The organism is Nocardia sp. NPDC058633 (assembly GCF_042717045.1).
Taxonomy (GTDB): Bacteria; Actinomycetota; Actinomycetes; order Mycobacteriales; family Mycobacteriaceae; genus Nocardia.
The window spans coordinates 345,073-402,743 of sequence record NZ_JBHXRA010000002.1; the positions used below are offsets into that span (position 1 = coordinate 345,073).

General features: G+C 69.4%; 46 protein-coding genes and 2 pseudogenes (2 of these 48 only partly in view). 21 read left to right on the top strand and 27 right to left on the bottom strand.

All coding sequences use genetic code 11. The features are described 5' to 3' along the window. Together ACFWUR_RS03725 and ACFWUR_RS03730 are read left to right on the top strand one after the other, a co-directional pair. On the top strand, positions 1-3 hold the 3' portion of the coding sequence (locus ACFWUR_RS03725) for a SpoIIE family protein phosphatase (protein WP_378901331.1). The gene continues 591 nt to the left of window position 1, outside the view; only the last 3 of its 594 coding nucleotides appear in the window; the start codon falls outside the window, past its left edge; its stop codon occupies positions 1-3. A gap of 106 nt (positions 4-109) precedes the next feature. Continuing rightward, complete coding sequence (locus ACFWUR_RS03730; protein ID WP_378901334.1) at positions 110-2,467, top strand: SpoIIE family protein phosphatase; 2,358 nt, start codon at positions 110-112, stop codon at positions 2,465-2,467. Here the strand turns inward: ACFWUR_RS03730 and ACFWUR_RS03735 are convergent. From ACFWUR_RS03735 to hutC, 15 genes are all read right to left on the bottom strand, one after another. Next, positions 2,459-3,937: a flavin-containing monooxygenase gene (locus tag ACFWUR_RS03735; protein ID WP_378901336.1), complete on the bottom strand. Its 1,479-nt coding sequence runs from the start codon at positions 3,935-3,937 to the stop codon at positions 2,459-2,461. The two genes, ACFWUR_RS03730 and ACFWUR_RS03735, sit on opposite strands and share 9 nt — an antisense overlap. Further along, positions 3,934-5,415 (bottom strand): flavin-containing monooxygenase, encoded by a 1,482-nt coding sequence (locus tag ACFWUR_RS03740; protein ID WP_378901339.1) that lies wholly within the window; start codon positions 5,413-5,415, stop codon positions 3,934-3,936. Before ACFWUR_RS03740 ends, ACFWUR_RS03735 begins: the two co-directional genes overlap by 4 nt. A 9-nt stretch (positions 5,416-5,424) precedes the next feature. Next, positions 5,425-6,597, bottom strand: coding sequence for a hydroxymethylglutaryl-CoA synthase (locus ACFWUR_RS03745; protein WP_378901341.1), 1,173 nt, complete (start codon positions 6,595-6,597; stop codon positions 5,425-5,427). Then, on the bottom strand, positions 6,594-7,652 hold the full coding sequence (locus tag ACFWUR_RS03750) for a hydroxymethylglutaryl-CoA reductase (RefSeq protein WP_378901343.1): 1,059 nt from the start codon (positions 7,650-7,652) through the stop codon (positions 6,594-6,596). The genes ACFWUR_RS03745 and ACFWUR_RS03750 overlap by 4 nt, the downstream gene beginning before the upstream one ends. Continuing rightward, positions 7,649-8,743 (bottom strand): type 2 isopentenyl-diphosphate Delta-isomerase, encoded by a 1,095-nt coding sequence (gene fni, locus ACFWUR_RS03755; protein WP_378901346.1) that lies wholly within the window; start codon positions 8,741-8,743, stop codon positions 7,649-7,651. Before fni ends, ACFWUR_RS03750 begins: the two co-directional genes overlap by 4 nt. Next, positions 8,740-9,822 (bottom strand): phosphomevalonate kinase, encoded by a 1,083-nt coding sequence (locus ACFWUR_RS03760; protein WP_378901349.1) that lies wholly within the window; start codon positions 9,820-9,822, stop codon positions 8,740-8,742. The genes fni and ACFWUR_RS03760 overlap by 4 nt, the downstream gene beginning before the upstream one ends. Continuing rightward, the gene (gene mvaD, locus ACFWUR_RS03765; RefSeq protein ID WP_378901352.1) at positions 9,819-10,904 is read right to left on the bottom strand and encodes a diphosphomevalonate decarboxylase; all 1,086 of its coding nucleotides are present in this window, start codon (positions 10,902-10,904) and stop codon (positions 9,819-9,821) included. Before mvaD ends, ACFWUR_RS03760 begins: the two co-directional genes overlap by 4 nt. Then, on the bottom strand, positions 10,901-11,947 hold the full coding sequence (gene mvk / locus ACFWUR_RS03770; protein WP_378901355.1) for a mevalonate kinase: 1,047 nt from the start codon (positions 11,945-11,947) through the stop codon (positions 10,901-10,903). Before mvk ends, mvaD begins: the two co-directional genes overlap by 4 nt. A gap of 38 nt (positions 11,948-11,985) precedes the next feature. After that, positions 11,986-12,783: a methyltransferase family protein gene (locus ACFWUR_RS03775; RefSeq protein ID WP_378901358.1), complete on the bottom strand. Its 798-nt coding sequence runs from the start codon at positions 12,781-12,783 to the stop codon at positions 11,986-11,988. Further along, positions 12,774-13,769, bottom strand: a complete 996-nt coding sequence (locus ACFWUR_RS03780) for a fatty acid desaturase (RefSeq protein WP_378901361.1) — start codon at positions 13,767-13,769, stop codon at positions 12,774-12,776. Before ACFWUR_RS03780 ends, ACFWUR_RS03775 begins: the two co-directional genes overlap by 10 nt. A 50-nt stretch (positions 13,770-13,819) precedes the next feature. Further along, positions 13,820-15,082, bottom strand: a complete 1,263-nt coding sequence (locus ACFWUR_RS03785) for a hypothetical protein (protein ID WP_378901364.1) — start codon at positions 15,080-15,082, stop codon at positions 13,820-13,822. After that, positions 15,079-16,128, bottom strand: a complete 1,050-nt coding sequence (locus tag ACFWUR_RS03790; RefSeq protein WP_378901367.1) for a polyprenyl synthetase family protein — start codon at positions 16,126-16,128, stop codon at positions 15,079-15,081. Before ACFWUR_RS03790 ends, ACFWUR_RS03785 begins: the two co-directional genes overlap by 4 nt. Before the next feature lie 801 nt (positions 16,129-16,929). Beyond that, complete coding sequence (locus tag ACFWUR_RS03795; RefSeq protein WP_378901370.1) at positions 16,930-17,538, bottom strand: hypothetical protein; 609 nt, start codon at positions 17,536-17,538, stop codon at positions 16,930-16,932. Positions 17,539-17,547: 9 nt separating this feature from the next. Then, positions 17,548-17,874: a hypothetical protein gene (locus tag ACFWUR_RS03800; RefSeq protein WP_378901372.1), complete on the bottom strand. Its 327-nt coding sequence runs from the start codon at positions 17,872-17,874 to the stop codon at positions 17,548-17,550. A gap of 431 nt (positions 17,875-18,305) precedes the next feature. After that, positions 18,306-19,070 carry a histidine utilization repressor gene (gene hutC, locus ACFWUR_RS03805; protein WP_378901581.1) on the bottom strand — a complete coding sequence of 255 codons (765 nt, stop codon included), beginning with the start codon at positions 19,068-19,070 and terminating at the stop codon, positions 18,306-18,308. Between the two features lie 77 nt (positions 19,071-19,147). Between hutC and hutU the strand changes: the two genes are divergently transcribed. Both hutU and helR read left to right on the top strand, forming a co-directional pair. Then, the gene (gene hutU / locus ACFWUR_RS03810) at positions 19,148-20,824 is read left to right on the top strand and encodes a urocanate hydratase (RefSeq protein ID WP_378901374.1); all 1,677 of its coding nucleotides are present in this window, start codon (positions 19,148-19,150) and stop codon (positions 20,822-20,824) included. A 171-nt stretch (positions 20,825-20,995) separates the two neighbouring features. Further along, positions 20,996-23,182, top strand: a complete 2,187-nt coding sequence (gene helR, locus ACFWUR_RS03815; protein WP_378901376.1) for an RNA polymerase recycling motor ATPase HelR — start codon at positions 20,996-20,998, stop codon at positions 23,180-23,182. 27 nt (positions 23,183-23,209) lie between these two features. On the opposite strand, the gene hutH is transcribed toward helR, so the two are convergent. Continuing rightward, entirely contained in the window at positions 23,210-24,769 is a 1,560-nt protein-coding gene (gene hutH, locus ACFWUR_RS03820) for a histidine ammonia-lyase (protein WP_378901378.1), read from the bottom strand. Between the two features lie 176 nt (positions 24,770-24,945). Between hutH and hutI the strand changes: the two genes are divergently transcribed. The 3 genes and pseudogenes from hutI to ACFWUR_RS03835 all read left to right on the top strand — a co-directional run. Next, positions 24,946-26,136 (top strand): imidazolonepropionase, encoded by a 1,191-nt coding sequence (gene hutI, locus ACFWUR_RS03825; protein ID WP_378901380.1) that lies wholly within the window; start codon positions 24,946-24,948, stop codon positions 26,134-26,136. Continuing rightward, entirely contained in the window at positions 26,133-27,050 is a 918-nt protein-coding gene (hutG, locus tag ACFWUR_RS03830) for a formimidoylglutamase (protein ID WP_378901382.1), read from the top strand. Before hutI ends, hutG begins: the two co-directional genes overlap by 4 nt. Before the next feature lie 61 nt (positions 27,051-27,111). Then, a pseudogene (locus ACFWUR_RS03835) lies at positions 27,112-27,216 on the top strand (DNA-binding response regulator); the annotation flags it as partial. A 50-nt stretch (positions 27,217-27,266) separates the two neighbouring features. On the opposite strand, the gene ACFWUR_RS03840 reads toward ACFWUR_RS03835, so the two are convergent. From ACFWUR_RS03840 to ACFWUR_RS03850, 3 genes are read right to left on the bottom strand one after another with little or no spacing between them, the layout of a single operon-like run. Beyond that, positions 27,267-28,460, bottom strand: a complete 1,194-nt coding sequence (locus ACFWUR_RS03840) for a cation:proton antiporter (protein ID WP_378901584.1) — start codon at positions 28,458-28,460, stop codon at positions 27,267-27,269. A 10-nt stretch (positions 28,461-28,470) separates the two neighbouring features. Continuing rightward, the gene (locus ACFWUR_RS03845) at positions 28,471-28,953 is read right to left on the bottom strand and encodes a cation:proton antiporter regulatory subunit (RefSeq protein WP_378901384.1); all 483 of its coding nucleotides are present in this window, start codon (positions 28,951-28,953) and stop codon (positions 28,471-28,473) included. 60 nt (positions 28,954-29,013) lie between these two features. Then, positions 29,014-29,493 (bottom strand): cation:proton antiporter regulatory subunit, encoded by a 480-nt coding sequence (locus ACFWUR_RS03850; RefSeq protein WP_378901386.1) that lies wholly within the window; start codon positions 29,491-29,493, stop codon positions 29,014-29,016. A 314-nt stretch (positions 29,494-29,807) separates the two neighbouring features. Here ACFWUR_RS03850 and ACFWUR_RS03855 point away from each other — a divergent pair, with 314 nt between their 5' ends. Then, positions 29,808-30,143, top strand: a complete 336-nt coding sequence (locus ACFWUR_RS03855) for an STAS domain-containing protein (RefSeq protein ID WP_378901388.1) — start codon at positions 29,808-29,810, stop codon at positions 30,141-30,143. A gap of 77 nt (positions 30,144-30,220) precedes the next feature. Here the strand turns inward: ACFWUR_RS03855 and ACFWUR_RS03860 are convergent, their stop codons facing one another. Then, a complete protein-coding gene (locus ACFWUR_RS03860) occupies positions 30,221-31,258 on the bottom strand; it encodes an LLM class F420-dependent oxidoreductase (RefSeq protein WP_378901390.1) in 1,038 nt (345 codons plus the stop codon). Between the two features lie 149 nt (positions 31,259-31,407). On the opposite strand from ACFWUR_RS03860, the gene ACFWUR_RS03865 reads away from it, so the two are divergent. From ACFWUR_RS03865 to ACFWUR_RS03875, 3 genes and pseudogenes are all read left to right on the top strand, one after another. Next, entirely contained in the window at positions 31,408-32,067 is a 660-nt protein-coding gene (locus ACFWUR_RS03865) for a cyclodeaminase/cyclohydrolase family protein (RefSeq protein ID WP_378901392.1), read from the top strand. A 309-nt stretch (positions 32,068-32,376) separates the two neighbouring features. Beyond that, positions 32,377-32,754 (top strand): annotated as a pseudogene (locus ACFWUR_RS03870) (L,D-transpeptidase); the annotation flags it as partial. Positions 32,755-33,084: 330 nt separating this feature from the next. Next, the gene (locus tag ACFWUR_RS03875) at positions 33,085-34,248 is read left to right on the top strand and encodes a hypothetical protein (protein WP_378901394.1); all 1,164 of its coding nucleotides are present in this window, start codon (positions 33,085-33,087) and stop codon (positions 34,246-34,248) included. Between the two features lie 98 nt (positions 34,249-34,346). Here ACFWUR_RS03875 and ACFWUR_RS03880 read toward each other — a convergent pair whose 3' ends face one another. Beyond that, positions 34,347-35,198: a bifunctional 5,10-methylenetetrahydrofolate dehydrogenase/5,10-methenyltetrahydrofolate cyclohydrolase gene (locus ACFWUR_RS03880; protein ID WP_378901396.1), complete on the bottom strand. Its 852-nt coding sequence runs from the start codon at positions 35,196-35,198 to the stop codon at positions 34,347-34,349. Between the two features lie 163 nt (positions 35,199-35,361). Between ACFWUR_RS03880 and ACFWUR_RS03885 the strand changes: the two genes are divergently transcribed. Continuing rightward, on the top strand, positions 35,362-36,234 hold the full coding sequence (locus tag ACFWUR_RS03885; protein WP_378901398.1) for a YdcF family protein: 873 nt from the start codon (positions 35,362-35,364) through the stop codon (positions 36,232-36,234). A 65-nt stretch (positions 36,235-36,299) separates the two neighbouring features. Beyond that, a complete protein-coding gene (locus tag ACFWUR_RS03890; protein WP_378901400.1) occupies positions 36,300-37,106 on the top strand; it encodes a putative protein N(5)-glutamine methyltransferase in 807 nt (268 codons plus the stop codon). Positions 37,107-37,277: 171 nt separating this feature from the next. Here the strand turns inward: ACFWUR_RS03890 and ACFWUR_RS03895 are convergent, their stop codons facing one another. Together ACFWUR_RS03895 and ACFWUR_RS03900 are read right to left on the bottom strand one after the other, a co-directional pair. After that, on the bottom strand, positions 37,278-38,105 hold the full coding sequence (locus tag ACFWUR_RS03895; RefSeq protein ID WP_378901403.1) for an SDR family NAD(P)-dependent oxidoreductase: 828 nt from the start codon (positions 38,103-38,105) through the stop codon (positions 37,278-37,280). A 30-nt stretch (positions 38,106-38,135) separates the two neighbouring features. Beyond that, a complete protein-coding gene (locus ACFWUR_RS03900) occupies positions 38,136-39,710 on the bottom strand; it encodes a succinic semialdehyde dehydrogenase (protein WP_378901406.1) in 1,575 nt (524 codons plus the stop codon). Between the two features lie 146 nt (positions 39,711-39,856). Between ACFWUR_RS03900 and ACFWUR_RS03905 the strand changes: the two genes are divergently transcribed. The 4 genes from ACFWUR_RS03905 to ACFWUR_RS03920 all read left to right on the top strand — a co-directional run bounded on the left by ACFWUR_RS03905 (position 39,857) and on the right by ACFWUR_RS03920 (position 44,676). Beyond that, positions 39,857-40,537, top strand: coding sequence for a TetR/AcrR family transcriptional regulator (locus ACFWUR_RS03905; RefSeq protein ID WP_378901408.1), 681 nt, complete (start codon positions 39,857-39,859; stop codon positions 40,535-40,537). Positions 40,538-40,627: 90 nt separating this feature from the next. Beyond that, complete coding sequence (locus ACFWUR_RS03910; RefSeq protein WP_378901410.1) at positions 40,628-41,329, top strand: response regulator; 702 nt, start codon at positions 40,628-40,630, stop codon at positions 41,327-41,329. Positions 41,330-41,364: 35 nt separating this feature from the next. Then, positions 41,365-42,372 (top strand): ATP-binding protein, encoded by a 1,008-nt coding sequence (locus tag ACFWUR_RS03915; protein ID WP_378901587.1) that lies wholly within the window; start codon positions 41,365-41,367, stop codon positions 42,370-42,372. 72 nt (positions 42,373-42,444) lie between these two features. After that, positions 42,445-44,676: a DUF4153 domain-containing protein gene (locus ACFWUR_RS03920; protein ID WP_378901413.1), complete on the top strand. Its 2,232-nt coding sequence runs from the start codon at positions 42,445-42,447 to the stop codon at positions 44,674-44,676. Between the two features lie 93 nt (positions 44,677-44,769). On the opposite strand, the gene recD is transcribed toward ACFWUR_RS03920, so the two are convergent. From recD to recC, 3 genes are read right to left on the bottom strand one after another with little or no spacing between them, the layout of a single operon-like run. After that, a complete protein-coding gene (recD, locus tag ACFWUR_RS03925) occupies positions 44,770-46,725 on the bottom strand; it encodes an exodeoxyribonuclease V subunit alpha (protein WP_378901416.1) in 1,956 nt (651 codons plus the stop codon). After that, positions 46,722-50,084, bottom strand: a complete 3,363-nt coding sequence (locus ACFWUR_RS03930; RefSeq protein WP_378901419.1) for a UvrD-helicase domain-containing protein — start codon at positions 50,082-50,084, stop codon at positions 46,722-46,724. The genes recD and ACFWUR_RS03930 overlap by 4 nt, the downstream gene beginning before the upstream one ends. Continuing rightward, positions 50,081-53,527, bottom strand: coding sequence for an exodeoxyribonuclease V subunit gamma (gene recC / locus ACFWUR_RS03935; protein WP_378901421.1), 3,447 nt, complete (start codon positions 53,525-53,527; stop codon positions 50,081-50,083). Before recC ends, ACFWUR_RS03930 begins: the two co-directional genes overlap by 4 nt. A 189-nt stretch (positions 53,528-53,716) precedes the next feature. Between recC and ACFWUR_RS03940 the strand changes: the two genes are divergently transcribed. From ACFWUR_RS03940 to ACFWUR_RS03955, 4 genes are all read left to right on the top strand, one after another. Continuing rightward, entirely contained in the window at positions 53,717-53,923 is a 207-nt protein-coding gene (locus ACFWUR_RS03940) for a hypothetical protein (RefSeq protein ID WP_378901423.1), read from the top strand. Between the two features lie 243 nt (positions 53,924-54,166). Beyond that, on the top strand, positions 54,167-54,904 hold the full coding sequence (locus tag ACFWUR_RS03945) for a tat pathway signal sequence (protein ID WP_378901590.1): 738 nt from the start codon (positions 54,167-54,169) through the stop codon (positions 54,902-54,904). A 177-nt stretch (positions 54,905-55,081) separates the two neighbouring features. Continuing rightward, positions 55,082-56,506, top strand: coding sequence for an NAD(P)/FAD-dependent oxidoreductase (locus ACFWUR_RS03950; protein ID WP_378901426.1), 1,425 nt, complete (start codon positions 55,082-55,084; stop codon positions 56,504-56,506). A 206-nt stretch (positions 56,507-56,712) separates the two neighbouring features. Further along, positions 56,713-57,492, top strand: a complete 780-nt coding sequence (locus ACFWUR_RS03955) for a hypothetical protein (RefSeq protein WP_378901429.1) — start codon at positions 56,713-56,715, stop codon at positions 57,490-57,492. A gap of 60 nt (positions 57,493-57,552) precedes the next feature. On the opposite strand, the gene ACFWUR_RS03960 is transcribed toward ACFWUR_RS03955, so the two are convergent. Then, on the bottom strand, positions 57,553-57,671 hold the 3' portion of the coding sequence (locus ACFWUR_RS03960; protein WP_378901432.1) for an urease accessory protein UreD. Its footprint extends 550 nt past the window's final position; the window shows 119 of its 669 coding nt (coding positions 551-669); its start codon lies off the right edge, out of view; its stop codon occupies positions 57,553-57,555.

Below are 57,671 nucleotides of genomic sequence, written 5' to 3' on the forward strand. Positions count from 1 at the left end.
TGAGGCCCCGACACCGCGCCGGCGCGTGCGCCCCTGTTGTGTGGACCTCGCCGGTGAGGTCACGACGCCGGGGCCTGTGCCCACAGACCTGGCCGATGAGAGGTTGCCGATGAGCGCCGTCCTGGCCGCATTTCTCGACGACTATTCGGCGGCGATGCGCCGCCACGTCGCCGCGCCGGGCCAGGCAGGGCTCTCGGAGGGCTACGACCTCGGCAGGCGAGCCCTGGTCGAGGACATCAGCCTGCTCGATCTCACCGAACACCACTTCCGGGCCGTCGCCGACGACGCCGCAACCCGCGCCGATCCGCGCCGCGCCGAGGTGGCACTGGAATTCCTGTTGCAGACCATGGCGGCCCTCGATATCGCGACCCGCGGCTATCTCGACGGCACCCGCCGCTACGAGCAACAGCGTTCGCGCGCCGAGGATCTCGAAGGCCGCGATGCTTTCCGCACCGCGCTGGTGGAGTCGCTGCAGGACGGGTTCTTCGTCGCCGACGACCACGGCACCATCGTGGAGGTGAACTCCGCTTTCGGGGTGCTCACCGGCTACGGCGCCAACGAGGTGCCGTTCCCGCTGCCGCACCCCTGGGCACTCACCGATCGCGCCGGATATCCCCAGATCGGCACGGAGGCATCGCGATTCGTGATGCCGGTGCGTCATCGCGACGGCCGGGAACGCTGGTTGGCGGTGAGCGCGAGCTCGTTGGTGAAGCAGGAGAACGACGAACGGATCTTCGTCGGCACCGTGCGCGATGTGACCGCCGAACACGATGCGCAGGCCCGCGACCAGGCCGCGTCCCGCCTGGCCACCGCGGTGGGTGCGGCGACGAGCATGGTCGAGGTGCTCGCGGTCGGACTCGACGAGCTGCGCCGGACCATGGGCGCCGAAACCGCGCTGGTCGCGATCTGGCCGAGCCGGACCGGCCGCCCCGACGTCTACTCCTGCGGGGTGACACCGACGAGCGCCGAGCCGGATCCCCAACCCGAACCCGTCAGTACCGCGCTGCAGTTCACTGCCGCGCCGACGCGCCAGAGCGGTCCCCGCGCGGACGGGCCGGTCGTGCTCGACGACGACACCCAGGCACTGCTCGACCGCTCGCGCAGGCAGCCTGCCCGCGGCCTCTCGGCCATCACCGGCGACGAAGGCGGAGTCGACGCGGTCGTCGCGCCGCTGGGCGAGACCGGTGACGCGGCGATGTGGGTGCGCTTCGGTGCGCCCCGCGCGGTCAGCGCCGCCGACTGGGCGCTGTACTCGCTGCTCGTCGGCCATCTCAGCGTGGCACTACAGCGCGCTCGCAACTTCGATCAGGCCCGCGCCACCTCGCTCACCCTGCAGCGGGCGATGCTCGGACCGATCGAGCTGCCGCCCCGGTTCTCGGTGCACTACGAACCCGCCTTGCCGCCACTGGAGATCGGCGGCGACTGGTACGACGTGGTGCCGTTGCGCGACGGCACCATCGGTGTCGTCGTCGGCGACTGTGTCGGCCGTGGCCTGTCCGCCGCCGTGGTGATGGGCCAATTGCGCACCGCGGCACGGGCTCTGCTGCTGCGCGGCGCCGGACCGGCGCAGTTGCTCGCCGAACTCGACGCCGTGGCCTCCCGGATCCCGGGCGCCATGTGTACGACGGTGTGCGCGGCCGTGCTCGACCCCGAGCGCGGAATGGTGCGGTACTCGAACGCCGGTCACATGCCGCCGGTCCTCGCCCCGCCCGGCGGGCCCGGCCGCATTCTCGAGGGCGGCCGCGCGGTGCCCCTGGCCACCTTCGACACCCCGCGCAGGCCGGAGGCCACCACAGCGCTGCCGCCGGGTGCCACCCTGGTGTTGTTCACCGACGGACTCGTCGAACAGCGCGGATACGACATCGCCGAGGGCTTCGTCAAGATCGCCGATGTGCTCAGCGAGACCGGTGCCGCGCTCCCCCGCGATGTGGCCGACGCGGTGCTGTCGCGGCTGTGCCCGCCCGCGGGCTACGACGACGACGTCGCCATGGTCGTCTACCGGCAGCCCCCGGAGCCGCTGAGCCTCGATTTCCCCGCTGCCGCGGCCGAATTGGCCGGCGTACGGCGGGGCCTGTACCGCTGGTTCGCCACCGCCGCGGTCCCACACGATCTGGCCGCCGACCTCGTCGCCGCCGCCAACGAAGCCTGCAGCAACAGCGTCGAACACGCCTACCGCGACACCGAACCGGGCCGTGTTAGCCTCACCGCCCGCTGCGACGGCGACCGGGTCGTCCTCGAGATCGCCGACCACGGCAGCTGGATCCCCACTCCCACCGATCCCGGCTATCGCGGTCGCGGTGTCGAGATGATGCGGGTGCTCACCGAAGATCTCACCTTCGATCACGACGAGACCGGCACCCGGGTTCGGATGTGGGTGACCCTGCCCTCGATCACCTTCCCCACCGCGAACCCGCTGCGCGCCTCCTCACGCCCGCCGACCGTCAGCTCGCGGCAGAATTCATTCTGACCGGGTGGTCTCGTAGGCCTCGACGTCGAAGGTCCGCAGCATCCGGCGGAACCGGAAGCTGAAATCCGGCCAGAGGGTGGCGTTGTGGCCGTGCTCGTCGACGAACCAGCTGGTGCAGTCGCCCGCGTTCCAGACGGTGCCCGCGAACTTGGCCTGCAGATCCCGGTTGTAGTCGGTCTGCGCGTCTTCGCGGACCTCGACCGTGCGCAGGCCATCGGCGGTCATCGTCGTGATCGCGTCGATGATGTAGGCGATCTGGGATTCGATCGTGAAGATCGCCGAGGTGTAGCTCAGTGCGGCGTTCGGGCCGATCATCAGGAACATGTTCGGGAAGTTCGCGATGGTCGTGCCCTTGTAGGCGCTCAGTCCCCCGGCCCCGAACACCTCCGACAGCGTGCGCCCGTCCCGGCCGCTGATCAGCTCGTAGGTCGGCGAGTCGGTGATCCGGAAGCCCGTGGCCAGCACGATGGCGTCGACCTCGCGCTCGCTGCCGTCGTCGGCCACGATCGACTGTTCCCGGATCTCGGCGATGCCGTCGGTCACGACCTCGACATTGTCGCGGGCCAGCGCCGGGTAGTACACGTTCGAGATCAGCATTCGTTTGCACCCGAGCCGGTAGCCCGGGGTGAGTTTGCGGCGCAGCTCTCGATCCCGGATCACCGACCACATCTTCACGCGCGCACCCCGCGCGAACAAGTCGGCGAACGGCGGGTACTTGGACTGCCAGAGCACGAAGGACTCCCGTACCCAGTACACGCCGAACCGTGCCAGCCGCTGCGCACCCGGTACCCGCCGGTAGTACAGCCGTTCCAGCCAGGTGTAGCTGCGTCCCATGCGCGGCAGCACCCACGGCGCGCTGCGCTGGTACAGGTCGAGCCGGGCGACCTCGCCCGCGATGGACGGCACGATCTGGATCGCGGACGCGCCGGTGCCGACGACGGCCACCCGCTTGCCCGCGAGCTCGAACTCGTGATCCCAGCGCGCGGAATGGAAGATCGGGCCGCGGAAAATGGCGATGCCTTTGATATCGGGCAGATTCGGAGCGCTCAGCGGACCGGCCGCCGACACCGCGATGTCGGCGGTGTAGCTACCGCGGCTGGTCTGGATCTCCCAGCGCGCGGTATCGGTGTTCCAGCGCGCGGCGGTGACCTCACAATCGAGGACGATCGAGTCGCGCACGCCGTGCCGGTCGACCACGTCCTGGACATACCGCTGAATCTGCGGTTGCGTCGAGAACGAATGCGTCCAGTGCGGGTTGCGGGCGAACGAGTACGAATAGAGCTGCGACGGGACATCGCAGCCTGCGCCGGGGTAGGTGTTGTCGCGCCACGTACCGCCGATATCGCTCGCGCGCTCGAAGACGACGAAGTCGGTGATCCCCTGCTGGCGCAGTCGAACGGCCACGCCCAGCCCCGCGAATCCGGCACCGATGATCGCGACGCGCAGGTGGCGCACCGACGGTGCGGTCACGCTGTCTTCGCCGTGGTGTCGTAGGCGTCGATGTCGAACTTCCGCACCATCCGGCGATACCTGAAGCTGAAGTCCGGCCACAGCGCGGAGTTGTTGCCGTGCTTGTCGAGGAACCAACTGGTGCATCCACCGTTGACCCACACGGTGCGCGCCATCTTCGGCTGGAGCTTGTCGTTGTATGCGACCTGTGCGTCGAGGCGGACCTCGAACGACCGCAGGTCGCGCTGCTCCATCGTGGTGATCGCGTCGACGATGTAGTTGATCTGGGATTCGATGATGTAGATCAGCGAGGTGTAGTTCAGCCCGGAGTTGGCGCCGAGCATGAAGAAGATGTTCGGGAAGTTGGCGACGGTGGTGCCCTTGTACATCTGGTAGCCCTCGGCGTCGGCCGCCTCGGACACGGTTCGGCCGTCACGACCGGTGTACAGGTTGAACGTCGGCGAATCGGCGACGTGGAAGCCGGTGGCCAGCACGATGGCGTCCACCTCCCGCTCCGTACCGTCCTCGGCCACGATCGAACCGCGGCGCACCTCGGCGATGCCGTCGGTCACGACGTCGACGTTGTCGCGATCGAGCGCACCGTAGAACTTGTTCGACACGAGCATGCGCTTGCAGCCGATGCGGTGCTGTGGCATCACTTTTCGCCGCAGCTGCGGGTCACGGATCTCCCAGCGCATCTTGAACCGCCCGACCGTTTCCAACACGATGCCGGTCCACGGATACTTCACCTGGGTGACCACGAACAGCTCGCGCGTGATGTAGATCAGCGCCCGGATGAACCGTTGCAGACCGGGAACGCGCTTGAACGCGAAGCGTTCCAGCCCCAGGTAGGGCCGCGAGATCTGGGGCATCACCCAGGTGGCGGTGCGCTGGTACACATCGAGATGCTCCACCTCGGGCGCGATCGACGGAACGATCTGCACCGCCGAGGATCCGGTGCCGATGACGGCGACCTTCTTGCCGGTCAGGGTGGCGTCGTGATTCCAGCGCGCGGAATGGAAGATCTCGCCCTCGAAGCTCGAGATGCCCTTGATGTCGGGCAGATTGGGTTCGGCGAGCACACCCGCCGCCGAGACGATGAAGTCGGCGGTGAAGGTGCCCTTGCTGGTCTCGACATCCCACCGGCCGTCGGCGTCGTTCCAGCGGGCGGCGGTCAGCGCGCAGTCGAAGAGGTGCTTGTCGCGAACCCCGTAGCGTTCGGAGACGGTACGCAGGTACTGCTCGATCTCCGGCTGGGGCGAGAACGACCGGGACCACTCGGGATTGAGCGCGAACGAATACGAGTACAGGTGCGAGGGAACATCGCAGCCCGCACCCGGGTAGGTGTTGTCACGCCAGGTTCCGCCGACGTCGGGGCCACGCTCGATGACCACGAAGTCGGACAGGCCACGCTGGCTCAGCCGGATGGCGGTGCCGAGGCCGGAGAGCCCGCTGCCCACGATCATGATCTGGACGTGGCGGGTGTCGTTACTGCTCATCGGGCAACCTCAGCGGGATTCGTAGATGCGTTTGTGACCGGAGACGGCGGCCAGCCGGAACGGACGGCGAGTCTCCTCGACCATGGCGTGGTACGCGCCGTCGCTGGGCGAGGCGGCCTCGTGCAGTTCCCGGTAGCGTTCGTAGCCGAGCGGCTCTCGCGAACTGATCGCCGCCTGGTTCGCCTCGGTCCGCAGGTGTTCGCGGTACCCGGGCTGCACTGTGCCGCTGAAGAACTCGGCGACGCTGCCCGATCCGTAGCTGATCATCGCCAGGGCCTTGTCGGTGAGGTCGCCCGCATGGTCGAGCAGCGAGGCCAGACCGAGGTAGAGCGAGGCGGTGTAGCTGTTGCCGACCGTGCGGTTGTAGGTTGTCGTCGCGGCGATCGCGGCGTCGATCGCCGCGGCGTCGGCGGTGTGGCCCTGGCTTTCGAGCAGGTGGCGGTGCGCCTTGTAGGCCATCTTGGTGAAGGGCTGGTGGTAGCAGAACGCGGCGAACTCGCCGAGTTCGCGCCCACCCTGGCGGCGATAGTCCGACCACGCCTCCTGGGCGGCCTTCTGGTAGGCGTTGACCGAGGTCTTGCCGTCGACGATGGCCTCGGTGCGGTAGTTCGGGCGCCAGAAGTCCATGATGTCGGCGCTGTAGAGGCCCGAGATCGGGTCCAGCGCCAGGATCGCCGGGTTCGCGGTGACCAGCATCGCGACGGCGGCGGCGCCCTGGGTCGGCTCACCCGGGGTGTCGAGTTCGTACTTGGCGATATCGGCGGCGATCACCAGCACCCGCTGCGACGGGTCACGCGCGATCAGACCGGCCGCGAACTGCAGCCCGGCGGTACCGCCGTAGCAGGCCTGCTTGAGCTCGACGACACGGGCGGCGTTGGGCAGCCCGATCAGCGAATGCAGGTACAGCGCAGCGGCTTTGGACTGATCCACACCGGTTTCGGTGGCCAGCAGGACGGTGCGGATGTTGTCGGTGCCGTGCCGTTGCAGGATCGGCTGGGCGGCGGCCGCGGCGATGGTGACGATGTCCTCGTCGGCGGCGGCGACGCTCATCTTCTCCTGGCCGATGCCGAGGTAGAACTTGTCGCGATCCACGCCGAGTCGCTGCGCGAGGACGGCGTGATCGAGGGCGTAATGGGTGGTGGCGAACGAGAGGTCGTGGATACCGACCGGCGTAGTTGTCATCGTGGGCTTCCGTTGCTCGTGGTGGACCGCTCGAATTGGGTATGGGCGCGCATCAATTCACCGCGATTGGTCTGTGCCGCCATCAGCGACAGCTCCCCGCACAGCACGGTGGCCGCTCCGATCACCGCGAGGCGTCGGGCGTTCTCGCCGGGCTGCCGATCTTCGCGGCAGCCGAGGCGTTGCAGGTTCTCGTCGACGAAGCTCGCGTGCTTGCCGTTGCCGACCGTGCCGACGATCAGGTTGGGCAGAGTGCACGAGAAGTACAGGTCACCGTCGCGATCCTCGGCGTGGGTGATGCCCTGGGATCCCTCGACGATATTGGCGGCGTCCTGGCCGGTGGCCAGATAGAAGGCCAGCAGCATGTTGGCGTAATGCGCGTTGGCGGAACGGATCCCGCCTGCCAGCAGGGTGCCGATCAGGTTCTTGCGGATGTTGAGCTGGGTCACCTGCGCCGCGGTGGTGTGCAGCCGCTGTTGGACAACCTCGCGCGGGATGAGCAGTTCGGTGATGACGTTCTTGCCGCGGCCGAGAATGCCGTTGACCGCGGTGGCCTTCTTGTCGGTGCAGTAATTGCCCGAGATCGATCCGTAACGCACACCGGGCATGCTCGCCAAGATGTGATCCATCAGGTGATCGCTGGCCAGGGTCGCCATGTTGTGGCCCGACGCGTCACCGGTGCTGAATTCGAAGCGCAGGAACAGCAGGTTGCCGGTGATCTGATGGTGCAGGTCGATGAGCCGGGCGAAACGGCTGCTGCCGGCGACCACCTCTTGGAGCTCGGCCATGCGGCCCTCCAACTGCTGGACGGTGGTGTACGCGGTGTAGGCGTCGTCGGCTTCGAGCAGGATCGAGCGGGTCATCCGCTCGTCGATCAAGGTCGCGACGATGCCCTTCTCGGCCAGCGTGCTGATCCGCGCGCCGCGCCCGACCGAGGGCCACAGCGGGGTTTCGTAGGTTGCGAGGGGCACGTCGACGGCGTCGTCGACAACGTTGCCGGTGATGCGGACAGGGCCCACCCACTGCAGCGGCACCGCCGCGTACGACATGTCATTCATGGGTGACTCCTTCTCGATGTCTCCGATTCGCGCCACCGGGGATTCCGGTGGGCAAGTGCTGCGGTGTCGATGCCGCGCAGCCGGCAAAAGGTCGCGACGTCCCCGGTGACGAGCAGGTCGGCACCGGCCAGGTCCGCTGGGGTGCGCGCGCCGAGCACGGTGAGGATGGTGCGCAGTTGGTCGAGCCAGGTCCCGATCTTGTCGACCAGTGCGGCGGTGTCGTGACTGACCAGGGTTTCCAGGAACGCCCCCGCGACACCGGTGGCGTCGGCGCCCAACGCGAGTGCGCGCGCGATGTCCAGGGGCGAGCGGATGCCGCCGGAGGCGGCGATGCCGATGCCGGGGATGTCGGCGCAGTCGAGCAGGCAGTTCGGGGTGGACTGGCCCCAGCTCTCGATGAACGCGAAATCGCCGCCCACCCGCCGATCGTTCTCGATGCGAGCGAAATTGGTGCCGCCGCGCCCGCCCACGTCGGCCACAGCCACGCCCGCGTCCCGCAACCAGGTGACGGTCTGCCTGCTCAGCCCGAACCCGACTTCTTTGACGAAAACCGGGACAGCGGTAGCGGCGACGATTTCCTCGATCCGGCGCGGCCAGGCCCCGAAGGAGCGGTCGCCCTCGGGCATGACCACTTCCTGCACGGCGTTGAGGTGGATCTGCAGCGCGTCGGCCTCGAGCAGATCGATGGCGCTGTGGACCTGGTCGACGGTGGCGTTCGCGTTGACATTGGCCATCACGAATCCGTGCGGGTTCTCCTGCCGCAGTACACGATAGGTGCTTGCGACCGACGCATCCCGGAAGTAGGCGCTCATCGATCCGGAGGCGATGGGGACGCCGGTCTCGCGGGCGGCGATGGCGAGTTGGCGGTTGATCTCGCCGGTCTTGGTGCTGCCGCCGGTCATCGCGTTGACGTAGAGCGGTGTGTCCCATTGCTTTCCAGCCACTTCGACGGCCAGCGACACCTGCTCGGCATCGATGCCGGCGAGGGCGTGATGAACGAAAGTGACCGAATCGAAGTCACTGACACCGGTGGCCTGGCGCTGGTGGTTCACGGCATGGCGGACGTGGTCGTCCTTGCGATCGGCGATCATCGTCGGTCCCCTTCGGCGAGGTGGGCCCGCAGGGGAAGCGGTCGGATTCCGGCGGCGATCCAGCGGCCGGTGAGTTCGGCGATCGCCGCGGGGCGGGTGCGTTCGATGAGCGCGATACCGCAGTCACCGCCACCGGCACCGGAGGGTTTCGCCGCAGCGCCGACCGCCGCGCCCGCATCACACAGTGCGTGCAGGCGCGGGGTCATGATGCCGAGGCCCGAGGTGAGATCGAGATCGACGAGCAGCGTTCGCGCGCGGTCGATCTCGATCCGCGTCGCCGCGGAGTCGCCCGCCTCGACAGCCGCGACGAGCCGTTCGACGCACTCGTTGCTGTCGGCGAGGAAGGCGGTGCGGTCCCCGCCGAGTGCGGCGACCAATGCTGGTGTGGACGCCGGGGTCCCGGTCCAACCGACCTGCACGGTGAGCTCGGTCGGGGTCGGCAGCGGGCGAACCGACAGGCCGGGCCATGGTGCGCGCATCGTGGCATCGACGCCGTGACGGGCGAGGGCCGCAGTCACCTGCGCGCGGTCAGGGGAACGGTAGGCGAGCCAACCGCCCCAGGTGCTCGCCGCCACGTCGCCGCCGGACGCACGGGGGTTCACCGCGATCGTGGCGAGCATCGCCAGCCGGTACCGGTCCATGGGATCGAGTTCGAGGGCGAAGTGTTGCCCGAGAGCGGCAACGGTCGCCACCGTGACGGCCGCGCTGGAACCCAAGCCGAACTTGCGGCCGTCGACGTCGCCGAGATCGGCGGTGACGCTCAGCCGGAAGGGCGATACGGGGATCGCGCGTTCCACGAGTAGACGGTGAACGATCGAGACCGCCGCGAAAACGTAGGAAAATGCCGCTGGCACAACAGCATCGGCCGTGGGCACCAATTCGTCACCGTGACGCCGGCAGAACAGTGTGCGGCCACCGTCCAGATCCGAATGCAGGACGATGTCGTCGCCGGCATCCACGGCCGCCACGGTGGCGGTCGCGTAGCGGTCGACCGCCGTGAGCACCGCGAGGTGTCCCGGCTCGACCACGGCGTACTCACCGGCGATGAAGAGCTTGCCCGGTGCGCGACAACTGATCACTGCTCGTCACCCGCCGCAGGAGTCACCGAGGCCGCCGGACCGGGACCGGCCAGGCACGCGCCCGGACCGATGTGCGCGGTCCGGGTGGTGACGAAGTCGCCGAGTCCGTCCAGTACGGCGTCGACCTGCGGCGCGTCGGCGCGGCTGCACAGCACTTTGACATTCGGGCCCGCATCGATCGTGGCGTAGGCCATGATCCCGTCGGCCCGCAGCGCGAGTACCGCATCCAGGATGGCGATCGAATGCGGTGAGAGGTACCGGATTCCGGGACGGGCGGTGAGCATGGTGGCGTGCATGCCGAGAGCGTTGCGTTCGGCGATCTCTCCGATCGCCGGAAGATCCTGCCGTGCGATTGCTTTGCGCATCTCCGCCAGATCCAGCACCGACGACTCCGCCCAGGGGCGGAAGAACGGTGACGTGGCGGTGGTCTGGCGCATGGCGGCCCGGCTGGAAACAGCCTTCGCGCCTTGGTCCACCATGGCGACCACCAGGGCGGGGTCCAGTTCGTCGCCGCCGATCGGCTCCGCGTACGAGCTCAGGTCCCCCGCGTCGCCGGTGCCTTCCCCGGCGTGCCAGACGACGAAGCCTCCGAAGAGGGAACGGGAAGCCGAGCCGGAGCCGCGCCGGGCCAGCCGCGACAAGCCGCGCGGATCGATGTCGAGCTCATAGGCAGCCGCCGCGGCGGTGGCCAGCGCCGCGAACCCGCTCGCCGAGGAGGCCAGACCGGCGCCGGTCGGCCCGGCATTGGACGTCACGACCATCGCGCGTTCGTCGCGGCCCGCCTTCGTGCGCACCAGATCGAGGAATGTCTCGATGCGGGCGCGGGCGGCGCCGGTCGCCGCGACGCCGTTGAACTCGACCACATCGGCCGACGCGTCGATCAATCGCACCGACGTGGTGGTCGGGAATATGTCGAGAGTCATCGACAGGCTGCCCGTGACAGGCAGGAACAGTTCTTCGTCCCGTTTACCCCAGTACTTCACCAGGGCGATATTCGGGTACGCGACCGCGACAGCCTCGGCGGACGGATCCGACACGACGCCACGTCCGGTGACCGCGGGCGATGCGGGGGTGAAAGTCATTGATTGGCACCGTGTTCCGATGTCGAGACGGATGGGGATCGGTCACTCGAACGCAGGCCGCGGGTGGGGACCGTCCAGGTCTGTACCGCACCGGCGCGGCGCAACGCGGTGCTGACCGTGCGCGCGTCGCCGGTCTCGGTGAGTGCGAGCACGCAACCGCCGAGGCCGGCGCCGGTGAGTTTGGCTCCGTAGGCACCCGCCTCGAGCGCCGCGGCGACCAGTGCGTCGATGAGGGGGGTACTGACGCCGAGTTCGGTGAGCAGATCCTGGAAGTCGAGCATCGCCCGCCCCAGAGATGCGGCGTGCCCGGCCGACAGATCCGCCGCGGCACCGCCGATCAGCTCGCCCGCCCTGGCCAGGTGCCGTTGGGCGGCCCGCGGGTCGCGCTCGAGGGTGCGGCGCACCCCGGCGACCGCGTGCTGCGTGGACCCGGGCACCCCGGTATCGGCGATCACCAGGGCGGCGTCGAGATCGATATCGAGTGCGGTGGCCGTTCCCTCGTGAAACCGGATCGGACCGTCGGCCAGCACCGCGCTCGCATCGATCCCGCTGGCCCTGCCGTGCGCGACCTGTTCACCGCACTGCACGAGTTCGTAGAGCGTGGCGGGATCGACGGTGCGGCCGTGCAAATCGGCGACCGCGCGCACCGCGGCACCGGCACAGGCCGCACTCGATCCGAGCCCCCGAGCGAGCGGGATGTCGCACTCCATCACGACGTCGGCGATATGACCGGTCAATCCCCAGCGCCGCAACGCCTCCTCGACCGCGACGCGCGGCCCGGACAAGGAGTTCTGCGCGGCGTTCGGGTTGCCCGCGACGAACCCGAAGTGTCCTTCGGGAACCTCGATGACCGCACCCGGCGTACCGGGACGCGCGATCGCGCGCACCGACAGGGTCGGCAACGGAAAAGCGATCGCCGGCGTCCCGTGCACCACGGTGTGCTCGCCCAGCAGGATCGCCTTGGCATGGGCTCGGCCCACGCCACGGACCGGGCCGGTCGCTGTGGAGTTGTGTTCAGCGCGTTCTCGAACGGGACTGTTCACGACGATTCCTCTCCTGACCCGCACCCGGGCCGTGCCGGTTACCGAGACGATCGGCCGAAAACGGCACGCACGGACGGGAAGAACGCGGGTACCCGTGCTGCGTAGGCGCGATAGGACGCACCGAACCGAGCGATGAGATCGCGCTCCTCCAGGTAGGTTCCGAGCAGGATGTAGCCGGTCAGCCCGAGTGCCCACACCAGGTGCCCGACGGTGAACTCACTGGCGAACCAGAACGAGACGAGCAGACCGGTCATCAGTGGATGCCGAACCAGCTTGTAGACGCCGTTCACCTGCAGGCGGTCGACCGTGGCGTCCGGTACCTGGATCACGTACTGGCGGTAGGCCTGACTGATGCCGAGCAGGTGGAAGTGGTTCAGCAGCAGGGTGGCCGCGTAGACCAGGACGAAACCGATCCAGAACCCGGTGTCCAGTGCCACCCCGAGCGCGCCGCCGGCCGACCACAGCACGTGCGGCACCGGCTGCCACGCCAGCATGATCACCCACATCACCAGGCATACGCCGATGATGTAGACGGTCCGCTCCAGCGCCTCGGGCACCCAGCGGGTGATGAACGCCTTGAACGAGGGTCGGGCCATCCCGGAGTGCTGCAACGCGAACAGCGCCAGCAGCACGAGGTCGATCGCGATCGCGGGAACCGCGGACAGGTGCGGTCCCTTGTCGACCGTCTTGGGCAACCACCAGCCGCCCGCGAACAGCAGCATCAGCGGCACGGTGATGCCGGCGAAGCCGTAGACGGCGAAGGAGAACAGGAACGGGACCAGCCGCGACGGGCTTGTCACCACGCCCCGAACCTGGTGGGGTGTCATCAGATCCATGCGAACCACGGCAGGTAGCGCGAGCGCACGGTGCCCGCTTCCAGACGCGCTTCCAGTCGCGCCTTCCACTTGGTGCCGTAGCCCTCGTTGAGGAAGCCGCCGGGCACGACCAGACGCCAACCCGACTGCGCCACCATCCAATACGGCACGATGACGCCCGGGTTCACATCGCGCATGTAGTCGAGCTTGTCGGGGATCTGGCTCCAGTGGATACCGGGGTAGCGGTGGTGCACGCTGTGGTAGCCCTGGTTGAAGATCAGGAAGTTGAGAATGTTGCCGGCGTTGTTGAGCGAGGTGCTCGGCTCATCGGTGAATCCACGCGCCGGAGCATGGCTGAGCCAGGCGAAGTAGCCGGCGTTGACCTGGGTGATGAGGAACGGCACCCAGTAGAACAGGATGAACCTCTCCAAGCCCGCGACGTACCAGACCGAGCCGATCACCACCGCGTACACGGCCAGGTCGAAGATGAACTGGTGGCGTGTCTTGCGGCGGCGCGGCGCCGGGTTCGCGGCGAAAACCGTGCGCACCGTGTGGATCTTGACGACCATGCCGTAGCGGACCCAGTACCAGAGGGCGCCGATGCCCTTGTCCATGCCGGTGGTGGCGGTGACATCACCCGGGCCGTCGTTGAACCGGTGATGGTTGAGGACGTGCACCTCGCGCATCTCGGCCGCGGTCAGGTTGCCGGGCAGGCAGCACAGGATGTCGACGACACGGTTGGGGAACTTGGACACGAACAGCGGCCGATGGGTGTGCATGTGCATCACGCCGATGGTCAGCGAGAGGTTGAGCAGCGAGAGCACGATGATCAGCGGGACCGCGATGTACCAGGTCGAGGCGATTGGCACGAACAGTGCGGCCGAGGTCATCGCGATCCACAACGCGATGTGGAGCAGCGGTCCGACGTTGGACGCGTGCTCGAGTTTGAGCACGCGCCGACTGAACGGCGGTTTCTCTGTGGGCGCGACGGGCGTTCCGGTGCTCATAGGAGAGCTCCTTCGCTAGTAGTGACGATCGTCGAGGAGGTGTTCCTCGACTACTGGTGGCTGCTGTTGTCGAGAGCGGCGAGCTGCAGCCGCGTGGCCAGCGCCCGGAGCGCGTCGGGTTCGTGGTTGGGCACCCGTTCCATCGCGCCGAAGGCCAGGTGGTCGGCGATCATCATGGTGCGGATCGCCGAATCGGAGAGTTCGCCGGTCAAGCGGCCTTCGGGCAGCGTGTGCACCAGCGCGAAGGTGGTGTCGACGATCAGTGGCATCAACGAGGTGGCAGGCGAGTGCAGGTCACCCGCGCCGAGCACCTGCGAAGCAGACGCCGAGCCAGTGGTGAAATCCGGTGAGGCGTCGAGCATTTGATGGATCGCGGCATCGCCACTACGGCGCACGCGCTCCAGCATCTTGGTCCAGTACACCGACGAGGCGGCGGCCAGCGTGGCCGCGGCGACGGGGCGCCGGAAGGGCGGGGGCGCGTCGACGGCACCGCACAGGAACGCCGAGGTCGTGATCGTCATGTACGCCATCGCCGCCCGCGCGCCCACGCTCGGCGTGCCAGGGCCGAGCTTGGCCAGCAGCGCGAAGCCGCCGAGGGCGGGAGTGAGCTGGCGCAGCATCACCATGCGCGTGAGTTCCTCACGGTCGGCGGCGCCGTAGATGGCGAGCTCGTTGTCGCGCAGATCGTTGGCCGACTGGGCGATCACGGCGACACAGCCGGTCAGTTCCCGCAGATCCGCTTCCGGTAGCACGTCTTCGGCCACCAGGGCACACGCGTAGTGCGTGATCCGCCCGAGCACACCCTCGCTGTAGGCGACGCGGGTCAGTGGCGCGTCGATGTTGCGGGCCATGACCCGGCCGACATCGGTGAGCACCTGGCCGACACGCTCGCGCCCCTGCTCCGACAACGCCGTGAGCAGTGCTCTGATGTCGGTGATGCGCTCGGCCAGCACCCGGTCGACGGCTTCGCTGTCACGGATCTCGCCCTCGAGCGCGGGCAGCGGCGGCGGAAGGGTGTCGCTGGTGGCGTTGAGGTAGTCCACCGCCGCCAGCACGGCGCCACTGGCGACCGCGCGGTCGCTGAGATCTTCGAAGGCGTCGAGTACTCGGCAGGCGAGCAGCGCGGCGGTGGCTTCGGCGCGCAGGGTCGCGGGCAGCAGGCCGACGGCGATACCCAGGTTGCGGCCCGCGGGAATCAACGCGAGCGCGGCCAGCTCCTGTGGTGACCGCGCGGCCCGCAAGGCCACCAGATCCGGTGCGCGACGCAGGTTTCGCAGCCCGCGGATCAGGAGGGGAAGTCGTGCTGTGTTCATCGCGATATCACCTGCTGGAGGAGTTCGCGAAGGTCGTCGCGCGCGAGGGACGGTGGGAAGACATCGAGGGCGCGGGTGGCCTTCTCGATGGCGTCCATCGCGACCAGGCGGGCGGCTTTCGTCGCACCGCTGTCGACCAGGTCCGCTTGCAGGGTGGCACTGGAGATCTCCGCGTCCAACCACATTTCGCGCGCGCCGGGCCGGGCGCCGAGCCATTCGATGACCGGCCAGGTCGGCACCCGGCGTTCGAGGTCACCGCCCGCGTCCTTGCCCAGGCCGGGTCCCCCCTCGATGTCGCGGACGTCGTCCATGATCTGAAAGGCCAGCGCGAGCTGGTCGGCGTACTCCATCAGGGCGTGGAGCCGATCGATATCGACCCCACCCGCGGTACCGCCGTAGGCACACGACAGGCGGAACAGGGTGCCGGTCTTGGCCCCGGCCACGAGTTCGTAGTGGCGGCGCAGCGCGACCTCGTCGATCGAGGGCGGCAGGGTCTCGATCAGCTGACCGTAGGACAGATCGGAGAGCCGGTCCGCGTAGGTGATGCCGGGCGCCTCCCCCACCCGCGCGAAGACCTCCGGATTGTCGGCGAGCACTCGGGCCACGACCTGCATCGATGCGCCCGCCAGGTGGAATCCGGCGCGGGCACTGGTGCGCACTCCGAATGCGGCGGGCACCGACGGTGCGTCACGGCGCAGCAGTGAGCCGTCGCAGATGTCGTCGTGGACCAGCGAGGATTCGTGCAGCATCTCCATCGCGCACGCCAGGTCGACGGCGTCGCGTAGCGGTGCGGCGGTGTCGGCGGCATCGGGGAGCAGGCCGGCGCAAGCCAGGACCAGCCGCGCTCGCACGCGTTTACCGGGTGCGGCCAGGATGTGGGTGTAGATCGCGTCGAAGTCTTCCCCGGTGAGGAGAAGTTCCCGTAGGCGTTCGGTGACCAGTGCCAGTTGCTCGGCCGGTCCGGCCGGTCTCGGCAGCACCACCACTCGGTCGCCCGAGTGCTGGTCGCCCGAGTCCTGTACTACGGGTAGCGCGGGATTATCCATAGCGCTGAGCTCCTTCGATATGGTCACGACGGGCGAGAAGAGCACCGGCGACTGGCAGACACGGGGTTACGGGATTCCGGCGGGGCAGTCGTAGGGAGGACCTCTCGCAGCCGACGGGTCGAGCGTTCCGTTCGCTGGCTACCGACGGGTAGTTTTGTGTAGGAAGCTCGAGATGTCAAGCGTTCCAACATCTTCCAAGTTTGAAGCGCGCAATTGTGTTGCACCACAATGATTTAGGTCCACAACTGAGCTGCACCTACAGTGTGCGCACGCGACCAACACCACCTGTGCGTCGCGTAAACGCGTGCGCTACAACGTCTTCCGCGCCATCACGGAACCGGACACGAACTCACGGATCGGCGACTCCCGAAGGGGCACCTGGAGAGTCGTCGGGCGACGCGCGGGGTCGACCGCGCCGAGTCGCAACGTCAATGTTGTTGGTACACAAAGGGTTCAGAACCACAGTGACACGAACTGTCAGATCGTCAACAGCTCCGGTGACGGGCGCGGCCCCGGTTGAACCATACAATCCGCAGCGCCGTACCGCGAGCCGGGCGAGATCGAAAAACCGATCCGAGCGGCCTGCGCCCCTCCGATGTCACATCCCGTGTCATAGTGAAACACGTTGCAGCAACGTTAGTTTCGCTAGCAATGGATCGCCGCTACAGAGCCGCGAAGTGAAAAGGCTCGACGCGCAGACCCGTCGGCCGCACCGACGATCGGATTCTCCCGCTCACGCGGCGACCTACCGCCGCACACCGGGAACGGGCCGGGCACCGCTCGGCAGTGACCACTGCGGAGTCAGCGGGCAGCGGTACTACCGAGGCCGCCCAGGATCAGCAGCTCCGGCGTCGGATGGTCGACGAGCACAGCCGAGGAGCGAGCCGGGGCGCGCATGGTCGTGCAACGACGAGCCAGCAGGGTGCCGCAGGCACGGACGGTGGTGGTGATCAAGTCTTCGGCCAAGGGCAGGTCGTCTTCGCGATAGGCGTACACCGAGAAGCGCACCGTGAGTTGGCCGTTCAGCGGGTCGGCCTGCCGGACCGCTTCGGCGGGGCAGCTCGACAAAAGCATGATCGCGGCAGCCAGGTCGGCGCAGGGATCGCCACCGACCAGCGAGCCCGAGGCGAAGGCGGCGAAAAGCGTGCGCAGACAGGGTTGCTCGGGCCGCTGCTGGGAGTCCTGGATCTGCGACCAACGGCGCAACGCGGGGTGATCGGCGATATCGGCCCTGCCCTGCCAGCGTCGGCGCGCGCAGTCGAGCAGTCGGGCGGTGGTCGAGTCCCACAGGTGGGGCGCCTCGATCCGGGCGACGATCCGCAGGCGGCGGCATCGGTCGGCGGCGGGGGTGACCGATGGCTCGACGGGCGGCTCGATGGTCGGCGCCGCCGCGTGTCGGTGCGTCTGCATGGTGACCTCCTACCGCGTGACAGAAGAACCGAGCGGGCGCCGCGCGGCAGCCGAGCCGCGCCGCCAAGCCAGGCGGAACGCCCACGCCGAGGCCAGTACCGACATCGCCACCACGGTCGCGATGACCCCGAAGACCACCCCGCCGGACCAGCCGACACCCTGATAGCGCGCGATCAACGCCGACGCGAATATCGGTCCCGCCGTGATGAACACGGGGATCAGCAAGATCAACCCGAGGGTCACCAGACTCGACGGTGCCATCGCCGTTTTCGCTGCGGAGAATTCACGTCGGGAGATCATGGTATGCGGCCCCGACGGCTGCGTGACTGTAGCCATTTCCGCCCTCTCCGTTACCTGAATGGAACTCAGCGAAACTCTTGATCCCAAACGTACAGCCCCAATCCGGCATACCGCGCACTTCGTCACGAAACAGTGATAACCCGGCACTGAACCTCACCCGACTATCAGACATATTCCCAGCTCAGACACCACATTCTGGTTAGCTGTTGATTTGCTACGGTTCGATTTCATTCAGATCGGATAACAATCTTGCGCGGAGATCACGCACGCATCGCACCGTTATCGTCGAGCGGGTCGCGGTCCGTCGATAATGAATTCGATAGCGACCGACAGTTCGCCGATATCACCGCACCCGAACAGCAGCCGGTAATTCAAAGGCGCGGTGACGAGTTCGACCATCTCCCTGATCGAAATGTCGTACCGCCATTGTTCCGGCGAGATCGCGCTGTACCGACAGGCGCGAGCCGTCAGCCGGGTTCGGCGCCGAAGCTGCCCTCCAAGCGATTTCGCGAACCGGGGTGTACGAGCCGTGCCACGCTGACCAACCCGCCCGACGACCAGGTGCGGCGCCGGATCAGCAGACACGGCTCATCGGCGTCGATGCCGAGCAGCGCGCACTCCTCGCGGGCCGCCCGTATCGCCTCGACGACATGCTCGCCGCGCAGCAGCGGCGCGACCGCGCTGAGATAGACATTCGGCGTCACCGTGGTGAAGTCCTGAGCGAGGTAGTCGGGGGCCTGCGCCGGGTTGACGTAACGGTCTTCGAGCTGAATCGCGACGCCGTCCTCGAAGTGCACCAACCGCGAGTGGAACACCTCAGCGCCCATCGCGTTCGCGAGTTCCGCGTCGCCGGGCACCTCGGATCGCACGAACACCACCTCGGTGCGATGGCGGTGTCCGCGGCCGGTGATCTCGTCGGCGATGTTGCGGACCTCGAACAGCGGGGAGGTGGCCTTGCTCGCCGCGACGAAGGTGCCCACCCCCATCACCCGGGTGAGCGCGCCGTCGGCGGTCAGATCACGCAGGGCCCGATTGATCGTCATCCGGGACAGGCCGAGCGCGGCGACGAACCGGTTCTCCGACGGGATCTGCTCCCCCGCAATCCAGCGTCGCGCCGTGATCTGCGCCATGATCAGCTGCTTGACCCGCTCGTACGCCGCGAATTCACTGCCGAGCTCGCCGTAGAGCGCGGCCAGCTCCGCATCGTTCGTCTCGATCGACACCACCGAAATATCTCCTCCGTCGTCGGAGAGAATACGTTGCGCCCGAACGTCGGTCCCACCTGTATATACAGGACTATACTGGCTTCATGAACGACGTGACACCGCCTGTCTCCGGCCCCCGTCCCGTGTCCGCTCCCCGTGGCACCGAGCTGCGCACCCTCGGTTGGCAGCAGGAGGGTGCGTTGCGGATGCTGATGAACAACCTCGATCCCGAGGTCGCCGAACGCCCCGACGACCTGGTCGTCTACGGCGGGACCGGGCGCGCGGTCCGCAGTTGGGCGGCGTTCGACGCGATCGTGCGAACATTGGAGACCCTTGCCTCCGACGAGACCTTGCTGGTGCAGTCGGGCAAGCCGGTGGGGGTGTTCCGCACCAACGAGTGGGCGCCTCGGGTGCTGCTGGCGAATTCCAATCTCGTCGGCGACTGGGCCACGTGGGACGAGTTCCGCAAGCTCGAGCAGTTGGGGCTGATGATGTACGGGCAGATGACGGCCGGGTCGTGGATCTACATCGGCAGTCAGGGCATTCTGCAGGGCACCTATGAAACCTTCGGTGCGGTGGCGCGCAAGCGTTTCGGTGGTTCCCTCGCCGGGACGATCACGCTCACGGCCGGTGTCGGCGGGATGGGCGGCGCCCAGCCACTCGCGGTGACGATGAACGAGGGTGTCGCGCTGTGTGTGGACTGCGATCCCGCACGGATCGACCGACGGATCGCGCACGGCTATCTCGACACGAAGGCCGACAGTGTGCGGGAGGCGCTGGCTCTCGCGACGGCCGCCCGCGACGAGCGCAGACCGCTCTCGATCGGCGTGGTCGGCAACGCCGCCGAGGTGTTGCCCGAACTGCTGGCGATGGGCGCCCCGATCGATATCGTCACCGATCAGACCTCGGCGCATGATCCGTTGTCCTACTTGCCCATCGGGGTCGCCCTGGAAGACTGGCACACCCTCGCCGCGAAGGATCCGGTCCGGTTCACGACCCAGGCGCAGGCGTCGATGGCCGCGCATGTCGAGGCGATGGTCGGTTTCATGGATGCCGGTGCCGAGGTGTTCGACTACGGCAACTCGATTCGTGACGAGGCCCGAAAGGGTGGCTACGACCGGGCTTTCGCGTTTCCCGGCTTCGTTCCCGCCTACATCCGCCCGCTCTTCGAAGAGGGTCTCGGTCCGTTCCGCTGGGCCGCGCTCTCGGGCGATCCGGCCGACATCGCCGCCACCGACCGCGCGATCCTGGAACTGTTCCCCGACAACGAGCATCTGCGACGGTGGATCACCCTGGCGGGCGAGAAGGTGAAGTTCGAGGGGTTGCCCGCACGGATCTGCTGGCTCGGCTACGGCGAACGTCACCGCGCGGGCATGAAGTTCAACGAGATGGTCGCCTCGGGCGAGCTGTCGGCGCCCCTGGCCATCGGCCGCGACCACCTCGACTCGGGCTCGGTGGCCTCCCCGTACCGCGAGACCGAGGCGATGGCCGACGGTTCCGACGCGATCGCGGACTGGCCACTGCTCAACGCGCTGCTCAATACCGCGTCCGGGGCGAGTTGGGTGTCGATCCATCACGGCGGCGGGGTCGGGATGGGCCGCTCGATCCACGCGGGCCAGGTGTGTATCGCCGACGGCACCGCCTTGGCGGCCGAGAAATTGGAGAGGGTGCTCACCAACGATCCGGGGACCGGTGTGATGCGCCATGTCGACGCGGGGTACGAGCGCGCCGCCGAGGTGGCTCGTGAGCGTGGGGTGCGAATTCCGATGCTGGAACATTGAGCATCCGGAACCGGCGGGAATCTGTGGGCGGAAGTCGGCGGCCGCCATCGATCGCGGCGTGGCCGGGTTGCTCCACTGTCAATGTATAGCGCACATGGGGGCTTGCGGCAAGACCCGGGAGGTACTGCACAATCGTCGGCGTCGATTCGGAAATAGTTCAGTAGGGGGCTCATGTCAGCGCACGGGTACGAAGCGGAACGCCGGTCCGAGCGCAGCTATGTCGCCGGGCTCTACGCGCGGCTCGACGCCGAGCGGGCGCGGGTCAAGGGCCGCTACAGCGCGGCACTGCGTTCCAAGGGTGGCTCCGCCATGGAGCGCGACAACGAGGTGCGCGCGCTGGGCAAGGAAGTGCAGCGGCTGGACGTGGCCGACAACGGCCTGTGTTTCGGCCGACTCGACTCGACGTCGGGGACGCGGTCCTACATCGGCCGGATCGGGCTGTTCGACGAGGCCAACGATTTCGAGGACCTGCTCCTGGATTGGCGGGCGCCCGCGGCGCGCGCCTTCTATGTCGCCACCGCCGCCAACCCGGAGGGCATGCGCAGACGTCGTCAGTTCCACACCCGGGGACGTCGGGTGGTGGACTTCACCGACGAGGTGCTGGGCCGCCCGGACGGAAGCGAGGGCGGTGCCGACGCCGCCCTGCTCGCGGCCGTCGACGCGCCGCGCGGGGACGGGATGCGCGACATCGTCGCGACGATCCAGGCCGAACAGGACGAGATCATCCGCCTCGACCATCCCGGCGTGACCGTGATCGAGGGCGGGCCCGGCACCGGGAAGACCGTGGTGGCGCTGCACCGCGTCGCGTACCTGCTCTACACCCAGCGCAGGCGAATGGAGCGCCAAGGCGTGCTCGTGGTCGGCCCCAACCCGGCCTTCCTGAACCACATCTCCCATGTGCTGCCCTCGCTCGGCGAGACCAATGTCGTGTTCGCCACCACCGCCGATCTGGTGCCCGGCCTGCACGCGAGCGCCGAGGACGCCCCGGAGGCGGCCCGGCTCAAGGGTTCGCTGCACATCCTCGCGGTCCTGGCGGCGGCGATCGCCGACCGCCAGCGTCTGCCCGAGGCGCCGCTGACGATCGCGCTCACCGATGTGACGGTGCGAATCGACGCCGCGACCGCGGAATGGGCCAGGCAGGAGGCGCGCGGGAGCGGGCTGCCCCACAACGAGGCGCGCGCGGTGTTCACCGAGATCGTCACCTACGTGCTCACCGAACGCGCGATCGCCCGGATCGGCGAGGGCTGGCTCACGCGCGAGGACACCGAAGCCTGGGAGCAGTTGCGGTCCGACCTCGTCGCCGAACTCGCGGGCAACGACGAGTTCACCGCGGCGCTGGATCAGTGCTGGCCGATCCTGAGTCCGGAAACAGTGCTCTCGCAGCTGTATTCGTCGCACGACCGGTTGCGGGCCGCGGGTGCGGGCGGGGCGCTGTGGCGAGCCGACGGTGGCGCGTGGACAGTGTCGGATGTCGCGCTGCTCGACGAACTGGTCGACCTGCTCGGCCGCGACAAGGTCGCCGACGACTCCGCCGAGCGCGAGCGCAAGGCCGAGGCCGAGTACGCGGCGGGGGTGCTCGACACCCTGATCAGCCGCGAAGACCTGATGGACGACGAGGACCACCTGCTCGCGCAGGACATGCTCTACGGCGAGGATCTGGCCGAGCGCTTCCTCGAACGCGACACCCGCGAGCTCGCCGAACGTGCCGCGGCGGATCGTGATTGGACCTACGGGCACGTGGTGGTCGACGAGGCCCAGGAGCTGTCGGAGATGGATTGGCGGGTGCTGATGCGACGGTGCCCGAGCCGATCCTTCACGATCGTGGGCGATCTCGCGCAGCGCCGGTCGGCGGCGGGCGCGACCTCGTGGGCCACGATGATGGAACCCTATGTCCCCGGCCGCTGGATCTACCGCGCCCTGACGGTGAACTATCGCACCCCCGCGGAGATCATGGCCGTGGCCGCCGACGTGCTCACCGCGTTCGCGCCCGAGGTGCGGCCGCCGGACTCGGTGCGCTCCTGTGGCGTGGCGCCGTGGTCGCGTCGGGTCGGCGCCGACGAATTGTCTTCTGTGATCGAGGAATTCGTCCGCGACGAGGCGGGTCGCGAGGGGACGAGCATCGTGATCGGCCCGCCGGGTGTGCCCGGCACGGTGCCGGCGTCGGAGACCAAAGGCCTCGAGTTCGACGCGGTGCTGGTGGTGGATCCGCAGCGAATTCTGGGCGACGGGCCCCGTGGCGCCGCCGAACTCTACGTCGCCCTCACCCGCGCCACCCAGCGCCTCGGCGTGCTGCACCAGGGCCCGTTGCCCGAGTCGCTGCGCGGACTCACCGAGATCGAACCGGCCCAGCGACGGTAGGCGATGACACGCGCGGCGGCGCGACGCTCAGCCGAGTGGACCGGTCACCGATTCGGCGGCGGCCAGTAGCGCACCGGAGCGGGCCAGGCCGACCGCTGCCTCGATCTCGGGGGCGAGGTGGCGGTCGGGTCCTGGCCCGGGCACCTGGCCGCGCAGGGCCGCCAGGACCGCTGCGGTCGCGGGGGCCGGGGCCAGTGGTGCGCGCAGGTCGAGGGCGCGGGCGGCCGTGAGGGCTTCGATGGCCAACACTCGGGTGAGGCCGTCGAGGGCGCGACGGAGCTTGCGGGCGGCGGACCAGCCCATCGAGACGTGGTCTTCCTGCATCGCCGAGGACGGGATCGAGTCGACCGAGGCGGGTGCGGCCAGGCGTTTGAGGTCGGAGACGATGGCGGCCTGGGTGTACTGGGCGATCATGTGGCCGCTGTCGACGCCGGGATCGTGCGCCAGGAACGGCGGCAGGCCGTGATTGCGGGCCTTGTCGAGGAAGCGGTCGGTGCGCCGTTCGCTGATCGAGGCGACGTCGGCGATCACGATGGCCAGGAAGTCCAGCACATAGGCGACGGGGGCGCCGTGGAAGTTGCCGTTGGATTCGACCCGGCCGTCGAGGGTGACGACCGGATTGTCCACGGCACTGGCCAGTTCGAAGCCGGCGACGCGTTCGGCGTGGTCGAGGGTGTCGCGGGCGGCCCCCGCGACCTGGGGTGCGCAGCGCAACGAATAGGCGTCCTGGACGACGGTGCAGTCGGGGGTGGCGTGGCTGGCGACGATCGGCGAATCCGCCAACACGCGAACCATGTTGGCAGCCGCGATCGCCTGGCCCGGCTGCGGGCGCAGCGCCTGCAGGTCGGCGGCGAAGACCTTGTCGGTGCCGAGCAGACCCTCCACGCTCATCGACGCGGTCACATCGGCCAGGCGCAGCAGCGCGCGCAGGTCGTGGCAGGCGAGCACCAGCATGCCGAGCATGCCGTCGGTGCCGTTGATCAGCGCGAGGCCTTCCTTCTCCTGGAGCTCGACCGGGGCGATACCGGCGGCGGCCATGGCTTCGACGGCGGGCCGCAGCTCACCGTGCGCATCCCGCACCTCGCCCTCTCCGATCACAGCCAACGCGACGTGCGACAGCGGCGCGAGATCACCGGAACAACCGAGGCTGCCGTACTCGTAGACCACCGGGGTGATGCCCGCCGACAGCAGCGCGGCATAGGTCTGAACGACCACCGGGCGCACACCCGTGCGACCGGTGGCCAGGGTCGACAGGCGCAGCAACATCAGCGCGCGCACCACCTCCCGTTCCACCTCAGCGCCCGAGCCCGCCGCATGCGAACGAATCAGGCTTCGCTGCAACTGCTTACGCGACTGCCGCGGAATGTGGCGAACAGCGAGCGCGCCGAATCCGGTCGACACGCCGTACACCGGCTTCGGGTCCGCGGCCAGCGCCTCGATCCGCGCGCGACTCGCCTCGACGGCGGCGATCGCCTCGTCCGACACCACCACCGCGATACCGTCCCTGGCGACCCGCACCACGTCCCGCGCCGAGACCGGTCCGGTGCCGACGACGACCGGTTCGGGCCGATCCGAGTCGATGCTCACGATGGTTCTCCATTCACTACGGTCGATCGATCTCTGCGCGAACCCGCACAGCCTCTTGACTGTCTTGTCTATACAGGTCTATACCTACCGTACAAGACCTGGCACCCACCCGCCGGGCCCGCGCTCCCCGGCGTCACCGCAGCAGATGCTCGACACCCGCAGCCAGGAGGACCCCCGTGCCGACCACCGTGCTGAGCAATATCGGCACCCTTGTCACCAACGACCCCGCGTGGGGCGAGGGCCCACTGGGGATCCGGCACGATGCCGCCCTCGTCATCGCCGACGGGCGGGTGGCGTGGGTCGGCGACAGTGCCGCCGCGCCTGCCGCCGACACCGGGTACGACCTCGCCGGGCGCGCGGTGCTGCCGGGATTCGTCGAGTCACACTCCCATCTGGTGTTCGCGGGCGATCGCGCCGAGGAGTTCGCGGCCAGGATGGCGGGACGCCCCTACGCGGCCGGCGGCATCCGCACCACCATCGAGGCGACCAGGGCGGCCGGCGACGACCAACTCGCGACGACCGTGCGTCGACTGCTGGACGAGTCGTTGCGCACCGGCAGCACCACCGTCGAATGCAAGAGCGGCTACGGACAGACCGTCGCCGACGAACTGCGCAGCGTCCAGATCGCGGCACGCTTCACCGACGAGGTGACGCTGCTCGCCGCGCACGTGCCGCCGCCCGAATACGCCGGGCGCCCCGACGACTACGTGCGGATGGTGTGCGAGCAGATGATCCCGCGGTGCGCGCCCCATGCCCGGTGGATCGATGTGTTCTGTGAGCGAGGCGCTTTCGACCGCGATCAGGCACACGCGGTCCTCACCACGGGCATCGCGCACGGGTTGGTGCCGCGGGTCCACGGCAATCAGCTGCGTCAGGGCCCCGGGGTGCGCCTGGCCGTCGAACTGGGGGCCGCGTCGGTGGACCATGTGTCGCATGTGAACGGCGCCGACATCGAGGCACTCGCGGGCAGCGACACCGTGGCCACGCTGCTGCCGGGAGCCGACTTCTGTACGCGCAACAGCTATCCCGATGCCAGAGCGCTGCTGGACGCGGGGGTCACCGTCGCGCTCGGCGCGGACTGCAATCCGGGCACCAGCTACACGACGAGCTTGCCGTTCTGTATCGCGCTGGCCGTCCGGGAGATGCGCATGACACCCGACGAGGCGGTCTGGTCGGCGACCATGGGCGGTGCGAAGGCGTTGCGGCGCAGCGATATCGGAGCCCTCTCCCCCGGCTTCCGAGCCGATGCCATCGCACTGGAGGCCCCTTCACACCTGCATCTGGCCTACCGCCCCGGCGTCGCCCTGGTCGGCCGGGTGTGGCGTGCCGGTGTGCCCGTCGTGACGAGTCGAGGGGTGGCCCGATGACCGCGAACTCCGCCTGGACCGGACGGATCGACGGCACGACGCCCGAGCATCTGCGCTGGCATCAGGCCGTCACACCGTACGAGCCGGGCAGCGGTCCGGGAGCGTGTGTTTTCGTCGGCTTCGCCTGCGAGGAGGGGGTTCGCCGGAACAAGGGGCGCCTCGGCGCCGCGGCGGGGCCGGACGCGCTGCGCAGTGCGCTGGCCCCGATGGCGCTCGCCACCGAACTGCGAGCCTTCGACGCGGGCACGATCGCCGTGACCGACCACCGACTCGAGGACGGTCAGCGCCGACTCGGCGAGACGGTGTCGGCGCTGCTGGACGACGGCGCTTTCCCGGTCGTCCTCGGCGGCGGGCACGAACTCGCCTACGGCACCTATCTCGGGCTGGCCGGTTCGGCCCGCCGCGCCGCGGGCACCGTCATCGGAATCCTCAACCTCGACGCGCACTTCGACCTGCGCCCCGATCCCGTGCCCAGCTCCGGCACCCCGTTCCGGCAGATTCTCGAGCGCGACGCCGACGTGCGATACGCGGTGATCGGGATCAGCCAGCCGAGCAACACCAGGCTCCTGTTCGACACCGCGGACCGCTTCGGTGCGCGCTATCTGCTCGACGACGACTGCGAGCCGACCCGGGTCGCCGCCTTCGTCGACGACTTTCTCGCCGGAATCGACCTGCTGTATCTGAGCATCGATCTCGATGTGCTGCCCGCGGCCGTCGCGCCCGGGGTGAGTGCTCCTGCGGCATACGGTGTCGCGCTGTCTACGATCCAGGCCGTGTGCGACCGGGTCACCGCCGGTGGCACACTCGCGATTGTCGATGTCGCCGAACTCAATCCGCGCCTCGACATCGACAATCGGACCGCCCGCGCCGCCGCCCGCCTCCTCCATCGGATCGTCACCGGGCACATCGCGTGAGAACCGGTGCGCGACACCGAACTCAGAAGCAGCGGAGCCAGACATAGATCCAGGCGGTGTGAAGACCGTCGACCGGCATCGCGCCGATATCCTGCAGAAACTGGGCCTGCGCGACCGGCTCGACCTGACCAGGTACGCCATTCGTGCCGGACCGATCGAGCCGTGAGAACGCCGAAGGCCCCCGCACGACGAACGCGGGGGCCTCGGCAAGGGTCGTTATTCCGCGAGCGGGTCGACCTTCACGCGCTGCTTGCGACCGACCGCCAGACGCATGACCGGTTCGACGACGCGAGCGGCGATCGGGCCGATGATCGCCATCAGGAGCACGTAGGTGGTGGCGAGGGCGGCGAATTCGCTGGGGACCGCGCCCGCGGCCACCGCGAGTCCCGCGATGACGATCGAGAATTCGCCGCGCGCGACCAGCGCGGTGCCCGCGCGCGCCCGCCCGAGTTGCGAGGCGCCCGCGCGTTTTGCCGCCCACCAGCCGGTAGCGATCTTGGTGAGCGTGGTGACCACCGCCAGCAGCACCGCCCACCCCAGTACCGGCGGGATACTCGCCGGATCGGTACTCAAACCGAAGAGCACGAAGAACATCGCCGCGAACAGATCGCGCAGCGGTTCGAGGATCTTGGTGGCGTCGTGCGCGGTCGAATCCGAGATCGCGATACCGAGCAGGAACGCGCCGACCGCCGCCGACACCTGCACCGCCGAGGCGAGACCCGCCACCAGCAGCGCCGAACCGAGCAGCTTGAGCAGGAAGATCTCGCGATCCTCACTGGCCACGATCGCCGAGACGTATCTGCCGTAGCGCAGCGCGACGACGAGCACGAGGGTCACCGCCACCAGCGCGATACCCACGGTGGTCATCCCCGCCACGAACCCGACACCGGCCAGTACCGCGGTGAGCACCGGCAGATACACCGCCATCGCCAGATCTTCGAACACCAGGATCGACAGGATCGTCGGTGTCTCCCGGTTACCCAGTCGACCCAGGTCGTTGAGCACCTTGGCCACGATGCCGGAGGAGGAGATGTAGGTCACACCGGCCATCGCGATCGCCCCCGTGGGCCCGAGGCCGAGCATGAGCGCCACGATCACACCGGGTGTCGCGTTGAGCACCAGGTCGAGCAGACCCGCCGGCCACGATTTGCGCATGCCGGTGACCAGTTCACCGGCGGTGTACTCCAACCCGAGCAGCAACAGCAGCAGCACGACGCCGATCTCGCTGGCGATGTGGATGAAGTCGTCCACCTCGTGCAACTCGATCAGGCCGCCCGTGCCGAAGACCAACCCGCCGAGCAGGTAGAGCGGGATGGGTGAGAGGCCGATCCGGGCCGCGATCCGCCCGAGCACACCCAACCCGAAGAACACAGCCCCCAGCTGGATCAATGCCAGCGCGGTTCCACCGATCTGCACCGGCTCAGCCGTCGGTCAGGATCGAAGCGGCAGCGTCCAACCCGGCGTTCGTGCCGACCACGACAACCATGTCACCGTCGGCGAACACGAACTCCGGTCCCGGCGATGCCAGGACCCGGCCCGCGCGCAGGACCGCCACGATCGACGCGCGGGTCTTGGTCCGCAGCTCGGTATCGCCCAGACGTCGTGACGTGTAGGGCGAGTTCGGCGGGATCAGGATCGATCGCGTGCTCACTCCGTCGAGTTCGCGATGTTCCTCACGCAGTTGCGCGACCAACTGCGGTGCGCCGAGCAGACTCGCCAGCGTGCGGGCTTCGACAGCGGACAGCGGTATCTGCACGGTCGAATCGGGATCACCGACCTTGGTGAAGATCAGGTCGGTCCCCCCGTCGCGGTGATCGACGATGCCGATCCGGCGGTCTACCTTAGACAGTGAAAACTCTTTGCGGACACCGATTCCCGGCAGGGATGTCACTTCTACATTCATGGGATCACCTAACCTCAGCTAGGGATACCTTACCTGCCCTTTACTATCCACACGGATTCGTCAGCCCGCGCCGAGCAACCGCCCCGCGGCGTCGAGGCCCTCGTCGGTACCGACCACGACCACCAGATCACCGGGGACGAAGGTAAAATCGGTGCCCGGCGACGGGGTCACCTCCCCCGCACGCACCACCGCGACCACCGAGGCCTTGGTCCGCGTGCGCATCTCGGTCTCGCGCAGCGGACGGCCGTCGAAAGGGCTGCCGCGGTCGATCGCGAACTGCCTGGTCGACAGCTCGCCCGCATCGTGGGTCTCGCGCGTCTTCTGCACCACCTGCGGTGCGCCGAGTAATCCGGCCAGCACGCCGATCTCGGTGTCGGACAGCGGAATCGAGGTGGTCGAGTCGAAGTCACCCGCTCGTGAGACGACCAGATCGACGGAGCCGTCGCGATGCTCGATCACGCCGATCCGGCGGCGCGCCTCCGCCAGCGGAAAGTCCTTGCACACGCCGATTCCCGGTAAAGGCGTCACATCGATGTTCACGCCCTCACAGTACGACCAGATACCGATAACACCACCCCCTACCCTGGGCACCCGCGCGCACCAGCCGGAACTCGGCCTCCCACGATCCCGTCGCGCCATCTCGGCGCGCCGTCGTCGAGCGCCTGTGTCGGCGGATCCGCGTTCGCGGGAGCACCGATATCGCCCGAACCTGTCGAGGGCACCCTGCGCGCGACCGCCACCGTCCACGACGATCCGGCGGCGGGCACCCGCTGTGGCTTGCGTATTCGGGCGAAGTTGTGTGTTGTTGAGCGGTGACCAACTCTTCCGGAGACGCGTATCCACTCACGGACACGATGACCACCACGACGGCGGTACACGACGGCGTCACGGTGCTGACGGTGACCGGCGAGGTCGACCTGGCGACCGCACCCGCGCTCGATGCCACCATCGAGTCCATCCTGGCCGAGAAACCGGCGACGCTGGTGATCGACCTGACCGCGGTCGGGTTCCTGGCGTCGGCGGGCATGGCGACGCTGGTCGCCGCGCATCAGCGGGCAGGCGAGACCACCTCGATCGCGGTCGTCGCCGACGGGCCCGCCACCAGCCGTCAGCTGAAGATGACGAGCCTGGACCAGGTGTTCGCCATGCACACCACCCTGGACGCCGCGTTGGCGTCGTTCACGTCCTGACGTAGCAGAACGCGCCGCCGACCGGGAAATCCCCGGGCGGCGGCGCGTTCGTCGTTCGGTGGGACGGTGTCGGCGGTTCAGCAGAGCGAGCGCAGCTGCTCGATCAGCTTGACCCGACCGGCGGCGTCCTCGGCGATCGGCGTGACGTTGAGCGTGGTGACGCCCGCCTCGGCCATCGCGGCGATGCGGTCCTTGACGAAGCCCTCCGGGCCGATCAACGACACATCGCGCACCAACTCGTCGGGCACGGCCTGGGTGGCGGCCTGCTTGTCCCCGGCCAGGTACAACTCCTGGATGCGGTCGGCGGCGTCGCCGTAGCCGTACTTGGTGGCGAGCGTGTGATAGAAGTTCTTGCCCTTGGCACCCATGCCGCCGATGTAGAGCGCCAGGTGCGGCTTCACGAATTCGAGCAGCGGGGTGACGTTCTCACCGATCGCCAGCGCCGGGCCCGCGAAGATGTCGAGCTCGCCCAGGGCCGGGTCGCGCTTGGCCTTGCCCGCGGCGAGTGCCTCGCCCCACACGTCGGTCGCCTTCTCCGGCAGGAAGAAGATCGGCTGCCAGCCGTTGGCGACCTCGGCGGCCAGCTCGACGTTCTTGGGACCGAGCGCGGCCAAGAGCACCGGGATGTCTTCGCGCACCGGGTGATTGATCAGCTTGAGCTCTTTGCCGAGGCCGGTGCCGCGGTCGGCGGGCAGCGGGATCTGGTAGTACTTGCCCTGGTAGTTGAGCTTCTCGCGACGCCACACCTTGCGGCAGATCTCGAGCAGTTCGCGGGTACGCCCGATCGGGGCGTCGTAGGGCACGCCGTGGAAACCTTCGATGACCTGGGGGCCCGAGGCGCCGATGCCCAGGATGAAGCGGCCGTCGGAGACGTAGTCCAGGCCCGCCGCGGTCATCGCGGTGAGACTGGGAGTCCGGGTGTAGAGCTGCAGGATGCCCGAGGCCAATTGCACCCGCTCGGTGCGGGCGGCCAGGAAGCCCAGCGCGCTCACCGCGTCGAACGAGTACGCCTCCGGCACGAAGACGATGTCGAGGCCGGCCCGTTCCAGGTCGGCGACCTCGGCCGCCGTCTCCTTGAAACCGCCCGAATAGTTGATGCTCAATCCGATCCGCATGCACCCAACATAGCCTCGGACAACGCGCCGACCCCGACCGGTCGGTCTGTGAGCACAGGCGCTGGTCGAGCGGGGTGCGTGGGCGGGCACGCGGTAGCGTTGGGAGAAGATTCCACGCAGTTCTCGCCGCATCGAAAGGCCACCCCGTCGTGTCGCAGCCCACCGTGTCGCCGCAGCAGATCGCCCCCTCCTTCGGTGCGGTGACCTTGGAGCACTATCTGTCGGAGTTGGCCGCGAAGGTGCCCGCACCCGGTGGCGGCGCCGTGGCCGCGCTGCACGCCGCGCAGGCCGCCGCGCTGGTGGCGATGGTGGCGCGCTACACCACTCGCGCCAAGGACGCGGCGAACCGGCCGGTGATCGACCAGATCATCGTGGCCGCCGACGCCGCCGTGGCCCGCTCGCTCGCCCTCGCCGATGCCGACGCGGCCGCGTTCACCGCCGTCGGCGCGGCCTACAAGCTGCCCAAGGACACCGACGCCGAGCTCTCCGCCCGCACCGCGGCGATCAACGCGGCGCTGGTCGAAGCCGCGCGTGTGCCCGCCGCCGTGGTCGACGAGGCCGACGAAATCCTCTCGCTGGCCGCCGAACTGCTGCCGATCGGCAATCCGAACGTGGTCACCGATATCGGTGCCGCCGCCGACGCCGCCCGCGCCGCGGCGATGAGCTCGCAGCTCAATATCGAGATCAACGTCGGGTCGCTGCCCGCCGAGCTGGGTGACCCGTTCGCCGCCGCCCTGCTGCGTGTGGAGACCATCGCGGCCCGCGCCGACGCCCTGCACGGCGACGTGCTGCACGCCGTACGCGGCTGAGTTCACGGCCCGGGGCCGGTACTGTTCCCGATCTCGAAGTGAGAACGTTTTTTCGGGGTCCCGACCTGCGCGAACGCAAGGCGACACACCGATAGACCCGTTGGCTGTTACCACTTCGATAGGTCGAGTTGATCATCGCGGCCTAGACTTGGATTCCGCCTACGAGTGAGTGAAGGGGTGGCGTTTATGAGGAGCGCATTTCGTTTCCTGTTCGTCGCGATCATGGCGGCAGTACTGGCCGCATCCTGGTCGGGAGCCGCGTCCGCGGACCTGATCGGCGGCCAGCGCACCCAGTACGGCGGCGGCACCTATGCCGAAGCGGACCTGTCGAACCACACGTTCACCGTGCACCACAACGGTGAGGTGCGGGTGATGCCCGCCTCGATGGGCAAACCCGGTTTCGAGACCCCCACCGGCACTTTCAGCGTCCTGGAGAAGGACCGCTCGGTGGTGTTCGACTCGCGCACCATCGGCATCCCGCTGGAAGACCCGGAGGGCTACATCATCGACGGCGAATACGCGGTGCGCCTGACGTGGGGTGGCGTAATGGTGCACTCCGCGCCGTGGTCGGTGGACTCGCAGGGCAACGCCAACGTGAGCCACGGCTGCATCAACCTCGCACCCGACAACGCCGCCTGGTACTACGAGAATGTCGGCATCGGCGATCAGGTGTACGTCCACTGGTAAACATTTTCCCTCGTGGCATTCGGCGAACCCGCCGTCAGGGCAGTATCGTGCCCGTAACGAAATCGTTGCGGGACATACCCTGACGGCGACGAGCCTGATGAAGGTGGGGCGATGGATCGACCGGAAGCGCACAGACCGATCGGGGATCGACAGCACGACCCGGGATCGGCCGGTGCTCCGCTCGCGGCTGTCACCCCGATTCGGCGGTCGCGCGACCTCGGCGCGCCACGGCCTCGTCGACTGAGTGAGCAGCCGGTCAGCGGCGCACGCCACCGGATCGAAGGTGGGCCGACCACACCGGCCGGTATTCCGGTCATTTCGACGGCCTCGATGCGAGACGCCGAGAACGGCAGCGGCCTGGCGGACGCCACCGTCACCGATCGGCTGCCCGTGGTCGGGGGAAAGTTCGATCCTGGTGCAGGCCACGGCATTGCGGACACCGCGTTCTCGATCGAGGACAACGGGCCCGACACCGACGAGCTGCCGATCATCACCTCCCTGCCCCCGGCATGGGCGGTCCTCGAGCATCCCACCCCCGGCTACGCCCCGGCGGGGCCCGCGCATGCGCGTTCCGCGCCCACCGATCGCGACGCGGATGTCGTCCCACCGCGCCCGTCGTCGGGCTACGGCGCCGATACCTTCCCACCGCGACCCGCACCGGATCTCCGCGGCACCGATACCTTCCCGCCGCGTCCCGCGCCGGCGCACCAGGGAGCCGATAGCTTCCTGACGCGCCCTGCGCCGGATCACCACAGTCCGGATGCCTTTCCGCCGCGCTTCGCGTCCGATTCCCGTGATACGGACACCTTCCCCCCGCGCCGCACGCCCGGCTACGGCGACACGGATGCCTTGTCGTCATCCACCGCCGCCGATTCCCGCGATGCGGACAGCGCGCCATCCGGCCCCACACCCGACTACAACGGGGACGACGCGGTCTTCGCGCGCATGATCGACCGTTCCAAGCGACGGCGCGTGCCCCGCTGGGTCGCTCCGCTGGTCGCGTCGGTGGCCGGGGCGGTCCTGCTCGGTGGCACCTACGTCCAATTGCGCGGGCCCGCACCGGCCTCCACGGCGGCGAGTACCCCGCTCGTGCCGAGCTCGGCGAGCCCGGTGACGGCCGCGTGCCCCACCGAACAGATCGGCGCCATGGTGCGCGCCAACAGCGCCGGCGGCACCGAGTCCGGCGTCGCGGCGATCCTGGCCTTCCAACATGCCTATTACGTCGCGCGGTCCGGCGATCAGGCGCGGACCCTCGTGTCCTCCGATGCCGTGGCACCCTCCGCGGCCGCGATCCAGGCCGGAATCGACTCCACGCCGGTGGGCACAACGCACTGTGTCGAAATCAGTCCGGGCGCTTTCGCGGGTCAGTACCTCGTCAAGATCACCGCGTTCCGGCCGGATTCGGCGCCGAGCACCTACACGCCGCAGCTGGTGGAGACCGCCGAGTTCGGCGCCAAGACGTTGATCACGTCGTTCGGGGCGGCCCCGCGCTAGGCCCGCCCGGTCACGGCCCGTGCCCGCATCGGCACGGGCCCAGCCGCGCGCACGTCGTCAGCGACCGGGCGGCCCCGCGGCGCTGTCGCGAAAGGCGTTCAGTCGCGGGCGTTTTCGGCCGCGATGACCACGTGGCGCATGAGCAGCGCGGTGGTCACCGGGCCGACACCACCGGGAACCGGGCTCAGTGCCGCTGCCTTGCCGGTAACCGAGGCGGCGTCGACATCGCCCACGATGCCGCCGTCTTCGGCTTCGTTGGTACCCACGTCGATCACCACGGCGTCGTCCCCGATGTGCTTGCCGGTGACCAGGCCGATGCGGCCCGCGGCGGCGACCACGATGTCGGCGGGAGTGGTGACCGCGGCCAGGTCCGCGGTGCGTGAGTGCGCGACGGTGACGGTCGCGTTCTCGGCGAGCAGCAGCTGCGCGAGGGGCTTGCCGACGATATTGGAGCGGCCCACCACGGTGACGAGGCGGCCCTGCAGCGCGATGCCGTGATGCTTCAGCAACTCGACGACCGCTTCGGACGTGGCGGGGACGAAACCGTCGAGGCCGGAGGCGAGCAGACCGAGCGACAGTGGACTGACGCCGTCGACGTCCTTGGTCGCGGCGATCTCCGAACTCACGTCGTCGAGGTTCACGCCGGCCGGCAGCGGGGTCTGCAGCATGATCGCGTCGGTGGCCGGGTCGGCGCTGCGCGCGCGCAGTTCGGCGCGGATCGTCTCGGCGCTCGCGTCGGCACCGAGATCGACGCGCTCGCAGACGATTCCGAGCCGTTCGGCGGCCTTGCCCAGCGAGTTCACGTACCAGGCGCTCGCTGGGTCGTCGTTGGCGATGATCAGCGCCAGCGTGGGCGGGGTGCCCACGGCGGTGAGCGCGGCCGCGCGCTCCTTCGAGTCGGCGTTGATGGCGGCGGCGAGTTCCTTGCCGGTCAGCGAAGCGGTATCCACGGTGAGTCACCTTATCCGCCGCCGCGCCGACGCCGCGGCGCCGGGCCGCGACGCGCGCAAGCTGGTCGAGGTCCGCCGCGACCCGCACGGGCGGTCGTAGGGTGACGGCAGCTCTGCTCTGCCAGCACGTACCGAACCGTTCGCGGGAAGGGTTGCGACTGTCGTGAAGATCTCGAGGCACTGGAAACACCTGGCCGCCGCCATCGTGGCGACCGCCGCACTGACGGGCACCGCGGTCGGCCCGGCCGCCGCGGAAGCCGATGTGGCGGCGCTCTACAACTCGGCACAGCGCCACTTCACCGACGGTGACGACGCCGCGGGGCGGGCCGACCTGCGCGCCCTCATCGCCGCCGATCCGCACGACGCCGAGGCGCTCGCGCTACAGGCGATCTGGTCGCACTACGCGGGTGACCCGGCCGCGGTCGGCGACGCCCTGACCCGACTCGGCGGGGTCGACGCGGGCATGGCGGCGGGCACCCATCGCGTGCTGCACGCGGTGACCGCCGCCGCCTCGACGCTGCCCAACCCACTGCCCGCGCTCGTGGGCCCGCAGACCGGGATCGTGGTCCTCGGCTACGGACTGTTGCCCGACGGTGCGCTGCGGCCGGAGCTGGAGAACCGGCTCACCGCGGCGTGGTTGCAGGCGGTCGCCGCGCCGTTCTCCCCGGTGATCGTGACCGGCGGCAATCCGCAGAACGGCATCTCCGAAGCCGAGGCGATGCGGCGCTGGCTGCTCGCGCGTGGACTGCCCGGCGATCGGATCCATGTGGAGGATCGCGCCGGATCGACCGTGCAGAACGCCCTGTTCAGCACCCGTATGCTGCGCGATCTCGGTGCGACCAGCGCGGTGGTGGTGACCTCTCCCAACCACATTCGGCGCGCGGTCGCCGACTTCATCGTCGCGGGAACGCATGTGGTCGGGGCGATGACCTCGCTCGAGCAGCTGGTGTCACAGTTGCCCCCGCCCGCGCGCCACGCCCAGCGCGGGATCTATCTCGACGCGACGCGCACGTTCGAACTCGACACTTCCCGCTGAGTCGTCGCGGGCGAGATCTCGACCGGCGGTGAGAATTCGGTTGCCCGGTCGGGAACAATCGGCGCATGAGCGGTTCCGGTTTTCCCGAGGTGGTCGCCACATTGCGGCGCGCGGGTTGTGTGTTCGCCGAGGACGAGGCCACGCTGCTGATCGAGGCGGCGGTCGGCGATCCGCGGCGCCTGGATACGTTGGTGGCGCAGCGGGTTTCGGGGACGCCGCTCGAATATCTGCTCGGCTGGGTGGAATTTCGTGGACTGCGGGTGGGCGTGCGACCGGGTGTTTTCGTGCCGCGGCAGCGCACCACGTTTCTGGTGGATCAGGCGCTCGACGGTGTCGATCCGGGCGCGACGCGCGCCTGTGTGGTCGACCTGTGCTGCGGCTGTGGGGCACTCGGGCTGAGCGCGGCGACCGAGCTCGGCGCGCGGGGGTGCGATGTCGAGCTCGTCGCCGCCGATATCGACCCGGTCGCCGTGGACTGCGCGCGCGAGAATCTCACGCCGCTGAGCGCACCGGTGTTCGGCGGTGACCTGTTCGACGCGCTGCCGGGCGACCTGCGAGGACGCGTCGACATCTTGCTCGCGAACACGCCCTATGTACCTAGTGCCCGGGTCTCGCAACTGCCGCCCGAGGCGCGCGACTACGAGCCGCTGGCCGCACTCGACGGTGGAGTGGACGGGCTCGACGTGTTCCGGCGGGTCGCCGAGGGGGCGCCCGCGTGGCTGGCGCCGGGTGGCCGGGTGCTGGTGGAAACCGGGGCCGGACAGGTCGATACGGCGCGCTCGGTGCTCGCCGCGCAGGGTCTCACGGCGCGTGCGGCGGAATCCGCGCAGCACTACGCCACGGTGGTTGTCGGTACCCGGGATCCGCGCTGATCGCGCGACCACCGGCCGCCGCGCTCGCCGGTCGGGACCGAGCAGCGTTTCCGGTGCATCGAGTCGAGAGGGCAGTCGCTGCCGACCCGCACGCGCCGAAATCCGGCACGAGAAAGCCCCCGTCGAACGATCACACTGTGACCGGTCGACGGGGGCACCCGCACCGAATGCCTACTTGCGTCCGGTGAACTGATCCATCGAGTGGTACACGCCCACCGCGTTCAGGTACAGGTCGCGAATCTTGATCGGCAGCAGACCGGTCAGCGCCCGGTTCATCCGCGAGGTCCACGGCAGCACCACCAGGGCGCCGCCCTTCTTCATCTCCGACCACGAGGTGTCGACGACCTCGTTCTGCTCGAGCATCGGCGTGAAGAGAATGCCCTTCGCGCCGTCGAACATTCCGGTGTTGATGTAGGTCGGGCAGACCGTGGTGACCTTCACGTGCTCGTGGCCCGCCTGCTCGAGCTCGAGGCGCACCGAATCCGACCAGCCCAGCGCCGCCCACTTCGACCCCGCGTACACGGCCATGCGCGGGTTGGCGACCAGGCCCGCCGAGGACGCGATGTTGAGCACCCGCGCCTGGCCCGCGCCGGCCACCATGCCGGGCAGGAACTCCAGGGTGACGTACATCGGGGCCAGCGAGTTGATCGCCATCGTCTTGTCGATGTCGGCGCGGTTCTCGGTTTCCCAGAAGTAGGTGTTGCCGCGCACGATGCCCGCGTTGTTCACCAGGATGTCGATGCCGCCGACCTCCTTGCGCACCGCCTCGCCCGCCTCGCGGATCGAGTCCTGCGACGACACGTCCACCACGTAGTGGTGCACCTTGCCGCCCGCGGCGGTCAGCTGCGCCGCGGTGTCGCGCAGCGCCAGCTCGTTGATATCCCACAGCACCACCGCGTCGGCGCCCTCGGCAACGGCCCGCTCGGCGAACAACTTGCCGAGCCCCATAGCGGCGCCGGTGACCAGGACCCGCTTGCCTGCGACCGTTTCCAACTTCATTTCTCGCTACCTACCCCTGCTCGTGTTCCGCTACTTCTGGCGCAGCGTCTTCATGACACCGAAAACCAGCGTCATCGTCTTGGCCCACATCTGCTCGGACATGCCCGGCAGCGGCGCGATCGGCAGCAACCGCTGCACCGCGATGGTCTGGGTGTCGATGTACTTCAGCAGGCCTTCCGGACCGTGGCGACGCCCCTGGCCCGAGATGCCGAGACCACCCGAGGGCGCGTCGACGCTGCCCCAGGCGGCGCTGAAGCCCTCGTTCACGTTCACCGAACCGGCGTTGATCCGGGCGGCGACCTCCTTGGCGCGGTCCACGTCCCGGCTCCACACGCTGGCGTTGAGGCCGTAGGCGGTGTCGTTGGCTGCCTCGACGGCGGCGTCGTCGGAGTCGACCTTGTACACCGAGACGACCGGGCCGAAGGTCTCCTCGCGGTAGACGGTCATGCCCGGCGCCACATCGGCGAGCACGGTCGGCTCGTAGAAGTAGGGGCCCAGATCCGGACGGGCGCGCCCACCCGCGAGCACCGTGGCGCCCTTGGCGACCGCGTCGTCGACGTGCGCGGTGACGGTGTCGAGCTGGCGCTGGAAGGTCAGCGACCCCATGTCACGGCTGTAGTCGAGTTCGCCGCCCAGCGACATGTTCTTGACATTGCCGACGAATTCGGCGACGAACTGGTCGTAGACCGACGCGTCGACGTAGATGCGTTCCATCGACTCACACAGCTGACCGGCCGACGAGTAGCACGCGCGCACCGCCAGTTTCGCGGCCTTGGAGACATCGGCGTCATCCAGCACGAGCAGCGGGTTCTTGCCGCCGAGCTCGAGGGAGTAGCCGATGAGGCGCTCACCGGCCTGCTGGGCGATGGTGCGGCCGGTGGCGCTGGAACCGGTGTAGTCGACATAGTCGGCGCGCGCGATCACATCGCCGCCGATCTCGCGGCCACGGCCGAGCACGGCCTGCCACAGACCACGCGGCAGCCCGGCGCGCTCGGCGGCGTCGATGGCCCACAGTGCCGACAGCGCTGTCTGGTTGTCGGGGCGCGCGATGACCGCGTTGCCCGCGATCAGGGCGGGCAGCGCGTCGGAGGCGGCCAGCGCGAGGGGGTAGTTCCACGGCGAGATTACCGCCACGACGCCCTTGGGCCGGTTGCGTACCTCGACCGAGGTGAGCACCGGCAGCACGCCGCGGGGCTTGCGCTCGGCGAGCAGCTTGGGTGCCACGGCGGCGTAGTAACGCGCGTTCAGCGCCACGTCGGCGATCTCGTCGAAGGCGTGCGGACGCGACTTGCCGGTCTCGGTCTGCACGATGTCGAGAATGGTGTCCTGCTCGGCCAGGACGATGTCGTGGAAGCGGCGCACGATCTCGGCGCGCTGCTTGACGCCCACCTTGGCCCAGTCGCGCTGCGCGTGCCTGGCGACGGCGAAGGCGCGCTCGATATCGGCGACCGAGGACTGCGGCAGATCGCCGATCTTGTGGCCGGTGGCCGGGGCCAGGATCGCGACCGACGGCGCGCCACCGGCGATCCCGCGCTCGAACAGGGGCTTGACCAGCGCGGCGGGCAGCGCGGTGGGTTCGGCGGTCAGCTCTGGGGCTGTCGTCATTGTCGGCCCTTCTCGTCGACGGTTGATCGCGCGGAACAGGTCGCGCACGTTCAGGCTATTTACTGAACACTAGTGTTAGATTAATGCCAGCGCCCTGGTTCGTGTCAAGCTTTCAGTGCGCGATGACCGGCGGTGAGGGAGGTGCGATGACCGAGGAATCGACGGCGGTACGTCGCGGACGCCCGCCGCAGACCCAGGAGCAGGCCGAGGAAGTCCGCGCCAGAATCGTCGAGGCGACGGCCGCGGTGTTCGCGCGCACTGGGTCGCGCGGGCTGAGCGTCGCCCAGATCATCGAAGAGGCCGGGCTGGCCAGACCCACTTTCTACCGCTATTTCGGCAATGCGTCCGAACCGCTGCACGCGGTGCTCGACGCGTCCAACGACGGTCTCGTCGGCGGCATCCGCGATGCTCTCGCGGGAACCGACGAGCCGGTGCAGCTGGGCATCCGGCTGATCGACGCGTACGTGGACTGGGCGCGCGGGCACGGCCCGATGCTGCGGCCCCTGTTCGCCGAGCTGCACGATCCCGGCTCTGTCGTCTCCGGCTACCGCGAGCGCGCGCTCGACAACATTCGCGAGCTGGTGCGCAAGACGTTCGGCGACCTAGGGCGCCCGGTGCCCGCACCGCTGGACCTGGACGCGGCGCTGCACGTGTGCGAATACGTCGTCTACCGGCTCACCGTGGGCGGCGAGCCCGGTAGCGATCCCGACCCGGCGCTGGCCTCCGAGGCCAGGGTGACCATGATCCGGGTCCTGCTGGTCACCCTCGGCACCCGTGACGATCTCGCCTACGCGATGGAACTCCCCGGCCTGTTCCCCGACCCGTAGCGACTCGGGTCCACGCCGCCCGACCTGCCCCACACAGAATCTTCACATTTGGCGACGCAACCCTCCACACCCGCTCGCTAGGGTCGCACCATGGAAAACAGTGGGGGCGGGACAGGACAGGCGGCACGCCGGATCCTGGTGGTCGACGACGAGGTGACGATCGCCGAGTCGGTGGCCGCCCGATTGCGCGCCGAAGGGTTCACCGTCGAGCTGGCCCACGACGGACCCGCCGCGGTGGCGGCGGCCCTGGCCACAGAGCCCGATCTGGTGGTCCTCGACGTGATGCTGCCGGGGTTCGACGGACTGGAAGTGTGCCGTCGGATTCAAGCCGAGCGCCACGTGCCCGTTCTCATGCTCACCGCGCGCACCGACGAGACCGACCAGCTCATCGGGCTCGGGGTCGGTGCCGACGACTATCTCACCAAGCCGTTCTCGATGCGGGTGCTCGCCGCCCGCGTGCACGCCCTGTTGCGGCGCGTGGACCGGGCCACCGAGCGCGGCGACGACAGCATCGTCGTGGGTGATCTGCGCATAGATCTCGCCGAGCGGCGAGTGTGGCGAGGCGACACCGAAGCACGGCTCACACCCCTGGAATTCGACTTGCTGACCCGCCTCGCGCAACGTCCGCGGGCGGTGCTGGCCAGGGAACGGTTGCTCGAGGACATCTGGGACTGGTCCGACGCGGCGGGGACGCGAGCGGTGGATTCGCATGTGAAGGCGTTGCGGCGCAAGCTCGGTGCCGATCTCATCCGCACCGTGCACGGTGTCGGCTACGCGCTGGACGCCCGATGACCGCGCCGGACCGCACCGCACCGTTCGCGGCGTTGCTGGACCGGATCGCCGACGTGCTACCGCGTCCACTGGATCGGCTGAAGTCGATCAAACTCAAACTGGCCGTGTTGATGTTGTGCTCCGGCGGTGTCGCGTTCGGCTACTTCCGCCTCAAGATCGGCTGGCTGCCGCCGCGCACCACCGTGGCCGCGATCGGGATCGCCCTGCTCACCTCACAGTTCCTCGCCCACGGAATCACCCGGCCGCTGCGCGAGATGACCGCGGCCGCCCGACGAATGGCGCAGGGCGACTACAGCTTTCGCGTGCGGGCCTCCTCACGTGACGAGGTGGGCCAGCTCGCCACCGCGTTCAACCAGATGGCGGCCGACCTGGCCGCCGCCGACCGGCAACGCCGCGACCTGATCGCCAATGTGTCCCACGAGCTGCGCACGCCGGTCACCGCGTTGCACGCCGTCCTGGAAAACCTGGTCGACGGGGTGAGCGAACCCGATCCGGCGACGCTGCGCACCGCCCTGGCGCAGACCGAACGCCTGGGCCTGCTCGTCTCCGAACTGCTCGACCTGTCCAGTATCGAAGCGGGCGCGTTCACCTTGGATCGCGAACACCTGCCGCTGACACCGCTGTTGGCGGAGGTGATCGCCGAAGCGGAGGTGATGACCGCCGCGCTCGGTCGCGGTGTCCGGTTCACGACGTCGATCTCACCTGTCGACGCCACCGTGTTCGCCGACCGGGCTCGCCTACACCAGGTGCTGTTCAACCTGCTCGACAACGCGGCCAGGCACGGACCGTCCGGCGGCGAGGTCCGGGTCTCGGCGTCGCGAAGCCCCGAGGGGACCGTCCTCGAGATCCAGGACGACGGCCCCGGCATCCCGGAAGCCGAGCGCGCCACCGTCTTCGACCGCTTCACCCGCGGCGGTCGCACGGGCGGCGGCGGCACCGGCCTCGGTCTCGCCATCGCCCGCTGGGTGATCGACCTGCACGGCGGCACCATCGCCGTCGCCGACCCCGGCTCCCGTATCCGCGTCGTCCTGCCCACGGACTGACCCCGACATCCCGATCACCATCCCGGCACCGAGGTGCCGGGACGCATCCGCACACCTCCAGGAGGGGAAACCATGCCCGACACATCACTACCCGAGGGATCGACGCCTGATCGCGGCGCCGCCGACAAACACCATGCCCCTGCGCGGGCGGCCGCCGATCAGCCCGGTACCGGCCCGGTGAGTGCCGCGGCCACCGATGTTGCCCCCGAGACCAGCGGCACAGCAAACGATCCGCTGGTAGGTGCGACAGAATCCGGTGCTCGGTCGACAGCAGTCCTCACCAAGAACCCGGCGGCGGCCGACGTGGCCGCGCCGAGCCCGGTCGACACGGTGCCGCCTGCCGCGAGCCGCGCCGTCCGCCGGCCGGATACCACCGATTCGCGAGCAGGCGCATGGCCGAACGCGGTCGCCCTGCCGCCGCCGCTCCCCCCGGTGCCCCCACGCTGGCAGCGGGTAGCCCGCCCGCCCGGCGTCCTTCCCGCCGCCGCACTGGCCGGTGTCGTCGGCGCCACCGTGATCCCGCTCGACCGCCCCGGCATCGGCTGGCTGATCGCGGGTACCGCCGTCACCGGCGCCCTGTGTGTGGTCGACTACCGCGCACGAACCCGCGGTACGTCCGGCAACGACCCCGCGGAATCAGCCGCGCCGTCCGGTACGTCATCCGCCGACACCCCGGTCGCCACGAACCCGTCTACAGCCGACGACGCGGCCGCGGAACCCGCGCAATCAGCGTCTCCCCCGGGCCACGATGCCCTCGCGCCGCATTCGGGTGCGGTCGCGGCGGCCGCCGAATCTTCCGCGACCGGTCACCCAGCGGACCCCGACCTGGACGAAGGCACCGAGTCGGCGAGCGCCGCAGAAGGTCTCGCTGCCGCACGGCCCACCCCCGCAGCGGGTTCGACCGCACCGAAGTCGGCGCTCGCTACCGGAGCAACTGGTGCTGCCGACGCAGCGACTGAGGCTTCGGCATCCGGTGCGCGCACGTCCGACCCCTCCGTGGGATCCGGTGGGACCGGCCTGCCCGCCGACACCTCGGCGAAAGCATCCACCGCCGACCGCAACGAGCCGCCGAAGGACGTTGCCGCCCAGCCTGTTGCGCTCAGGGATCGAGCATGGTTGGCAGCGGCGGCACTGCTGCTGCTCGGCGTGGGGACGGTCCGGGCGGCGGGATGGCTGTTCGTGCTGTGCGTGCTCGCGGCGTGTGTTGCCGGATCGTTGGCGGTGCTGGGACGGCGGAGTACGCGCGGCATCGTGCACGACGTGCTCGCGGTGCCGCTGGCCACGTTCGGCGCTGTGCCGTGGGCATTCTCGGAGCTGCGGGAGTCGCGGTCGGCGGGGACCTCGAGTGTGCGGCGATACGGGATCTCCGTCGCGGCGACAGCGGCGTTGCTGGTGGTGTTCGTGCCGCTGCTGGGCGGGGCGGACGCGACCTTCGCGGGGTTGTTGAACGGTCTCGTTCCTCGGGTGGACGGGCCGGCGGCATGGCAGTGGATCTTCTTGTTCGCGCTGGTCGCGGTGGGAGTGTTGGGTGCGCTGTATCTGCTCGCGGGGCCACCTGCCGGTGCCACGGATTCGGCTCGGCCGCGCCGGCTTTGGTCACGCAGTGAGTGGATGCTGCCGGTCGGGGCGTTGACCGTGTTGTTCGCGGTGTTCGTCGGCGCTCAGTTCGTCGCGCTGTTCGGCGGCGACGATTACGTGCAGCGCACCGCCGGTCTGACCTATGCCGAGTACGCGCGCAGCGGGTTCTGGCAGCTGTCCGCGGTGAGCGTCCTGACGTTGGCCGTGATCCTGGCGGTCCTGCACTGGTCGGCGCGCGACACCGCGGCCGACCGGCGGTCGCTGCGCATCCTGCTGAGCGCGGTGAGTGTGCTGGCACTGGTCATCGTGTGCTCCGCCCTCGGCCGGATGTGGACCTACCAGCAGGCCTACGGGTTCACCGTGCTGCGCCTGCTGGTGACCACGTGCGAGCTCTGGGTCGGCCTCGTCTACGTCCTGGTGCTGATCGCCGTCGCGCGACTGCATGGGACGTGGGTGCCGCGCGCGGCGATCGGCACCGCGCTCGCCACCCTTATCGCCCTGGCTGTGCTCAACCCGGAACACCTTGTCGCCGAGCGCAATATCGACCGATGGCAGACCAGCGGCCGCTTGGACGCGGACTACCTGAGCAACCTCTCCCCCGACATCCTGCCCGCCCTCGACCCGCTGCCCGCACACCTGCGCACCGACATCGAGACCCCGATCCTCGACGACCTCGACGAGGACCACTGGTGGTCCTGGAACTGGTCACGAAGCTCGGCCGGCTGACCGGCGCGGACGCGGTCGCTCATCTCGGGCGACCGCGACCGGTGCGGACCGTCTGTGGTCCATGAACCCGGCCGATAGTCGCGGCAGTGTCCACTACGTTTGTGGCGCAACGGTTCTGGACAGTCCGCTGGCTCGCAGAACACGGCGGCCGATCGCGGCACGAATGGAGTCCTCGGTGCCGATGATCCGGACGTGGGTGCGGGCCCTGGTGATGGCCGTGTAGAGCAGTTCCCTGGTGAGCAGAGTCGACTCGGGTTCGGGGAGAACCACCGAGACGGTGTCGTACTGGCTGCCCTGGCTGCGGTGGATGGTCATGGCGAAAACGGTGACCACGGCCGGGAATTGCGTGGGGTGGACCAGGTAGGGCTCGCTGCCGCGCTGCAGCGCCGCACGCAGCGAACCGTCGGGTCGGCGGATGATGACACCGGTGTCGCCGTTGTAGATCCGGGCTTCGTGATCGTTGGCGGTGACCAGCAGCGGTTGACCGGGATACCAGACCGATTGTGGCCCTTCGGGTCCCGCGCCACCGGCCGCCGCCCACTCGGCCGCCATCCGGTCCCAGCGTTCGACGCCGAAGGGGCCCTGGCGGTGCGCGCAGAGCAGGCGGTGGGATTCCAGCGCGGTGAGTGCGCCGATCGCGTCGCCCGCGTCGGCGGCGGCCGTGACGGCGAGGGCGGCGCTCGTCACGTCCGCCCGCACAGCGCGGACGTCGTCGGGGGCGCACAGCGACACGTCGTCGCCGCCCGCGCGCAGAATGGCCAGCGCCGCATCGGCATCGCCGGCGCGGACCGCCACCGCCAGGTCGGCGATGCGACCACCGAACCGCCTGCCCCTGGTCAACCGGACGATCCCGCCTTGCAAGCGCCGCTGTTCGAGGGCTGTGAGTGAACCCGCCTGCGCCGGATTCGCCGACACTTCAGAGCCTGCCGCATCCCCGGAATCGGTGGACAGGCTCGACCGCGGACCACCGAGATCGAGGCCGAGCACCTCGCGAAGCGCCGGGTTGGGCGCGCCGCTGACCGGCCCGGCGACGAGATCGGCCAGCACCGCACCCGCATCGACCGAGGCGAGCTGGTCGGGGTCGCCGACGAGGACCAGTCGGGTGTCGGGGCGCAGGGCGGAGAAGAGGTGGCTCATCATCGTCAGCGACACCATCGACGTCTCGTCGACCACCACCACGTCGTAGGGCAGACGGTTGTGCTCGTGATGGCGGAACCGGGTGGTGCGGCCACGCTGCCAGCCGAGCAGGCGGTGCAGGGTGGAGGCGGTGAGTTCGGGCAGGCCGAGGACGGCGGCCTGCTCGCGCACCGCTTCCTGCAGGCGGGCGGCGGCTTTGCCGGTGGGGGCGGCGAGGGCTGTCCGCAGGGCGGGCAACTTCGGCGAGGCGGCGCGGTGGGCGGTGAGCAGGGCCAGGATGCGGGCGATGGTGTGGGTTTTGCCGGTACCGGGTCCACCGGCGACCACGGTGGTCCAGTGGGTCGCGGCGAGGGCGGCGGCCAGGCGTTGCCGGTCCGGGCCGTCGCCGAGTGGGTCGGCGAAGAGCCGATCCAGCTGCGCGCGAACGAGTTCGGTGTCGACGACGGGGTGGTCGGTGCTGCGCTCGGTGAGTACGCGCCGCAGGATCTGCTCCTGCTGGTAGTACCGGTCGAGGTAGAGCAGCGCGCCGCCCTCGGCGTCGGCTTCGACGATCCGCAGCGGGCGCAGCGGCCCGGACTGTCCACCGCGGATCAGCGGACTGCGACGCAGCGCCCCCAGTACTCGATCGGTGTCGGGCCACGGCAGGGTCGCCGGGTCGATGCCCGTGGCGCTGTCGCGGGTTTCGTCGGCGTCGATGCCGATCTCGCGCATTCGGGACAGCTCGAGACACACCGAGCCCGAGCGCACCGCGCGCACGGCCAGCGCCGCCGCGAACAGCACGTCCTCGCTGTCCTCACGTCCCATCCGGCCCAACCGCACCGCGACGTGCACGTCCGCCGCGGACAGCACGCCGGCTTCGTTGAACACTCGCAGCAACCCGGTACCCCGCTGCGCCACCTGAATCGATGTCATCGCGGCCCCGCGAGCAGATCCGACAGCGCGACCACGAGTTCCGCCGACGGGTACCAATCGAACACGCCGTGCCCCGGTGGCGTCGACGCGCCGATCATGCCGCGCACGAACAGATACCTGGCGCCACCGAGATGGCGGGCGGGATCGTAGTTCGGCAGTCGCCACCGCAGATAACGATGCAGCGCCACGGCATACAGCAGCGCCTGTAGCGGGTAGTGGGAGCGGATCATCTCCGCGACCATGTGTTCGCGGCGGTAGTGCTCGACGGTGAGGTCGCCGGTGCCGAGCCGGTTGGTCTTGTAGTCGACGATCAGATAGCGGAGCTCGCCCGTGTCGTCGGGCACCCGCAGGACGGCGTCGATGCTGCCGGTGAGATAGCCGCGCAGCACCGTATCGGGCAGCGCGGCAACGTGATCGGCGTACCCGGCCAGGTCGTCGTCGGCGGGCAGGTGGGTGCGCAGCAACGCGGCGACGGCGTGCATCCCGGCCGAGCGCGGACCCGGGGTATCACCACCACCGAGCGGCAGCTCGAATTCCAGTTCGTTGAGCCGGTCGCGGGTCGCGATCGCGGCCAGGGAACCGAAATCGGCGGGGGTGCGCAGAACTTCGAGCAGCGCGGTCGAGAGCAGGTCGACGTCGAGCTCGGCCATCGTGTGCTCGACCGCCTCGACACACCGTCGGCGCACCTCGGCGGCGAGGTCGGGCACCGAGGTGTCGACCGTTTCGAGGACGCCGTGGACCAGTGTGCCGAACTCGGCGCCGTAGGGCAGCCCGTTCATCAACGACGGCGCGCCGGTGCTGCCGGTCAGTGCGTCGACCGGCGCCTCGGTCGGCTCGTCGTCCGGACCCGGCCCGTCCTCGGGTTCGGAGTCGCGCACGCCCGGGGCGTCGTGCGCACCCGCGGTGAGCGCCGAATACGACGTCCGCCGCCAGTGCTGGTCGAGTGTGCGGGTGAACCCGGCGGCCGCCAGCTCACCGGTCGGCAGTTCGGTGCGTACCCGCCGGGGCGCCACGTCCTCGGGGCGATCGACCACGGTCACCGAGATCACGTCCGAGGCAGACGCTGCCCACTCGGAGATCCGTTGCGCCGCAGCGGTGTCGGCGGGAATCTCGGCGCGACGCGGTACCTGCGCCGAACCCGGCCGTCTGCCCAGCATCATCCGGTGCAGCGGTGCGGCGCCGGTGGTCACCGCGGGCGCCCACCAGGCCACGACCTGGCACATCGCCCGGGTCAGCGCCACATACAGCAGCCGCAGCTCCTCGCCCGATTCCTCGGCCTCACAGCGCAATTGGCGCTCTCCGTACCCGGGGGCCTCCTTGCCGCCGATATCGAGAACCCTGGTGCCGTCGTCGTCGTGGAACAGCAGCGTCGCCGGATACGGATTCTTGGCGCTGTCCCAGGTGAAAGGCAGGTAGACGATGGGGAATTCGAGACCTTTGCTGGCGTGCACGGTGGCAATCTGCACGGCAGCCGCGTCCCGATCGAGCCTGCGGCTGCGGCCGCTGATGCTGCCCGCTTCCGGCTCGCGCACGCGGTCGGCGAGCCAGCGGGTGAGCGCGGTCAGTCCCAGCCCCTCCGCCAGTGCGATCTCGTCGAGCAGCTGCGCGATGTGGCGCAGGTCGGTGAGTTCGCGTTCGCCGTTGTCCACCGCGAGCAGGCGCGGCGCGAGATCGGTTTCGGTGGCGAGCTTGTCGAACACGGCGGCGAATCCGGCGCGGGTGAACAATCGCGCGGCGTCGCGCAACTGGGTGGAGACCCGGCCGACGAGATCCGCGCCGCCCGCGTCGATGTCGGCGACGGTGACGCCGAGGATCGGGGTGCACGCCGCCAGCCGCACCCGGTCGCCGCGATGCGGCTGTTCCAGCGCGCGCAACACCCACAGCCAGTCGGTGGCGGCGGGTGTCGCGAACACGCTCGTGCCACCGGCGAGGACGGAGGCGACCCCCACCCGGTCCAACGCCGCACGCACCACGTCGATCTGGGATCTGGTGCGTACCAGCACCGCGACATCGCCGGGCCCGATCGGCCTGCGCACCCGGCCGTCGCCGACCTCGCGCAGCGAATGATCGCCGCCGCGAACGGGTTTGGCGTCGATGGTGGTCCCGGATTCGAGCAGGGTGACGATGTCGGCGGCCAGGTCGTCGGCCACCTTGGCCCGCTGCCTGCCGACCGACGGGAACCCCGACCGATTGCGCGGACCCGCCCCGGTGCGCGGCAGCACCCGCAGTCGCAGCGCGGTGGTGGCGTCCGGTTCCCCGTGCAGGCTGGTCGACGGCCGCGTCGGGGTGACCGGGTACACGCTGATCTCGGGGTGCCCCAATTCCGCACCGCCGCACAGGTGATCGACGGCACGCAGCAGTCCGGCGTCGCTGCGCCAGTTGCGGGTGAGCTCACTGCGTCGATCCGCCAGCGCCACGGCGTCGAGGTAGCTGAGCACTTCGGCGCCACGGAAGGCGTAGATGGCCTGTTTCGGGTCGCCGACCAGTACGAGGGTGGCATGCCGGTGGAAGGCCGAGCGCAGGATGTCCCACTGCAGCGGATCGGTGTCCTGGAACTCGTCGACCAGCGCGACCCGATACCGCTGCCGGATCCGGGCGCAGGCGCGTGGCCCGTGTTCGGGGTCGGCCAGCACGTCGTGCAGCAGCACCAGCAGATCGTCGAAGTCACGCAGTCCGGCACGGCGCTTGCGGCGTTCGGTCTCGGCGCGTACCGCGCTCGCGAAGGCGACGCGCTCGCCCGCCGCTCCGTCGGTGCGCGGCGCGAGGTCGGCGTGCCGGTCGTGGACCGCCGCCAGTGCCAGGGTGCGGGCCTCGCGCAGCGTGAAGGGGGCGCGGTCGCGGGCGTAGCGGGCCAGATACAGGTCGTCGGCGACGGTGGCGACGAGTTCGTCCACCGATTCGACCAGGCGGGCGCCCGGATCGTGTTCACCGGCGAGGCCGAGTTCGTCGAGCATTCGCTGGCAGAACGAGTGGGTGGTGGCAATGGTGCCGGCGTCGAAATCGGCCAGGGCGGTGAGCAATCGATGCCTGCGCAGGCGCACGGTCGCGGGGTGGGTGTCGGCCAGCGCGCGGACCAGTTCGTCCTGGTGATGCCGCGCGGTGTCGGGCTCGGCCAGCGCGGTCGCCACCGTCACGAAACGATCCCTGGTGCGTTCGCGCAGTTCCTGGGTGGCGGCGCGGCTGAATGTGACCAGGAGCAGTTCGGTGATCGCGATGCCGGCCTCGGCGACATAGCGGACCGCGAGCCCGACGATCGCGTGCGTTTTGCCGGTGCCCGCGCTGGCCTCCAGCACGGTGGTGCCCTCGGGCAGCGGGCCGGTGGCGTCGAAAGCGGTCGGCGCCGAGACGGTTCCGGTCACGGCTGTCCCTGACTCTCGGCGGCGAGCAGCGGCGCCCACCAGCGGCGCGCGAGAGCACCGAAGTGGGTACTCTCCGGCTCGCCGGGGCGGCAGGGTTCGGTGGCGAGACGGTCGAATCGGGGTGCGCGGCCCCAGACGTAGCGCAGGTAGCGGTCGGTGTGGTCACCGAATTTGTCGGGCCCGTTGGGGCCGCCGTCGAAAGCGTGTTCGGCGGCGAGCAGGGCATCGGCGACGCTGTCACCGCGGAAACGGCGCTCGGCGTACGCGGCGGTGGCGGCGGGCGCGCAGGGCAGCGGTTCGCACAGTCCTTCGTCGCGCAGTCGGACCAGATCACGCAGGATCGCCAGTGCGGCAGGCGCTTCGGGTGCGGTGATCACCGATCGGGCCACCGGTCGGCTACGGAATTGGCCTCGTCCGGTACTGACCGCCTGCCAGGAGCGGTCTTCGGTGGCGGCGAGAGCGAGCAGCGAAACCCAGGACGCGAGTCGGTGTTTGGGCGCCAGACGCGAATAGGTGGTGCGCACCAACGTCTCACCGCGGACCTCGGGCACAGTGCCCGCGAGAGTGCGGCCGTTGCCGAGGTCGATGCCGATGTCGACCGCGCGCGCGGGCGCCTCGTAGTCGGGCAGCGCGGTACGGACGAGGGTATCGACCGTGCCTTCCACTTCGTCGAGGACCTTGGCGCCGAAACCGAAGGGGGGCAACGTTCCCCGACGCCATTCGGCGGCGCGCAGTCCGGCCGGGTCGGCGCCGGTGAGGCGGGCGGTCAGCATTCGCTCGCCGAGGTCCCACTTCGCCAGTCCGTCGAGTTCGATCGGGAGCTGATCGGCGATGTCCTCGGATTCTTCGGGCACCCGCAGGCCGAGCCGCTGCCACAGAAACGCGCGCACCGGATGTTCGGCGAACGAGATCAGTTCCGCCAGTGCGACATCCGCCGCCGGCGCGGGCGGCAGCGCAGCGGTGAGCAGCGGTGACCGCGGTCGTGACGGGCGGGCCGCGGCACGCGCACCGGCCAGGGCGACCGCGTCGAAGCTGCGCGGGTTCTCGGGGGCGAAGTTGCGGCGGTCGAAGGACTGGAGGGGGTGGCGGATACGAACGGCGTCCATCGCCGCCGGCCCCACCTGGGTGGCGAGCACGTCGAGCAACTCGGCGACCGGAACCGCGGGCGGACGGGCGGCGCCGGTCACCGGGTCGGCGCCGGAGTGCAGCACCAGCAGTTTGTCTCCTGCCGCCATCACCGCGTCCAGCAGCAGTTGCCGGTCTTCGCTGCGGGCGTCGCGTTCGCCGACGAGCGGGTCGCGGGCCAGCAGGTCGTCACCGTCGACACTGCCCGGGCGGGGGAAGACGTCGTCGTCGAGGCCGAGCAGGACCACCACCCGGTGCGGCACCGAACGCATCGGGACCAGGGTGCACACGGTGAGTTCGCCGGTGCGGAAGTTCGCGCGGCCCGGGCCGCCCGCCAGCCGGCCGGTCAGCAGGACCGACACGTCGGCCAGACGCAGCGGGGTCGCGCCCGCGTGTTCGGTCGCGGCGACGATCTCGCGGCGCGCTTCGGTGCGGATCCACGACTGCGAGTCGGGCACATCGGTGAGCAGTTCGACGGCCCGCAGCAGCACGGCGGTCCAGTCGGCGGCGGGCCGCGGGCCGCGCAGGTCGCGCAGGCAGACCGCGAGCCGGTCGATGAACTCGGCGAAGCGACCTGCGAGGTCGACGTCGTTGGAGTCGACATCGTCGAGGGGCAACGCCAGATCCAGCCAGTCGTCCCCGGATTCGTCGGCCGTGACGCCGAGCAGAATGCGGTCCACCGCGGCATTGAGGGTGTTCTGGGCGAAATCGGCCAGCCCGAACGCCTCGCGTTGACGCTGCCCGATCCCCCACCGCGCGCCCGACTCGGCGGCCCACTCGCGGAGCCGTTCGATGTCGTCATCGTCGAAACCGCAACGGCGGCGCACGGTTTCACTCGCCGCCAGGTCGAGCACCTGCGTCACCGTGACGCGACCGTCGGCCAGTTCGAGCAGTTCGATCACCACCGCCAGCATCGGGTTGGTCACCGCCCGCCCGCGATCGGCGAGCCGCACCCGCAGCTGATGCGCCGGATGTTCGCCTTCGTCGGGTAGGTCGACACCGGACCCACGCTGCCCGAACGCCGCCCGCACCAGCGGTGCGAACGCCTCTACATCCGGGCACATGATCAGCACGTCGCGCGGTTCGAGGGTCGGGTCCGCCGCGAAGGTCGTCAGCAGCAGATCCCGCAGCACCTCGACCTGCCGGGCCGAACCGTGACACGCGTGTATCTCGACACTGCCGTCCGGGACCGCGCCCTTCTCCGGAACACGGTCGGCACGGATGGCGGTCTGCAGCGCACCGAGCAGGGACCGGGCGGTGGTCTCGCCGGGCAGGTGCACGTCGCTGTCCAGCACCGGCTCGAGGCGTTGTTGCAGTTCCCGGACATCCCTGGCCAGCCCGGACAGCAGTGGGTGGGAGACGAGATCGGCGGTGTGGTCCGCGGCGCGCGGTCGAATCGGCGCGATCGGGGACAGCGCGTCCGCGGCGCCGAGATCAGCTAGGCCCGCCGCCGTGTCCGCCGCGGCGGTCTCGCCGGGCAGGACGGCGCCGCCGCCGCCGAGCGCGATCCACATGCTCGGGCTCGGATGCGACAACCAGAGATGGACGTCGCGGTGGGCAGCGAGCGCGGTGACGACGGCCAACTGATCGGCGGGCAGGCGGGTGAGGCCGAACAGCGACACCCGCTCGGGCAGCTCGACCGCATCGGGTCGGGCGCGCAGGTGGGCGCACGCGTCGGCGAGCCGTTCCGCGGGGCTCGGCGACCCCACCGCCGCGCGCAGGGCTCGCCACAACCGCGGTTGCCACCCGAGGTCGTCGGGCACCGGCCCGCCCGCGCCGTCGGTGTCCGCGCCCGCGACCCAATCGAGCAGCACCTGCGGGCGTTGCGCGGCGTAGGAGTCGAAGAGCGCGACGAGATGGGCGGCGGTCGCGTAGCGCCTGCCGAGGCGGTGGTCGGTGCCGGGAAGGCCGAGATGGCGCGCGAGGACCGCGGCCCACGGCTGGTCGGCGACCTCGTCGATCACCCGCACCAGCGTCCACACCAGGCGTTGACCGCTCCACGGATCGTCGGCGGGCGCGACCCCGCTCGCCCCGGCCAGCACCTCGGCAACGAGTGCGGCGGGCGCCGGGAACACGATGTTCGCGGCCACCCCGTCACCGACCGTCCGGGAATCCGCCACCGTGGCGTCGGCGATGCCACCTCGAACCCCCACACCGAGCACGCCCGACAGCCGTTGCGCCAACCAGCGCTCCACCCCCTTGGCCGGCACCGCGACCACGTCGGAGACGAAAGGATCGGCGGGCACTTCCCCCAGTAGACGCCCCAGTCCATCGGCCAGCGCGTCGGCGCGTTCGGCGCGATGGAGGTGCAACGGCATCCGTTGTTTATACGCCCAGCGACCTACCCGCAATTGCGCGGCCCCGCCACTACCACTGGACCGGGTTAGTGAGATACGCCACACCGCACAGTGTCGCGGCCATGCCTGCGCGACCCCCTGCGCCGACCGTGGGATCGTGGCGGTTCGGGTGGGACAGTACGGCCGCGGGCGAAAGGCTGGTTTCGTTTCATGATCGCGCAGGTGTATCCCCTGGTTCCCGATGGCGGCTTCATCGTCCGCCGCGTGGGCGCACGCTGGGAGCTGATCAATTCCCGACGCTACGGGCCTGATCAGATACTGCACGCGTGGCCGCTGGACCGGCACGGCGAAGCGTTCGAGCACTGCCACCGCCTCAACGGCTGCACCATCGCCACACCGCACGCCGCGCACCACTGAACGCAATTCCCGTGTGCCGCAACAGCGCTGTCGTCGGGGGTCGGATTTACGGTGAAGTAGTGCGTTCGGGCCTCCGGTGTGCGAGTGTGGTCCCTCGTGCGTGACCGTTCTCCTTCCACTCGTGTCGTTTCCCGAGTCGCAGCTACTGCCTGCCTGCTCGCCGCCGCCGTCGTCCTCACTCCGGGCGTGCCTGTTCTCGTCGCTCCGGCCTATGCGGCGCCACCGGTGTCGACCCAGGTGTCGATGCCGGGATTCGACGCCGACATGAGCGCCCGGATCGCGCGGGCCGACGCCTATCTCGCCGGACGCCCCGGCGCCCTCGGCTACGTGCTGCGCGACCGCGTGACCGGCGGTACCTACGCCAACGAACATGCCGAGAACCAGGTCTGGACCGCGTCCACGATCAAGCTGGCCATCGCCGCCGACCTGCTCAACCGGGCCCGCGTCGGCGCCATCGGCCTGTCCCCCGACGACCGCTTCAACATCGAGGCGATGCTGGCCACCTCCAACGATCACGCCACCGACGTGCTGTGGAACAAGTACATCGGCATCGACCGGATGGCCTACAACAACGCGTTCCGCGCCTACGGCATGGTCAGCCTGATCCCCCAGCCGACCTCGACCGCGCTGTTCCCGGACTGGTCGTTCCAGAAGTGCACCGCCGCCGACCTGGATCGGCTGATGAACACCATCCTCGACACCATGCATACCGACGATCTGGCCTACCTGCTCGACCGGATGCGCTCGGTCGACTCCAACCAGCACTGGGGTGTGTGGGGCGCGGGCCCGTCGATGCGGCCGGGCCTGAAGAACGGCTGGTCGGCCGAGGCCGACGGCTGGGTGGTCAATTCGGTCGGCGTCGCGGGCGACGGCGAGCGCTACACCCTGTCGATCATGAACGCGCTCGGCGGGGCCGGTGGCTACACCGACGGTGCCGAGACCGATACCCGGGTGGCCGAAATCCTGCTCGCCGGTCGCTGAGTCACGGCATACCTTGCCGGGCCCGGCGATCACGTAAGGTCGATCTTGTCGTTCGATGAGACAACGCACCACACACCGAGATCGGGCTCTCGTGGCGACGGTGCTACCGGAGCCGACTACGGTTGACCCTGTCACCACCACCGCGGGGCCCGCCCCAGTCTGTCGAGGAGCAGGACGATGAGCACTGAGTCTGTCGGGAACCAGCGCCACCATGTCGTGGTGATCGGTTCCGGGTTCGGCGGTTTGTTCGGAACCCGGCATCTGCGCAGAGCCGATGTCGACATCACTCTCATCTCCAAGACGTCGACCCACCTGTTCCAGCCGCTGCTCTACCAGGTGGCCACGGGCATCCTCTCCACCGGCGAGATCGCCCCGGCCACTCGCCTGGTGCTGCGCAAGCAGAAGAACGCGCAGGTGCTGCTCGGCGACGTGATCGACGTCGACCTCGCGAACAAGAAGGTCACCTCGCGACTACTCAACCGCGACACCGTGACCGGCTTCGACAGCCTGATCGTCGCGACCGGAGCCCAGCAGTCGTATTTCGGCAACGATCATTTCGCCACCTACGCGCCCGGCATGAAGACCATCGACGACGCCCTCGAGTTGCGCGCGCGCATCCTCGGCTCGTTCGAGCAAGCCGAACTGGCGACCACCACCGAAGAGCGCGACCGCCTGATGACGTTCATCGTCGTCGGCGCGGGCCCGACCGGTGTGGAGTTGGCGGGCCAGATCGCCGAACTCGCCGATCGCACCCTCGACGGCACCTTCCGCACCATCGATCCGCGCGACGCGCGCGTGATCCTGCTGGAGGGCGCCGGTGCGGTGCTCGGCCCGATGGGTCCCAAGCTCGGCGCCAAGGCGGCCAAGCGGCTCGAGAAGATGGGCGTGGAGATCCAGCTCAACGCCATGGTGACCGATGTCGACGCGCACGGCGTGATCGTCAAGGACGCCGACGGCACCACCCGCCGGATCGAAGCCGTCTGCAAGGTGTGGTCGGCGGGCGTGCAGGCCAGTCCGCTGGGCAAGATGATCGCCGAACGCTCCGACGGCACCGAAGTCGACCGGGCGGGCCGCGTCATCGTGGAGCCCGACCTCACCGTCAAGGGTCATCCGAACGTGTTCGTGGTCGGCGACCTGATGTCGGTGCCCGGCGTGCCGGGGCAGGCGCAGGGCGCCATCCAGGGTTCCACCTACGCGGCCAAGGCGATCAAGGCCGGGCTGCACGGTCAGACCCCCGCCGAGCGCAAGCCGTTCAAGTACTTCAACAAGGGCTCGATGGCCACGATCTCGCGGTTCGACGCGGTCTGCCAGATCGGCAAGCTCGAGTTCAGCGGTTTCCTGGCCTGGCTCGCCTGGCTGGCTCTGCACCTGTACTACCTGGTCGGCTACCGCAGCCGGATCGTCACCGTGATCGGCTGGTTCGTGTCGTTCCTCGGCCGCAACCGCGGTCAGATGGCGGCGACCGAACAGTGGATCTTCGCGCGGCTCGCGATCGAGGAGGTCAACGCCGATCAGGCCGAAGCCAACGAACTCGCGGCCGATGTGGGCGCCCCGCCGCGGGCCGCCGCACCGCTCACCGAAAAGCAGCGCACGACCGGATAATTCGTTTGTCACGAAGGCCGGGTGGTTCCGTCGAACCACCCGGCCTTCGTCGTTCCCGTCCCCTTTCCGCATGCCGATATTGCGGGTTGCCGACGTTTCGGACCCATCCGAGCCGGGCGCCGATCCGAATGTCGGAGGTCATATGTGTGACCAATCCCCAGGATGAAAGGTGATCTATGGCGACGGGGAAACACAGGGCGCCGAACTTGCAGCGACAGAAGGTAGGTTCGGTCGTCGCTGCCGGAGCGGTACCCCTGGTCATGGCCCTGATCGGCACGGGCACCGCGAATGCCGATCCCGCGCAGGCGGCGGTGACTCAGCCCGAACATCAGGCCGGACCGGAATTCGACGCGGTGGCGCCCAACGCCACCCCGTATGTGGGCCAGCCGATGCCGGCGAACACCCGCAGCTCACTGCAGTGGTCGCGGACAGGCCCGGAAATGGACTACCTGTCTCCGGTGGGTCCGCTGCACGCACCGACCGCGGTCGCGCCGGTGCCACCGATCCTGCCCCCGCCGGGGCAGTTCCGCTTCGGTGACCAGCAGGTGCCGGTGCCGGACTTCGTACCGGTGGACACCTCGATCCAGATCAACGACGCCGCGGCCACCACCGAGGCCAACCTGGCGACGTTCCTCGACTCGGTCGGGCTCGAGCGCAGCCGCTCGGACCGGATCGCCTCCGAGACCCTCGGCTCGGCGGCCAGGGGTGCGGCGGTCGGTTCCACCGTGGCCATCCCGTTCGCGATGATGGCCAGCACGGGCGGTGCGTTGGCCGGGCTCGTGGCCGGTGTTCCGTTCCTGCCGATCGGCTTGGTCGCGGGCCCGATCCTGGGTGGCATGGCCGCGTACATGGCCGTGTCGATCCCCGTCACGGTCGTCGGCGCCGGCATCGGTGCGGCGGTGGGTGCCGCGAGCGGGTTCCTCGCGCCGCCGCGTGGGATCACCCCCGAGGCCGCAGAGACGGACGCGGAGCTCGTCAACGCTTGATCGAATTCCCCGCGGTGGGAGTCGGGCTCTACGCCCGGCTCCCACTGGCATTTTCCTCGGCTATCCGACCGCGATCGCGAGCGGGCGCAGTCGGCCGCCCGTGCGGGTGGCGAGCGAACCACCCGCGGCCAGCGGCAGCCGGACCTCGTCCACACCGCCCGACCAGGCCGGACGATCAT

Excerpts from the sequence above, each read along its gene's own strand:
- ACFWUR_RS03775 (WP_378901358.1), bottom strand. The coding sequence starts at position 12,783 with ATGGATCTGATGACACCCCACCAGGTTCGGGGCGTGGTGACAAGCCCG.
- ACFWUR_RS03780 (WP_378901361.1), bottom strand. The coding sequence starts at position 13,769 with ATGAGCACCGGAACGCCCGTCGCGCCCACAGAGAAACCGCCGTTCAGT.
- fni (WP_378901346.1), bottom strand. The coding sequence starts at position 8,743 with ATGATCGCCGATCGCAAGGACGACCACGTCCGCCATGCCGTGAACCAC.
- ACFWUR_RS03905 (WP_378901408.1), top strand. The coding sequence starts at position 39,857 with ATGACCGAGGAATCGACGGCGGTACGTCGCGGACGCCCGCCGCAGACC.
- ACFWUR_RS03740 (WP_378901339.1), bottom strand. The coding sequence starts at position 5,415 with ATGAGCAGTAACGACACCCGCCACGTCCAGATCATGATCGTGGGCAGC.
- ACFWUR_RS03795 (WP_378901370.1), bottom strand. The coding sequence starts at position 17,538 with ATGCAGACGCACCGACACGCGGCGGCGCCGACCATCGAGCCGCCCGTC.
- ACFWUR_RS03745 (WP_378901341.1), bottom strand. The coding sequence starts at position 6,597 with ATGACAACTACGCCGGTCGGTATCCACGACCTCTCGTTCGCCACCACC.
- ACFWUR_RS03730 (WP_378901334.1), top strand. The coding sequence starts at position 110 with ATGAGCGCCGTCCTGGCCGCATTTCTCGACGACTATTCGGCGGCGATG.
- recC (WP_378901421.1), bottom strand. The coding sequence starts at position 53,527 with ATGCCGTTGCACCTCCATCGCGCCGAACGCGCCGACGCGCTGGCCGAT.
- ACFWUR_RS03950 (WP_378901426.1), top strand. The coding sequence starts at position 55,082 with ATGAGCACTGAGTCTGTCGGGAACCAGCGCCACCATGTCGTGGTGATC.
- ACFWUR_RS03855 (WP_378901388.1), top strand. The coding sequence starts at position 29,808 with ATGACCACCACGACGGCGGTACACGACGGCGTCACGGTGCTGACGGTG.
- ACFWUR_RS03860 (WP_378901390.1), bottom strand. The coding sequence starts at position 31,258 with ATGCGGATCGGATTGAGCATCAACTATTCGGGCGGTTTCAAGGAGACG.
- ACFWUR_RS03920 (WP_378901413.1), top strand. The coding sequence starts at position 42,445 with ATGCCCGACACATCACTACCCGAGGGATCGACGCCTGATCGCGGCGCC.
- ACFWUR_RS03890 (WP_378901400.1), top strand. The coding sequence starts at position 36,300 with ATGAGCGGTTCCGGTTTTCCCGAGGTGGTCGCCACATTGCGGCGCGCG.
- ACFWUR_RS03845 (WP_378901384.1), bottom strand. The coding sequence starts at position 28,953 with ATGAATGTAGAAGTGACATCCCTGCCGGGAATCGGTGTCCGCAAAGAG.
- mvaD (WP_378901352.1), bottom strand. The coding sequence starts at position 10,904 with ATGACTTTCACCCCCGCATCGCCCGCGGTCACCGGACGTGGCGTCGTG.
- ACFWUR_RS03895 (WP_378901403.1), bottom strand. The coding sequence starts at position 38,105 with ATGAAGTTGGAAACGGTCGCAGGCAAGCGGGTCCTGGTCACCGGCGCC.
- hutU (WP_378901374.1), top strand. The coding sequence starts at position 19,148 with ATGAACGACGTGACACCGCCTGTCTCCGGCCCCCGTCCCGTGTCCGCT.
- ACFWUR_RS03900 (WP_378901406.1), bottom strand. The coding sequence starts at position 39,710 with ATGACGACAGCCCCAGAGCTGACCGCCGAACCCACCGCGCTGCCCGCC.
- recD (WP_378901416.1), bottom strand. The coding sequence starts at position 46,725 with ATGACATCGATTCAGGTGGCGCAGCGGGGTACCGGGTTGCTGCGAGTG.
- helR (WP_378901376.1), top strand. The coding sequence starts at position 20,996 with ATGTCAGCGCACGGGTACGAAGCGGAACGCCGGTCCGAGCGCAGCTAT.
- ACFWUR_RS03790 (WP_378901367.1), bottom strand. The coding sequence starts at position 16,128 with ATGGATAATCCCGCGCTACCCGTAGTACAGGACTCGGGCGACCAGCAC.
- ACFWUR_RS03875 (WP_378901394.1), top strand. The coding sequence starts at position 33,085 with ATGCGAGACGCCGAGAACGGCAGCGGCCTGGCGGACGCCACCGTCACC.
- hutG (WP_378901382.1), top strand. The coding sequence starts at position 26,133 with ATGACCGCGAACTCCGCCTGGACCGGACGGATCGACGGCACGACGCCC.
- ACFWUR_RS03750 (WP_378901343.1), bottom strand. The coding sequence starts at position 7,652 with ATGAATGACATGTCGTACGCGGCGGTGCCGCTGCAGTGGGTGGGCCCT.
- ACFWUR_RS03945 (WP_378901590.1), top strand. The coding sequence starts at position 54,167 with ATGCCGGGATTCGACGCCGACATGAGCGCCCGGATCGCGCGGGCCGAC.
- ACFWUR_RS03800 (WP_378901372.1), bottom strand. The coding sequence starts at position 17,874 with ATGGCTACAGTCACGCAGCCGTCGGGGCCGCATACCATGATCTCCCGA.
- ACFWUR_RS03940 (WP_378901423.1), top strand. The coding sequence starts at position 53,717 with ATGATCGCGCAGGTGTATCCCCTGGTTCCCGATGGCGGCTTCATCGTC.
- ACFWUR_RS03785 (WP_378901364.1), bottom strand. The coding sequence starts at position 15,082 with ATGAACACAGCACGACTTCCCCTCCTGATCCGCGGGCTGCGAAACCTG.
- ACFWUR_RS03910 (WP_378901410.1), top strand. The coding sequence starts at position 40,628 with ATGGAAAACAGTGGGGGCGGGACAGGACAGGCGGCACGCCGGATCCTG.